Source organism: Paenibacillus lentimorbus NRRL B-30488 (assembly GCF_000411595.1).
GTDB classification, from domain to species: Bacteria; Bacillota; Bacilli; order Bacillales; family Bacillaceae; genus Bacillus; species Bacillus velezensis.
In genome coordinates, this window is record NZ_ANAT01000019.1 from 1 (window position 1) to 57,671 (window position 57,671).

Annotated in this window: 48 protein-coding genes, 1 tRNA gene, 1 other RNA gene, 12 pseudogenes and 1 riboswitch (1 of these 63 running past the window's edge); of the genes and pseudogenes, 21 read left to right on the forward strand and 41 right to left on the reverse strand. The window is 44.9% G+C overall.

All coding sequences use genetic code 11. The features are described from left to right. The 4 genes and pseudogenes from D368_RS10970 to D368_RS10990 all read right to left on the reverse strand — a co-directional run. Positions 1-1,756: condensation domain-containing protein (locus tag D368_RS10970; protein ID WP_486129252.1), on the reverse strand; the 1,756-nt coding region annotated here is incomplete at its 3' end. Positions 1,757-2,234: 478 nt separating this feature from the next. Next, a complete protein-coding gene (gene dacB / locus D368_RS10980; RefSeq protein WP_071391746.1) occupies positions 2,235-3,710 on the reverse strand; it encodes a D-alanyl-D-alanine carboxypeptidase/D-alanyl-D-alanine endopeptidase in 1,476 nt (491 codons plus the stop codon). 18 nt (positions 3,711-3,728) lie between these two features. Beyond that, a complete protein-coding gene (locus tag D368_RS10985) occupies positions 3,729-4,697 on the reverse strand; it encodes an aldose 1-epimerase (protein WP_071392576.1) in 969 nt (322 codons plus the stop codon). Positions 4,698-4,811: 114 nt separating this feature from the next. Continuing rightward, positions 4,812-6,199, reverse strand: a pseudogene (locus D368_RS10990) (MATE family efflux transporter). A 228-nt stretch (positions 6,200-6,427) separates the two neighbouring features. Here D368_RS10990 and D368_RS10995 point away from each other — a divergent pair. After that, the gene (locus tag D368_RS10995; RefSeq protein ID WP_015417595.1) at positions 6,428-6,970 is read left to right on the forward strand and encodes an IseA DL-endopeptidase inhibitor family protein; all 543 of its coding nucleotides are present in this window, start codon (positions 6,428-6,430) and stop codon (positions 6,968-6,970) included. 144 nt (positions 6,971-7,114) lie between these two features. On the opposite strand, the gene D368_RS11000 is transcribed toward D368_RS10995, so the two are convergent. From D368_RS11000 to D368_RS11010, 3 genes are all read right to left on the reverse strand, one after another. Next, positions 7,115-7,187, reverse strand: a tRNA-Arg gene (locus D368_RS11000). A gap of 42 nt (positions 7,188-7,229) precedes the next feature. Further along, complete coding sequence (locus D368_RS11005; protein ID WP_003153850.1) at positions 7,230-7,775, reverse strand: site-specific integrase; 546 nt, start codon at positions 7,773-7,775, stop codon at positions 7,230-7,232. A 315-nt stretch (positions 7,776-8,090) separates the two neighbouring features. Beyond that, the gene (locus tag D368_RS11010; RefSeq protein ID WP_003153848.1) at positions 8,091-8,321 is read right to left on the reverse strand and encodes an excisionase family DNA-binding protein; all 231 of its coding nucleotides are present in this window, start codon (positions 8,319-8,321) and stop codon (positions 8,091-8,093) included. A 243-nt stretch (positions 8,322-8,564) separates the two neighbouring features. On the opposite strand from D368_RS11010, the pseudogene ggt reads away from it, so the two are divergent. Next, positions 8,565-10,339: pseudogene (gene ggt / locus D368_RS11015) on the forward strand (gamma-glutamyltransferase). Positions 10,340-10,385: 46 nt separating this feature from the next. Here the strand turns inward: ggt and D368_RS11020 are convergent. From D368_RS11020 to D368_RS11035, 4 genes and pseudogenes are all read right to left on the reverse strand, one after another. Continuing rightward, positions 10,386-11,560 (reverse strand): annotated as a pseudogene (locus D368_RS11020) (MFS transporter). A 143-nt stretch (positions 11,561-11,703) separates the two neighbouring features. After that, positions 11,704-12,006: an ArsR/SmtB family transcription factor gene (locus D368_RS11025; protein WP_003153841.1), complete on the reverse strand. Its 303-nt coding sequence runs from the start codon at positions 12,004-12,006 to the stop codon at positions 11,704-11,706. A gap of 37 nt (positions 12,007-12,043) precedes the next feature. Next, positions 12,044-12,283, reverse strand: a pseudogene (locus D368_RS11030) (His/Gly/Thr/Pro-type tRNA ligase C-terminal domain-containing protein); the annotation flags it as partial. 51 nt (positions 12,284-12,334) lie between these two features. Next, positions 12,335-13,200: pseudogene (locus tag D368_RS11035) on the reverse strand (LysR family transcriptional regulator). 118 nt (positions 13,201-13,318) lie between these two features. Here D368_RS11035 and D368_RS11040 point away from each other — a divergent pair. Continuing rightward, positions 13,319-14,294, forward strand: a pseudogene (locus tag D368_RS11040) (zinc-binding dehydrogenase). A 368-nt stretch (positions 14,295-14,662) separates the two neighbouring features. On the opposite strand, the gene gltD reads toward D368_RS11040, so the two are convergent. Both gltD and gltB read right to left on the reverse strand, forming a co-directional pair. Beyond that, the gene (gltD, locus tag D368_RS11050) at positions 14,663-16,144 is read right to left on the reverse strand and encodes a glutamate synthase small subunit (RefSeq protein ID WP_071391742.1); all 1,482 of its coding nucleotides are present in this window, start codon (positions 16,142-16,144) and stop codon (positions 14,663-14,665) included. A gap of 16 nt (positions 16,145-16,160) precedes the next feature. Then, positions 16,161-20,720 carry a glutamate synthase large subunit gene (gene gltB / locus D368_RS11055; protein ID WP_128574799.1) on the reverse strand — a complete coding sequence of 1,520 codons (4,560 nt, stop codon included), beginning with the start codon at positions 20,718-20,720 and terminating at the stop codon, positions 16,161-16,163. Between the two features lie 145 nt (positions 20,721-20,865). Between gltB and gltC the strand changes: the two genes are divergently transcribed. Further along, positions 20,866-21,768 carry a glutamate biosynthesis transcriptional regulator GltC gene (gene gltC / locus D368_RS11060; RefSeq protein ID WP_025852255.1) on the forward strand — a complete coding sequence of 301 codons (903 nt, stop codon included), beginning with the start codon at positions 20,866-20,868 and terminating at the stop codon, positions 21,766-21,768. 59 nt (positions 21,769-21,827) lie between these two features. Here gltC and proB read toward each other — a convergent pair whose 3' ends face one another. From proB to D368_RS11080, 4 genes are all read right to left on the reverse strand, one after another. Beyond that, positions 21,828-22,946, reverse strand: a complete 1,119-nt coding sequence (gene proB, locus D368_RS11065) for a glutamate 5-kinase (protein ID WP_014305177.1) — start codon at positions 22,944-22,946, stop codon at positions 21,828-21,830. 24 nt (positions 22,947-22,970) lie between these two features. Next, a complete protein-coding gene (proC, locus tag D368_RS11070) occupies positions 22,971-23,819 on the reverse strand; it encodes a pyrroline-5-carboxylate reductase (RefSeq protein ID WP_014418088.1) in 849 nt (282 codons plus the stop codon). A 176-nt stretch (positions 23,820-23,995) separates the two neighbouring features. Then, on the reverse strand, positions 23,996-24,364 hold the full coding sequence (rtp, locus tag D368_RS11075) for a replication termination protein (protein WP_003153833.1): 369 nt from the start codon (positions 24,362-24,364) through the stop codon (positions 23,996-23,998). A 284-nt stretch (positions 24,365-24,648) separates the two neighbouring features. Then, a complete protein-coding gene (locus D368_RS11080; RefSeq protein WP_015417604.1) occupies positions 24,649-25,365 on the reverse strand; it encodes a 3-ketoacyl-ACP reductase in 717 nt (238 codons plus the stop codon). A 128-nt stretch (positions 25,366-25,493) separates the two neighbouring features. On the opposite strand from D368_RS11080, the gene D368_RS11085 reads away from it, so the two are divergent. After that, complete coding sequence (locus D368_RS11085; protein ID WP_071391740.1) at positions 25,494-25,799, forward strand: DUF948 domain-containing protein; 306 nt, start codon at positions 25,494-25,496, stop codon at positions 25,797-25,799. A 65-nt stretch (positions 25,800-25,864) separates the two neighbouring features. After that, positions 25,865-26,626 (forward strand): hypothetical protein, encoded by a 762-nt coding sequence (locus D368_RS11090; RefSeq protein WP_128574800.1) that lies wholly within the window; start codon positions 25,865-25,867, stop codon positions 26,624-26,626. 31 nt (positions 26,627-26,657) lie between these two features. On the opposite strand, the gene D368_RS11095 is transcribed toward D368_RS11090, so the two are convergent. Genes D368_RS11095 through D368_RS11105 form a run of 3 tightly spaced genes read right to left on the reverse strand, consistent with a single transcriptional unit; the run spans position 26,658 to position 30,428 of the window. After that, positions 26,658-27,905 carry an RbtT/DalT/CsbX family MFS transporter gene (locus D368_RS11095; RefSeq protein ID WP_014305179.1) on the reverse strand — a complete coding sequence of 416 codons (1,248 nt, stop codon included), beginning with the start codon at positions 27,903-27,905 and terminating at the stop codon, positions 26,658-26,660. Positions 27,906-27,952: 47 nt separating this feature from the next. Then, entirely contained in the window at positions 27,953-29,419 is a 1,467-nt protein-coding gene (locus D368_RS11100; RefSeq protein ID WP_128574801.1) for an FGGY-family carbohydrate kinase, read from the reverse strand. Next, a complete protein-coding gene (locus tag D368_RS11105) occupies positions 29,412-30,428 on the reverse strand; it encodes a 2-hydroxyacid dehydrogenase (protein WP_128574802.1) in 1,017 nt (338 codons plus the stop codon). Before D368_RS11105 ends, D368_RS11100 begins: the two co-directional genes overlap by 8 nt. Positions 30,429-30,551: 123 nt before the next feature. Continuing rightward, positions 30,552-30,644: riboswitch (SAM riboswitch) on the reverse strand. 146 nt (positions 30,645-30,790) lie between these two features. Between D368_RS11105 and D368_RS11110 the strand changes: the two genes are divergently transcribed. Next, positions 30,791-32,854, forward strand: a complete 2,064-nt coding sequence (locus D368_RS11110) for a molybdopterin oxidoreductase family protein (protein WP_071391736.1) — start codon at positions 30,791-30,793, stop codon at positions 32,852-32,854. Between the two features lie 84 nt (positions 32,855-32,938). Continuing rightward, positions 32,939-33,223, forward strand: coding sequence for a hypothetical protein (locus D368_RS11115; RefSeq protein WP_053573314.1), 285 nt, complete (start codon positions 32,939-32,941; stop codon positions 33,221-33,223). A 43-nt stretch (positions 33,224-33,266) separates the two neighbouring features. On the opposite strand, the gene D368_RS11120 is transcribed toward D368_RS11115, so the two are convergent. Next, positions 33,267-33,491, reverse strand: a complete 225-nt coding sequence (locus D368_RS11120; protein ID WP_128574803.1) for a hypothetical protein — start codon at positions 33,489-33,491, stop codon at positions 33,267-33,269. Positions 33,492-33,690: 199 nt separating this feature from the next. Between D368_RS11120 and D368_RS11125 the strand changes: the two genes are divergently transcribed. After that, positions 33,691-34,269 (forward strand): MarR family winged helix-turn-helix transcriptional regulator, encoded by a 579-nt coding sequence (locus tag D368_RS11125; protein WP_128574804.1) that lies wholly within the window; start codon positions 33,691-33,693, stop codon positions 34,267-34,269. Continuing rightward, positions 34,262-34,551: pseudogene (locus D368_RS11130) on the forward strand (hypothetical protein). The gene D368_RS11125 and the pseudogene D368_RS11130 overlap by 8 nt, the downstream one beginning before the upstream one ends. A gap of 370 nt (positions 34,552-34,921) precedes the next feature. On the opposite strand, the gene D368_RS11140 reads toward D368_RS11130, so the two are convergent. Further along, complete coding sequence (locus tag D368_RS11140; RefSeq protein ID WP_031379045.1) at positions 34,922-35,668, reverse strand: SDR family NAD(P)-dependent oxidoreductase; 747 nt, start codon at positions 35,666-35,668, stop codon at positions 34,922-34,924. A 168-nt stretch (positions 35,669-35,836) separates the two neighbouring features. Here D368_RS11140 and D368_RS11145 point away from each other — a divergent pair, with 168 nt between their 5' ends. Next, positions 35,837-36,193 (forward strand): winged helix-turn-helix transcriptional regulator, encoded by a 357-nt coding sequence (locus D368_RS11145; RefSeq protein ID WP_014417586.1) that lies wholly within the window; start codon positions 35,837-35,839, stop codon positions 36,191-36,193. Between the two features lie 600 nt (positions 36,194-36,793). Here the strand turns inward: D368_RS11145 and csaA are convergent. The 4 genes from csaA to D368_RS11165 form a co-directional block, all read right to left on the reverse strand. Continuing rightward, the gene (gene csaA / locus D368_RS11150; RefSeq protein ID WP_025852277.1) at positions 36,794-37,126 is read right to left on the reverse strand and encodes a chaperone CsaA; all 333 of its coding nucleotides are present in this window, start codon (positions 37,124-37,126) and stop codon (positions 36,794-36,796) included. A gap of 68 nt (positions 37,127-37,194) precedes the next feature. Continuing rightward, positions 37,195-37,905 carry an AraC family transcriptional regulator gene (locus D368_RS11155; protein ID WP_101563093.1) on the reverse strand — a complete coding sequence of 237 codons (711 nt, stop codon included), beginning with the start codon at positions 37,903-37,905 and terminating at the stop codon, positions 37,195-37,197. Positions 37,906-37,956: 51 nt separating this feature from the next. Next, positions 37,957-38,523 (reverse strand): TetR/AcrR family transcriptional regulator, encoded by a 567-nt coding sequence (locus D368_RS11160; RefSeq protein ID WP_101563094.1) that lies wholly within the window; start codon positions 38,521-38,523, stop codon positions 37,957-37,959. Next, the gene (locus tag D368_RS11165; protein WP_025852283.1) at positions 38,523-39,242 is read right to left on the reverse strand and encodes an MBL fold metallo-hydrolase; all 720 of its coding nucleotides are present in this window, start codon (positions 39,240-39,242) and stop codon (positions 38,523-38,525) included. The genes D368_RS11160 and D368_RS11165 overlap by 1 nt, the downstream gene beginning before the upstream one ends. A gap of 224 nt (positions 39,243-39,466) precedes the next feature. Between D368_RS11165 and D368_RS11170 the strand changes: the two genes are divergently transcribed. Next, positions 39,467-39,988, forward strand: coding sequence for a CcdC protein domain-containing protein (locus D368_RS11170; protein WP_025852285.1), 522 nt, complete (start codon positions 39,467-39,469; stop codon positions 39,986-39,988). Positions 39,989-40,016: 28 nt separating this feature from the next. Here the strand turns inward: D368_RS11170 and czrA are convergent, their stop codons facing one another. Next, positions 40,017-40,349, reverse strand: a complete 333-nt coding sequence (czrA, locus tag D368_RS11175; protein WP_007407993.1) for a Zn(II)-responsive metalloregulatory transcriptional repressor CzrA — start codon at positions 40,347-40,349, stop codon at positions 40,017-40,019. Between the two features lie 191 nt (positions 40,350-40,540). Here czrA and D368_RS11180 point away from each other — a divergent pair, with 191 nt between their 5' ends. Next, complete coding sequence (locus tag D368_RS11180) at positions 40,541-41,206, forward strand: lysozyme family protein (RefSeq protein WP_003153802.1); 666 nt, start codon at positions 40,541-40,543, stop codon at positions 41,204-41,206. Positions 41,207-41,270: 64 nt separating this feature from the next. Here D368_RS11180 and D368_RS11185 read toward each other — a convergent pair whose 3' ends face one another. Together D368_RS11185 and D368_RS11190 are read right to left on the reverse strand one after the other, a co-directional pair. Next, the gene (locus D368_RS11185; protein ID WP_003153801.1) at positions 41,271-41,807 is read right to left on the reverse strand and encodes a DUF420 domain-containing protein; all 537 of its coding nucleotides are present in this window, start codon (positions 41,805-41,807) and stop codon (positions 41,271-41,273) included. Between the two features lie 144 nt (positions 41,808-41,951). Then, positions 41,952-42,734: a VLRF1 family aeRF1-type release factor gene (locus tag D368_RS11190; RefSeq protein WP_031379041.1), complete on the reverse strand. Its 783-nt coding sequence runs from the start codon at positions 42,732-42,734 to the stop codon at positions 41,952-41,954. 188 nt (positions 42,735-42,922) lie between these two features. Between D368_RS11190 and D368_RS11195 the strand changes: the two genes are divergently transcribed. Further along, the gene (locus D368_RS11195; protein WP_014305189.1) at positions 42,923-43,426 is read left to right on the forward strand and encodes an N-acetyltransferase; all 504 of its coding nucleotides are present in this window, start codon (positions 42,923-42,925) and stop codon (positions 43,424-43,426) included. 63 nt (positions 43,427-43,489) lie between these two features. Then, positions 43,490-44,466, forward strand: a pseudogene (locus tag D368_RS11200) (S66 family peptidase). A gap of 48 nt (positions 44,467-44,514) precedes the next feature. Here D368_RS11200 and D368_RS11205 read toward each other — a convergent pair. From D368_RS11205 to gerPC, 7 genes and pseudogenes are all read right to left on the reverse strand, one after another. Then, positions 44,515-44,891, reverse strand: a pseudogene (locus tag D368_RS11205) (hypothetical protein); the annotation flags it as partial. Between the two features lie 161 nt (positions 44,892-45,052). Next, entirely contained in the window at positions 45,053-45,925 is an 873-nt protein-coding gene (locus D368_RS11210; RefSeq protein ID WP_071391733.1) for a LysM peptidoglycan-binding and 3D domain-containing protein, read from the reverse strand. A gap of 235 nt (positions 45,926-46,160) precedes the next feature. Next, entirely contained in the window at positions 46,161-47,939 is a 1,779-nt protein-coding gene (gene recQ, locus D368_RS11215) for a DNA helicase RecQ (protein WP_070081962.1), read from the reverse strand. 107 nt (positions 47,940-48,046) lie between these two features. Beyond that, positions 48,047-48,232, reverse strand: a non-coding RNA gene (gene ssrS, locus D368_RS11220) — 6S RNA. A gap of 214 nt (positions 48,233-48,446) precedes the next feature. Next, positions 48,447-49,073, reverse strand: coding sequence for an FMN-dependent NADH-azoreductase (locus tag D368_RS11225; RefSeq protein ID WP_128574805.1), 627 nt, complete (start codon positions 49,071-49,073; stop codon positions 48,447-48,449). Between the two features lie 144 nt (positions 49,074-49,217). Beyond that, positions 49,218-49,709, reverse strand: a complete 492-nt coding sequence (locus D368_RS11230) for a TraR/DksA family transcriptional regulator (RefSeq protein ID WP_003153790.1) — start codon at positions 49,707-49,709, stop codon at positions 49,218-49,220. Between the two features lie 83 nt (positions 49,710-49,792). Next, positions 49,793-50,173, reverse strand: coding sequence for a spore germination protein GerPC (gene gerPC, locus D368_RS11235; RefSeq protein ID WP_031379037.1), 381 nt, complete (start codon positions 50,171-50,173; stop codon positions 49,793-49,795). Positions 50,174-50,265: 92 nt separating this feature from the next. Between gerPC and D368_RS11240 the strand changes: the two genes are divergently transcribed. Next, positions 50,266-50,499 carry a hypothetical protein gene (locus D368_RS11240; RefSeq protein ID WP_060562870.1) on the forward strand — a complete coding sequence of 78 codons (234 nt, stop codon included), beginning with the start codon at positions 50,266-50,268 and terminating at the stop codon, positions 50,497-50,499. On the opposite strand, the pseudogene D368_RS11245 reads toward D368_RS11240, so the two are convergent. Continuing rightward, a pseudogene (locus D368_RS11245) lies at positions 50,486-50,966 on the reverse strand (Hsp20/alpha crystallin family protein). The gene D368_RS11240 and the pseudogene D368_RS11245 sit on opposite strands and share 14 nt — an antisense overlap. Positions 50,967-51,036: 70 nt before the next feature. Here D368_RS11245 and D368_RS11250 point away from each other — a divergent pair. Together D368_RS11250 and D368_RS11255 are read left to right on the forward strand one after the other, a co-directional pair. After that, positions 51,037-51,309, forward strand: coding sequence for a hypothetical protein (locus D368_RS11250; protein ID WP_014418114.1), 273 nt, complete (start codon positions 51,037-51,039; stop codon positions 51,307-51,309). Then, entirely contained in the window at positions 51,306-51,539 is a 234-nt protein-coding gene (locus tag D368_RS11255; RefSeq protein WP_031379035.1) for a hypothetical protein, read from the forward strand. Before D368_RS11250 ends, D368_RS11255 begins: the two co-directional genes overlap by 4 nt. Positions 51,540-51,583: 44 nt before the next feature. On the opposite strand, the gene D368_RS11260 is transcribed toward D368_RS11255, so the two are convergent. From D368_RS11260 to D368_RS11270, 3 genes are all read right to left on the reverse strand, one after another. Beyond that, positions 51,584-51,928: a PH domain-containing protein gene (locus tag D368_RS11260; protein WP_003153783.1), complete on the reverse strand. Its 345-nt coding sequence runs from the start codon at positions 51,926-51,928 to the stop codon at positions 51,584-51,586. 293 nt (positions 51,929-52,221) lie between these two features. After that, positions 52,222-52,362, reverse strand: a complete 141-nt coding sequence (locus D368_RS11265) for a DUF4025 domain-containing protein (protein ID WP_003153781.1) — start codon at positions 52,360-52,362, stop codon at positions 52,222-52,224. A 65-nt stretch (positions 52,363-52,427) separates the two neighbouring features. Next, entirely contained in the window at positions 52,428-52,631 is a 204-nt protein-coding gene (locus D368_RS11270) for a DUF6501 family protein (RefSeq protein ID WP_003153779.1), read from the reverse strand. A gap of 183 nt (positions 52,632-52,814) precedes the next feature. Here D368_RS11270 and D368_RS11275 point away from each other — a divergent pair. The 3 genes and pseudogenes from D368_RS11275 (at position 52,815) to D368_RS11285 (ending at position 57,124) form a co-directional block, all read left to right on the forward strand. After that, positions 52,815-54,301, forward strand: a pseudogene (locus D368_RS11275) (aldehyde dehydrogenase family protein). A gap of 96 nt (positions 54,302-54,397) precedes the next feature. Beyond that, entirely contained in the window at positions 54,398-56,281 is a 1,884-nt protein-coding gene (locus tag D368_RS11280; RefSeq protein ID WP_128574806.1) for a terpene cyclase/mutase family protein, read from the forward strand. Continuing rightward, positions 56,278-57,124 (forward strand): annotated as a pseudogene (locus D368_RS11285) (superoxide dismutase). The gene D368_RS11280 and the pseudogene D368_RS11285 overlap by 4 nt, the downstream one beginning before the upstream one ends. Here the strand turns inward: D368_RS11285 and D368_RS11290 are convergent. Beyond that, positions 57,121-57,671, reverse strand: partial view of a sodium-dependent transporter gene (locus D368_RS11290; protein ID WP_128574807.1) — the 3' end only. It continues 829 nt past the right edge of the window; 551 of the gene's 1,380 nt are visible here — the last part of the coding sequence; the start codon falls outside the window, past its right edge; it ends in the stop codon at positions 57,121-57,123. The pseudogene D368_RS11285 and the gene D368_RS11290 overlap by 4 nt on opposite strands.

The following is a 57,671-nucleotide window of genomic DNA, read 5'->3' on the forward strand; positions in this document are numbered from 1 at the left end:
CCTCACCTGTAAGGGCAGAAAGAGACACTTCTAGCGTTTCGCCGGAAAAACCGGGAACGGATAACCCCGACTGTTGAAGCAGGAGACAGGCGCCGCAGTCATCGAGCATATAGCGCAGCCTGTCCTCCGGATATTCTGGGTCAAGCGGCACGTAGGCGCCGCCTGCTTTTAACACGGCAAGCACTGAAATCACCATCTCTGGCGAGCGTTCAGCGAGCACACCGATCATGCTTTCTTTGCGGACGCCTTTTTGTCGGAGCTGGACGGCAAGCCTGTCCGTGTACTGATCGAGCTCGGCGTACGTCAGCATACCGCCCGGAAAACGGAGCGCCGGACGATGCGGCGAAAGCGCGGCGCGGCGGGTAAACAGCCCGTGAAGCGTCGGGGCCGGCGGTTCAGCCGTTTCTGTACGGTTAAACGCAGATAACACCCGTTTCTTTTCTTTTTCATCCGCCATATCAATATGCCGAATCAGCCGGTTTGGATTTCTAACGGCATTTTCAACGATCGTCAGCAAATGAGTTTGAATCCGTTTAATCGATGTTTCAGTAAATAAAGCGGATTGATAATCAAAATTCAGCTCAATCAACCCCGTATCTGTCCGCTCCTTAATTAAAATGGACAGCTCATTTGCCGTATGCCCGCTGAAAAACATCGCCGTTTCATAATCGAAGCCCTCCGCCTGATGCCACGCGAGAGGCTGGTATTGCATCGAAATCCCGATGATATTTTGCAGATCGTGATGAACCTGCCTTAATTCATTGACAAAAAGATTGTAAGGATATTTCTGGTGCCGCATAACAGACAGCTGCTCTTTTCCTACGCTGCGGACAAAGGACAGGAACTCCGCATCAGGATCTGCCGTCATTCTGATCGGCAGTGTGCTGACGAACATGCCGAGCATATCCTTTTCGAGCCTGGAGCCCCGGTTTCCGTAATAAGTGCCGATGGCAATATCTTTTTTAGCCGTCAGACGGCTGATGCATATGTATAACGAAGCCATAAACAGAGAGATGATGCTGATATTATTTTCTTTGCAAAAACGCCGGATAGATTGTTCTAAGGAGTGAGAAAGAGTGATTGTATCTCTGGAAGCCGCAGTGCTTTGTCTAAGATGAGAGGTTCGTTCCGCCAGTGAAAGGTGTTCCGGAACGGTTCGGTATGTTTCAGTCCAAAATGAACGGTCCTTTTGAAAACGGGAAGACTGTAAGTATTGCTGTTCTTTTTCCATGTAGCTGAGATAGGAAGGCCTGTGATGTTCAGCTAAATCCTCGCCCCGCATGATCTTTTGGTAGATATCAATGAGCTGGTTGCCGAGCAGGTTGAGCGAGATGCCGTCCATGATAATATGGTGAAATTTTGAATAAAGCCAAACTTCTTCGTCTGACATGACAAGCAGAGTAAATTGATACAGAGGTGAATGAAACAGCTTGAACGAAACACGGGTCTGCGTGTCAATCCATGCGTCCCGCTCTGAGTTATCAGTATGAGTAAAATCAACAGTCTCTAGAGAAATCGGCCGATGCCCGGCCAGATACAGCTGGGGTTCTGATCCGTCCCCTTCTGTCAGTTGAAACCTGAGCGAATCATTTTGCGAGATAGAAAAATCTAAAGCATGGCGCAGTACGTCAAAATCAATGTCCCCCCTGAATTTGACGCATGCCGCGAGATTGCAGATACTTGTGCCCGGTTCGAGCAGCTCGGTAAACCACACTCTTCTTTGTGCGTGAGTTAAAGAATAAACAGTGTTCTTCAATGGAATCCCTCCGCTTCAATTTAAGAGGATAAGAAAGTGAAATAATTACAATTAAATTTCGACAGCATATGACTAAATCATCCATATAAGCATTATTTTAAAACATATTTTAGAAATCACAATAAAAAATTAAATTTTCTCTAACATTTTTTAGAATATAGTATATATTCCTCACTTCATTTCTTCATTTCTATAATCTTTATACCATGTAAAACGGTATGTATGCACACTGCAAACTGGTTCTTAAACACTATAATAAGGAATAAAATGTATAATTAATTGCGCTTTTAAAAAAGGTTTTGCCTCCTGAAAAGAAGTTTCATGTTAGAAAATGAAAAATCGGTGAACAAGTAAGAAAGTAGTATGTAAAAAAGGAAGTATATTGCGATATTACTTTTTGAAAAGATTGATTCGTAATCGCAATATAATGTTTTACAGACATCAAAAAAAGCCGAACCCTCTAAGGATCCGGCCCTTCTTATTGATTTGCCAGCACGACTGCGATTTTGTCTTCAATGTCTTTTCCGTCATCTTCGTCAAGCAGCCCGTTTTGAAGCACGGAAAAAATAAGCGTATCTCCTGTTTTTGTGTCTGCATAGCCGGCAATCGAACTGACTGATGTTAGTGACCCGGTTTTCGCTTTAATTTTGCCCTCTGCCGGAGTATTCTTCAGCCGGTTCCGAAGAGTGCCTCCCGTCATTCTGTCGCTTGCACCGGCGACAGGGAGCGAACGAAGGAAAGCCGGGTACCACTTTTCTTTCTGAACCGCATACAAAAGCTCTCCGATTTGGCCGGCGGATACGCCGTTAATATGAGAAACGCCGGATCCGTCTCTTGCAATCAATTCATCCGGATTCAGCCCGAACGATTTGAGCTCCGATTTCATCACGTCCAAGCCCTTTTCCCAGCTGCCCTCCCCTTTTTTCACTTTTCCCACTTCCTTGATCAGAATTTCGGCATGCCCGTTGTTGCTCAGTTTCATAAACGGGATCAATAATTCTGAAAGAGGCATGGACGTCCGTGATGTGACAAGCTGGGTGCGGTGCGGCATTCGCCCTGTTCTGATTTTCCCTTTTACAGTTATACCCTGTTTAGTAAGCGCTTGTTTCCATAAATCTAAAGCATAGGACGACGGATCCCACACTGCCGCCCATTCTCTTGCCTTTGCCGAGCCGGCAGGTATGATTCCCTTTATCGTAATCACATTGCCACCGTGCTCCCGTTCAACCGTCAATTCTTTCTTTTCATCAGAAGCGACGGTTTTTACTTCATTTTTCACACGAACGACGTCCGTATGGGGAGAAATCGAAATGCGCGGCTTTTTACCGGGCTGTTTCGCCGGGGTGATTTCTGCAATCACCGTTCCGGTATCATAATCTTCATTTGGGGAAGCGGTAAGAGCTGATACTTGCGCGCCATAATATTGGCCTTCATCACTCCACGGAAGATCAACTGAATACCTGGTATCGTCATACCACGAATCATCCCCGACCAGATCTCCTTTAATGACATGGATGCCTCTGGCTTTGACTTGTTTAGCCATCTTCTCAAAATCAGAAGCCAATAGGGTCGGATCGCCTTTTCCCCTGAGATAAAGGTTTCCGCGCAGCTGTTTTCCTTTCACGGCGCCGTCTGCCCGTACTTCTGTCTTAAAGGTGTAATCTTCTCCGAGAACGGAAAGCGCCGCAGATGCCGTCAGCAGTTTCATCAATGATGCAGGCCTCAGCCGCATATCTTCCCGGCTGCTGAACAGCACCTCCCCTGTTTTTGCTGACCGGACACTGACGCCCGCTGAAGCTCCCTTTAAAGCGGGTTCTTCATCCAGAATGTGTTCCAGCTCTTTTTGCAAAGTATTTTTTTGTTCAGCCGCCTTAGCCGCATCATCAATATAAGGAACTTCGGCAATGATCAAAAGCAGAATCACCGCGCACAAGCGTTTCACATATGTTTTCAATGTTATCCCGCCTCTTTCCTATTCTTCGTCATGCAAAATGGTGATCCTGGATGACGCAGCCGCTTCTTCGCCCGGTTTCAGAATCTGAAGCCCTGTCAGTGATGCAGGCTGATTCAGATTAAAAGCATCTGTAACGGAAGTATAAGGCTCAAGACTGACAAACCCCTGCTTTCCGTCGCCGTTATATACCACCCAATGCTTGAAAGACGTGTCCGCTTGATACAAAACGGATAATTGCTCATCCGGATGATAAATAACAGCTTCATTATTGCCGCCATTCCGTCCGGAAGAAAGAAAAACATCGTCAAACTGTTTATTTTTCAAAGACATCCCATGACGGAACGCTTCTTTATCAGGCACATCCAATAAACGGCCCGTCGGTACGAAACGTTCATTTAATTCCCACATGCGGTCAGCCGTCAAAAATAGACGGGATCGCTCTTCATTGAAAACAAATGTGGAATGATAGCCTAGCCCCCAAGGAAAAGCCTCCGTTCCCTTATTCATAATCAGCGCCCGCTGCGTAAACACATTGTCTTTTAATGTATAGGTCATCCGGACAATGACATCGTGCGGAAATTGTTTATGAACACGGGGAATCTTTGAAAGATCAATTTCTGTTTCGACTGTCATTCCATCCTCCTCTTCTCTCGCTGCCGCCGCTTTCCAATGCTGATTGTGAAGAAAGCCGTGAATATGATTATGTTTATCCTCTTCGTTTATCTCGAATTGATACGCGCGCCCGTCAAAACGAAACGTCCCGTCCGTAATCCGGTTCGGCGGGAATAAAACGGGAATGCCGTACAGCATCGGTTTTTTGAGGAATTCCTCCGCAGTTTCCGGTTCTCTCAGAAGCCGCATACCGGTTCTTTTATCCCGAAGCGATATGACATTTGATCCCCACTCCGGCACAATGATGCATTCAGCCTGATCAGTCTCCGCTTTTATGGCTGAAACTCCTAAATAAGTCGTATGTTCAATCGTCATAAGCACCTGCCCTTTCCTTGTTTTCTAGCATGTATAGGAATTCCATTTTCTAAACTCATTTTCCTTCTCTAAAAAAACATCGCCCGTATGAATTGAGCGATGTGCGGTAAAACCTTATTGAATCAGCCGGGTAATCTGTTTTTTCTTCCATACAAACCGGTAATATCCGTATTGCAGCAGCAGGCTGACGACAAAAGCCGCCGGATAACCGACCCAAATGCCGAGAATGCCGAGATTCGTATAATGAGAAAGAATAAAGGCCACAGGCACTTCAATTCCCCAAATCGTAAAAATGCTGATAATCGTCGGCCATAACACCGTACCGCTCGCCCGCATTGTTGCTGAAACAATCTGAGCGTGACCGAAAATCAAATAGCTCCAAAGGGTAATCATAATCAGATTGCGGGCAATGTGGAGTGTATCCTGATCTGTTAAAAACAAAGCCAGTATCTGCCGGGAGAAGGTGTAAATCAGCACAATCAAAACCCCGCCGATCAAATAATTCAGGCCGATGCCGACTTTGATGACCTGCTTCAGCCGGCCGAATTGATTAGCTCCTATGGATTGGGCGGCAAAAATTGAAACGGCGATACCGAGGCTTACCGCCGGCATCTGCACATAACTCGCCACTTGGTTGACAACCCCGTAAGCAGCCGTCGCGTTTGATCCGTAATGATTGACAAATGAAATGACCGCAATTTCAGAAAGTGACACGAGAATCATATTGATGCTTGACGGAATCCCGAGACGGAGTAAAAGCGCGAGCAGCTTTTTGTCCATTTTAAGAGAACGGAGCGCAGTCCGGTCAAATGCCAATGGATGTTTCCTTTTCCGCAAATAAACCATGAGTACGATAAATGTCACGATGTTTGAAATCACGGTTGCATACGCCGAACCGTAAATGCCGAACTTCGGAAGTCCGAAAAGCCCGAGAATCAATAAGGGCAAGAGCCCGATGTTTATGACTGTACTGACGATTAACGTATAAAACGGAGTCTTTGAATCTCCCGTTCCGCGTAAAAATGTCGTATACGCAAAATATAAAAACATCAGCGGCATTGCGCAAAACAAAATGCGCGCATATCGGACACTGACATCTATTACGTTTTCCGGCGTTCCCATCAGCCGCAGAATATCAAGCGTAAACACACTGCCGACAACTGCCAGAACAACACCGAGCATAAAGGTAAAAGTCAGTGTAGTGCCGACAATCGCCTTCATCCTCTCTTCGTTTTTCGCGCCGTAAGCCTGCCCGATCAGAATGGAACTTCCCGAACCGATTCCGATCGTAAAGGAGATCAGCAGAAAAAACAGCGGAAAAAAGACGATACGGCGGCAAGCGCATCAACTCCGAGCCACCTTCCGACAAATACCATTCCGACCAATTGGCCGACAGATTGCAATACATTGCTTAAAAGCAGCGGCACTAAAAACAGTGACATCGATCGCCAGACAGACTGGCCGCGGCCTTCCGCTGTTTCTAAATGATCTTGTACTTCCATATGTAGGACTCCTTTTTTGATTTTCTTCCATTTTATTATTCAGCAGACAGCTTGTAAAAACCTTTTGTTCAATGAAACTCTTTATCTTTTTCTCACGTCTTACATGGAAATAAACCATAAAAATAAAAAGTCCGGAAAATATTTCTGAAAAGGTATTGTAATCTTACCGTAATTATTGTAACATTTGTAACATAAGAGAAAGAGATTGATTGAAGGAGAGATTATATCATGAAAAAATGGCTATTATTCCTCACTACTATTACATTGATTCTGTCATTAGGCACTGCGGCGACCGCAAAAAATGCATCTAATGACCTTACACAAAAACAAGCACTTCAACTGGCCCTGTCAGCGAGAGAACATTTTTGGAACACGATGAGCGGCGGTGCGCTTAAATCAAACGCAAACTGCACATCTGAACCGTTTGAATATCAAAATCTTCAATACGTATTTATGTGCAAAGACCTCGGAACAAAAGCGAAAGCCGTAAAATATCTGACACCCGCTTTTACAAAGCAAGCGATTGACAAAGGGCTCAAAGATTACCACTTCACTGTAAAAGACGGCAAATTGGCTGTTCCGGTTGGCGACGGAGATAACCTCCTGAATTGGAAAAAAGCAAAAATGACTCTTCTTTCTAAAAAAGGAAGCGTTCAAACATACCGCTTCACTGTACCGACTCTTGACGGTTCTCCGTCAGCAAAACGCGATGTAACATTCGTAAAAGAAAACAACGTTTGGAAAGTCAATCAATTTGATGCTGTCATATAAGAAAAAGCCCGCTTGCTTACAGCGGGCTTTTTTCACATCATTTCCACCAGGTTCTTGCAAAATATTAAACTCAAAAACCCCTTGTATAACAAGGGGTTTTTGTTTTGCCGACATTATTAATCTGCGCCTATCTTATACAAAAAACGCTCTAGGAGAGATTCGAACTCCCGACCTGCAGTTTAGGAAACTGCTGCACTATCCGCTGTGCTACTAGAGCCTGCTTCTATTATAGTAACGCTGGCGGCCGTTTTTTTCAAGCCTACAGCCCTCCGAACACTTTATAGGCGGCTCTCGTCGTATCTTCATCTATTCCGATATAACGCATTGTAATAGACGGAGAAGAATGATTCAAAATCCTCTGCAGTTCAGCAATGTCTTTTGTCCTCTGATAAAAATGATACCCGAACGTCTTTCTAAGCGTATGCGTCCCGATTTCCTCCAATCCGCAAGCGGCTGCCGCTTCCTTTAATATTCTGTATGCCTGAATCCGGGAAATGGGCTTATTCGTCCGTTTCGATTTAAACAAATAGTCATCCTCTTTCATGTCTTTTGTATAAGCGTATATGTCGGCCTTTAAAGACTCCAGTATCAGAATTTTTCTTTTCTTTCTCGTTTTGCTTTCGGTTGCCCACACATGGTCTTTGTTCCTTACATCCCTCACGCGAAGCGGCAGAACATCAGAAATCCGCAGTGCGCTGTTCATGCCGAAAATAAATAAAAAATAATCACGATCACTTTTCTTCATTAAATACTGTTTGACTTCCTGGATCTTCTCCAAACTTCGGATCGGCTGTACGATATGCATCAAAAAACCCCTTATAATTGGTAAAGTAACATATTGAGTATTATGTTACTATTATAGCCGAAACCTGTTGAATGATAAAGGATAAAGGGCCTTATGTAACATAATATACATAGTGTTACATAAGGGGAATAAGGCACACAGTTTCATCGGAGTCTTCAAAAACATCATTTATGACCCGGTGACGGGATTTTAAATCAATAGAGACTCACGGTATTAAAAAAGAAAAACAACGTCCTTAAAACGAAATCTGAGCATTCGTTTTTTTGTGAGCAACCGAAAAAAATGAAAAAAAAAGACACAATATGAAATTGTGTCCTAGTCTTCATCTTTTACATCAATGTCTTCAGGAAGCGGCTCATTTAAAAACTCTTGAATCATTTCCTTATATTTTTCCAGCTGTTCGAGATGGGTTTGAAATTGTTCCTTGTTGATTAAATATTGCTGTCCGTCATGTACGGCCCTTATTTTATTCGTCAAAACAAGATTGTGCACATATTCTTCAGGAAGACTGGTAAACTCAGCTGTCTCTTTGATCGTTAAATACATGGCTCACGTTCCTTTCATATGTCATGTGAGTGAATTCTGTTTTGTTTATTGTAGCTTATTTTTTGTCTTTATGCTTGTTTCACAGCTTTTTCTGCCCGGTTTCCCATTTAGCCTATTTGCGACTGATTACATTCACACAGAAACTCCGGCTTTTTGCGCACCGGACTATTCCGTTTGTCACTTGTGAAAACAGCACATTTTACTTACTCTATAATTGTAAGCGGAAAACAAAGGAGGCAGACTATGAAAAAGAAAAAGTTTATGAATCTCTGTTTTATCGTTCTGCTCAGTACTTTGCTCGCGGCCGGAAGCATCCCTTATCACGCTCAGGCTAAGAAACACCCGTTTTCCTATGACGACTACAAACAGGTAGATGTCGGCAAAGACGGCATGGTTGCCACCGCCCATCCTCTCGCTTCACAAATCGGTGCCGACGTGCTGAAAAAAGGCGGCAATGCAATTGACGCCGCGGTTGCCATCCAATTTGCATTAAACGTAACCGAACCGATGATGTCGGGAATCGGCGGCGGCGGATTTATGATGGTTTATGATGCGAAGACGAAAGACACCACCATTATCGACAGCCGGGAACGCGCACCGGCAGGCGCAACACCGGATATGTTCCTTGACGAGAACGGCAAAGCCATCCCTTTCTCCGAACGCGTTACTAAAGGGACTGCAGTCGGTGTTCCGGGAACATTAAAAGGACTTGAAAAAGCGCTCGACAAATGGGGCACACGCTCCATGAAACAACTCATCACCCCTTCCATTAAACTTGCCTCAAAAGGCTTTCCGATCGATTCGGTTTTAGCTGATGCCATCTCAGATTATAAAGACAAATTATCACACACCGCTGCAAAAGACGTGTTTCTTCCGGACGGAGAACCTCTGAAAGAAGGAGACACACTCATCCAAAAAGACTTAGCCAAAACATTTACAGCTATTAAGTACAAAGGCACAAAAGCATTCTATGACGGTGCATTCTCCAAAAAGCTTGCGGAAACAGTGCAGGAATTCGGCGGCTCAATGACAGAAAAAGATATTAAAAACTTCAATGTGACGATTGACGAACCGATCTGGGGAGATTACCAGGGCTATCATATCGCAACTGCTCCTCCTCCAAGCTCGGGCGGTGTTTTCCTGTTGCAAATGCTGAACCTCCTGGATGATTTTAAGCTTTCTCAATATGATATCCGTTCTTGGCAAAAATATCAGCTTCTCGTAGAAACGATGCATTTGGCTTATGCTGACCGCGCCGCATTTGCCGGGGATCCAGAATTCGTCAACGTCCCTCTCAAAGGCCTCTTGAATCCAGATTATATCAATGCCCGCAGACAGCTGATAGATATTGATAAAGTCAATAAAAACCGAAAGCCGGCGACCCTTGGGCCTATCAGGAAGGTTCTGCAAACTATAAACAAGTGAAGCAGCCGACTGACAAACAAGAAGGCCAAACGACTCACTTCACGGTAACTGACCGCTTCGGCAATGTCGTATCTTATACGACAACGATTGAACAGCTGTTCGGTTCCGGCATTATGGTTCCCGGATACGGCGTTGTGTTGAATAATGAGTTAACAGACTTCGATGCGGTGCCTGGCGGCGCAAATGAAGTGCAGCCGAATAAACGTCCGCTCAGCAGCATGACTCCGACTATTTTATTCAAAAATAACGAACCTGTCCTGACTGTCGGCTCTCCCGGCGGAGCAACGATTATTTCTTCCGTCCTGCAAACGATCCTGAACAAAGTTGAGTACGGCATGGATCTGAAAGCGGCGGTCGAAGAGCCGAGAATTTACACGAACAGCATGACATCCTATCGATATGAAAAAGGAGTGCCGGAAGAAGCCCGCACAAAACTGAACGAAATGGGGCATAAATTCGGCAGCAGCCCGGTTGATATCGGTAATGTGCAAAGCATCCTGATCGACCGTGAAAACGGCACCTTCACCGGAGTTGCCGACTCAAGCCGAAACGGAGCCGCAATCGGCGTAAACTTGAAACAATATAAAAAATAACTAGACAAAAAGCCTCATTTCTCAAGCTGAGAAATGAGGCTTTTGTTTATTCTGCACTGTATTCAGATGAGGATTTTTCAGATGTTAACGAGGCAAGTAAAAGCACGCCGCACATCGCGATGACAACACCCGCTGATCCGATCCATGTCACTGACGCAAGAGACAGATGAGTGACAACAAGGCCCCCGATGCCCGCCCCGGCCGCCATAGCCAGCTGCATCACGGACTGGTTGAGGCCGAGTAATACACCCGATGATTCAGGCTCCATCGTTGCCAAATGATACTGCTGAGCAGGTCCTGATGACCAGGCGGCGAAGGACCAAAAAATAAGCACTGCCGCGGCTCCGAAAGCAGAATGTGTGACAAACGGCAATAACATGAGCATGATAGCATGAAGCGCCATTCCGCCGGTTAATGTCATACGTGCCCCCCATTTGTCTGCGCTGAAACCGCCTGCTTTAGAACCGGCAAGACTTGCAACACCGAAAATAAGCAGCAATGTACTCAGTATTCCGCTGCCGATATGAGTGACGTTCAGTAAATACGGAGAAAGGTACGTATACGCAACCGAATAGCCTCCGAGCCAAAAAAACGTAATGGCAAGCCCCACAGCCACCTTTCGTTTCTTCAAAAGAGAAAATTGCTGAATAAGCGGTACCGGTTTATCTCCTTTTATCTCAGGCAACGCGAAACGTATAATAAGCATAGCAATGATTCCGATCGCCGCAATTCCGGCGAAAACCACCTTCCAGCCGAAAGCTTCAGACACGGTTCTTCCGATCGGAACACCGATAATGAGCGCCGCCGTAAACCCCATAATGACTGTTGCGAGAGAACTTGCCTGTTTTCCCGGGGGAGCGATTTTTGCTGCGATCGTAAGCGCGGTGACCACCACAGTTCCTGCTCCAAGCGCCATGATCACCCGGGCTGCCGCAAATAAGCCGTATCCCTGTACGAGAAATGAAATGATATTTCCGATTACAAACAATCCAAGAGCATAGATCATGAGCTTCCTTCTATCCAGTTTTGCTGTAAGGGCCATCATGACAGGCGTTCCGATTGCATAAACAAGTGAAAAATCGTAATCAGCTGCCCAGCTGCTGCCACAGTAACTCCTAAGGAACCTGCAATTTTATCAAGCATCCCGGATATCACATATTCAGACGTCCCCACTAAAAAGCTGATAATTGCCAAAATGTAAATCTTCCAGGTATTTTGCACCTGACACACTCCTTCATTGATGATTTATATAAAGATATATTGTGATATATCGATATAAAGAGTTGAACAAACAGAAACAAATCGCAATATGTCGATGTGTAGTCGAAAAAAGAAACTGAATCCCTCTTCTAAAGGATTCAGCCCTACATTTCGCGCTGAAAATAATCGGCCATCGCCTTTATCGCATCTTCATCTCTTTTATAATAGGTGTATTTGCCAATCCGTTTTGTTTGGATAAGGCCTGCCCGCTGAAGGATGGAAAGATATTGAGACGCCGTTGACTGTGTCATCTGAAGCTTATCGGTGATCTGGCTGACACATACTCCGATCTCATTCATATCAATGCCATCATGCGGTGCGAAGTGACGGTCCGGCTCTTTCAGCCATTGTAAAATCTCAAGCCGTGACTCATTAGACAACGCTTTAAAAACATCAATAGGTTTCATACGCTTTATTATATCGTGATTTTACGATATGTCAATGTTATTTTTCTTGAATCTCTATTTTTTGTTTTGTCTCTCTTATGATCCGGGAAATAAAATCACTCACATTCTCTTCAAATGTGTTTTCCCGCCCGTATTGCCTTACATGTACAGAATGATGGCGGCACTCTTGATCTCCCACAACCGCAATATACGGTATTTTTTTCATTTGTGCTTCTCTGATTTTATAGCCGAGTTTTTCATCACGCTGATCGAGCTCAGCCCGGATACCCGCTTTCTTTTGAGAAAAACCGGAACGAAAAAAATTGGCGTACACAGCTGTTCTGTTTTCTCATTTTCCGTTCGATAATGTTTTTAATCCATTCAGCAGTTCTTCAAACGCCGATGTCAAAAATAAATCACTCCGGTAGATGAATGATATATTCATATTCCGAAAATGTTCAGGAAGCTCATGAAGAAAAAGATTTTTCCTGTTTTGAAAATAACGGACGGCTGATGCAGGCAGAAAGGAGACCCCCATCCCCGCCTGCACCGCCCCAATAATGGCTTCCAACGTACCGAATTCAATGATTTTATGTGCGGGCACTGCCTCTTCTTTCAGTATGTTTTTATTTTGCGGCGGTGCGAACAGCCCGCGGCAAAATACAGAATCGGCTCTCGCAGCAAGTCTTGCAAACTGCCTTCCCGCTTATTTGAAACCAAGACCAATTCTTCTTGAAATACAGCGTCTTGCTCAAGATCTTCATATTCGACCGGTCCGTAAACAAAAGCGCCGTCCAGCTCATAGTGTAGAACGCGCTGCACTAAGGTATGTGTATCACCGGTTGACAGCGACAGCTGTACTTTCGGATAGCGGCTGCAATACTCCGTGAAAAATTGAGGGAGATGGACGGCTGCCGCCGTTTCAAGAGAACCGATTCGAAGCGGGCCGTTCGGATCGCCTGCCTCTTGCGCCGTTTTTTGCGCCTCATGCAGCAATTGAAGGATTCTGTCTGCGTCTTTTAATAAGTTTTCACCTGCTGGCGTCAGCGTCATTCCCCGATTTGTGCGGTAAAAAAGCTGTGTTTGCAATTGCCGTTCCAGCTGCTGAATCCGGTTTGTCACATTTGATTGAACATAATGCAGGCTTTCTGCCGCCTTTGAAATACTTCCTTTGCGGGCGACAGCCTGAAAAATCTTTAAGTCTCCGCTTTCCATGTAAGGGCACCTTCTTGCTATGATTTTTATTGATAGCCGGCTATCAATTTTCATTTATTTACTGCAGCTGATACAGCCTGTAAAATTTTTCTCATCAATCATAAAGGAGAGAAGAATGATGAATGCCCTTATCATACACGAAAATGGCTTTGATTTCAGGCAGGCACCTGACAAAAGGCCGGGGAACGGCGAAGTAAAATAAAGCTGAAAACAGCCGGATTAAACCATCGTGATTTGTTTTAATAAAAAACAAGAAACCGGAAACCATGAATTTATTCTCGGTTCAGACGGCGCGGGAATCGTAACCGAAATAGGACACGGCGTCCGGTCTCATTTACTGAATGCAGAAGTCATCATCAACCCGGTGCTGAATTGGAAGACTGTTGAGGACGTACCAGCCGTCCCTGATATTTTAGGCGGTCCGAGCGACGGAACATTTTCACCTTATGTCATCGTTCCTGCGGAAAATGCCGTTTTAAAACCCGAACACCTGACTTGGGAGGAAGCGGGCGTCCTGCCGTTATCAGCATTAACCGCTTATCGCGCCTTATTTACAAAAGGAAATTAAAAAAAGGCGAACACCTTATCCTTCCGGGCATCGGAAGCGGCGTGGCAACATACGCCTTATTCATGGCAAAAGCTATCGGAGCGACAGTCAGCGTCACCTCCCGCAGTGAAAACAAAAACAAACCGCACTGTCATACGGTGCAGACCGGGCGATTGACAGCTACGGTGACTGGAATGAGGCGCTGAATGGTGAAAAAGCAGATATCATACTTGACGGTGTAGGCCCCGCCTTATTTCAACACTATCTTGACATTATTAAACCGAATGGCCGGATCGTAACATTCGGCGCCAGTTCAGGCGATCAGCTCGGATTTCCCATTCGCTCGCTGTTTTTTCCGCAGATTCATATTCTCGGTACATCAATGGGAAGCAATGAGGAATTCGTGGATATGCTGGAATTGATAAACCGCTGCGGCATCCGTCCCATTATCGACCGCATGTACCCTCTCGGTGAAGCAGCTGCCGCTTTTAACAGGATGCGGGAAGGACGGCAGTTCGGCAATATCGGCTTTCGTGTAGATGTCTAAAAAAAGGAGCGGACCCGTCCGTTTCCTTATTTGTTTATTAGCGTTTCCGCTTGAAATTCAAAATGTTGTTCTTCATCGATTAAAATCTGCCCGCAAATCGACTGGAGACACACAGAGCCCGTCACGTTTTTTAATAATAAACGGCGGCGATGACTTCCGCCGTCAGCAGCACCGCGATCGACTGCGCAAGGCTTGCAAATCGTATCAGTCTCCGGAAGAAAACAATCTCTCCACTCTGTAAAACAAAATTCCATATTTATCTTCCAGTTCCACATTACCCTTATATGACCAATACAAGAAGAAGGAGGTTCCATTTCAATACGAAAAACCGGCTGATCCCAGCCGGTTTTATAAATAAACCCCTTTATTTACGGTAAAACAGTGCTCCCCATTAAATAACTGTCGACTTCGCGCGCTGCTTCCCGGCCTTCATTAATCGCCCATACAATCAGGCTTTGGCCCCTTCTCGCATCCCCTGCGGCGAAAACACCGTCAACATTCGTTTTATAATCCCCATATGCCGCCTGAATTTTATAATTTGCCGAATCGACACCGAACTGTTTCAATAATGGCTGTTCTGTTCCTTCAAAACCGATGGCGATGAACACCAGCTGAGCAGGCCAGACTTTTTCTGTACCGGGCAGTTCATGAAATTCATACTTTCCGAATTCGTTTCTGACTTTTTCCATTTGGATGGTGTGGATCTCTTGTAAGCGGCCCTGCTTATCGGCCACCATTTTTGTCGTCTGAATTGAATATTCTCTCGGGTCTTTGCCGAACTTTGCCTGCGCTTCTTCATAGGCGTATTCAAGGGTAAAGACGTGCGGCTGTTCAGGCCACATATTGTCGTTCGTGCGCGTCTGAGGAAGTTTAGGATGTTTCCCGAACTGGTGCACGCTGCGCGCTTTTTGACGCAGCGCGGTTGCCACGCAGTCAGCTCCTGTGTCTCCTCCGCCGATCACGATGACATCTTTCCCTTTAGCGTCTATAAATTGTTTGTCTTTGAAGTTGGAATCTAAATAGCTTTTCGTCGCCAGTGTTAAATAGTCCATCGCATAATGGACGCCTTTTGCTTCCCGGCCTTCAATCAGCAGATTGCGCTGCTTTTGGGCGCCTGTGCACAAAATGACGGCATCAAATTGTTCTTTCAGCTCATCTGCCGTTATGTCAACGCCGATTTCGGTATTTGTCACAAAATCTATACCTTCCTGCGTCAAAAGCTTAATACGGCGTTCGACGACATTTTTCTCAAGCTTCATGCTCGGAATGCCGTACATCAGCAGGCCGCCGGCTCTGTCGGCACGCTCATAGACCGTTACGGAATGACCGGCTTGATTCAGCTGATCAGCGCTTGCCAGACCTGCCGGGCCTGAACCGACGACAGCGACTTTTTTACCTGTGCGTTTCGCGGGAATTCTCGGCTGAATCCATCCATTTTCAAAACCTTTGTCAATGATCGTCCGCTCGATGTTTTTAATTGAAACAGCCGGATCTGAAATGGCCAGCGTACAAGATCCTTCACAAGGAGCGGGACAGACCCGCCCTGTGAATTCAGGAAAGTTATTCGTTTTCAGAAGGCGCTCCAAGGCTTCTTTCCAGCGCCCCCGATAGACGAGGTCATTCCACTCCGGTATCAGGTTATAAATCGGGCAGCCGGAGGTAAAACCGTTGATATCAGCGCCGATTTGGCAAAACGGTGTGCCGCAATCCATACACCGCGCCCCCTGCCGCTTTGACGCTTCATCTGAAAATGGAGCCGAATACTCTTTCCAATCCTTTAAGCGAGTGAGAGGGTCCCGCTCAGCCGGTTTTTCTCGTTTTTCTTCCATGAATCCAGTTGGTTTCCCCATGTTCCTCTCCCCTTTCTTACTGTACTACCGCTTGTTTATGGTCTTTGGCAGGCGTTTGCTGAACCTTCGTATTGGCTTCAAAAGCATACATAATTGCATCTTCTTCTGATAAACCCGCCGCTTTTTGTTCTTCGATGCTGAGGAGCATTTGTTTATAGTTTTTCGGAATGACTTTGATAAAGGTTTCTGCGGCTTTTTCCCAATTGTCCAGAAGATTTGCGGCTTTTTTGCTGTTTGTCAGCGCCGCATGCCGTTTGACCATTTCTTGCACTTCTTTGATCTCCGCCTCATCCGTCAGCTTTTCAAATGAAATCATTTCCATGTTGCATTTGCGTTTAAATGCTTTGGCATCTTCACTCAGGACGTATGCGATACCGCCTGACATTCCCGCCCCGAAGTTTTTGCCGACTTCGCCGAGGACGACAACCCGGCCGCCTGTCATGTATTCACAGCCGTGGTCTCCGATACCTTCTACAACGACATTGACTCCGCTGTTACGGACTGCAAAACGTTCACCGGCGCGTCCGTTAATATACGCTTCCCCGCTTGTTGCTCCGTAAAATGCGACGTTCCCGATAATAACGTTATCGTGTGTTTCACAATTGAAGGCATCAGGCGCTTTCACGATGATTTTTCCGCCTGAAAGCCCTTTGCCTACGTAGTCATTTGAATCCCCGTTCAAATGAAGTGTCATCCCTTTAGGGACAAATGCTCCGAAACTCTGTCCGGCTGATCCGGTAAAATGAAGTCTGATCGTATCATCCGGCAGGCCTTCCGCTCCGTAGCGTTTAGAAATTTCACTTCCCGTCACGGTTCCGGCTACGCGATTTGTATTATTGATCTTGATTTCAGCTTCCGCTTCCTGACCGGCTTCAATTGCAGCCTGCACCGCCGGAAGAATAACCGTCATATCAAGCGACTCGTCGATTTTATGGTTTTGCGCCGTACGGAAAGTGCGTACGCCTTCAGGCTGGTACAGCAGTGTGGATAAATCAAGCTGGCCCGCTTTCCAATGCGCTTTCGCACGTTCACTGACATGAAGAACGTCTGTCCGTCCGATCATTTCATCAAGCGTCTTAAAGCCTAACTGCGCCATATATTCACGCACTTCTTCTGCGACAAACAGCATGTAATTTACGATATGGTCAGGATCGCCCATGAATTTTTTGCGGAGCTCCGGATTTTGCGTCGCGACACCTACAGGACATGTATCTAAATGGCAGGCGCGCATCATGACGCAGCCGAGAACGACAAGCGGCGCTGTAGCAAAGCCGAATTCCTCCGCACCGAGCAAGGCGGCCATCACGACATCTCGGCCTGTCATCAGCTTACCGTCCGTTTCCAATACCACGCGATCCCGTAAACCGTTCAGCATCAGCGTTTGGTGAGCTTCTGCAAGACCAAGCTCCCACGGAAGACCCGTATGTTTAATACTCGTTTTCGGCGATGCGCCCGTTCCGCCATCGTAGCCGCTGATGACGATGACATCCGCAGTGCCTTTTGCCACACCGGCCGCAATCGTGCCGACACCGGCTTTTGATACGAGCTTGACGCTGATTCGCGCGCTTCGATTTGCATTTTTTAAATCATGGATCAGCTGCGCCAAATCTTCAATTGAATAAATATCATGGTGAGGAGGCGGTGAGATCAGCCCTACACCTGGTGTAGAACCGCGGACATCCGCGACCCAAGGATATACTTTGTTCCCCGGAAGCTGACCGCCTTCTCCCGGCTTCGCCCCTTGCGCCATTTTGATCTGCAATTCATCCGCATTGACGAGATAATGGCTCTTTACGCCGAAACGGCCGGAAGCGATCTGTTTAATCGCACTTCTTCTGTCGTCGCCATTTTCATCCGGAACGAAACGTTTCGGATCCTCGCCGCCTTCTCCGCTGTTGCTTTTTCCGCCAAGCCTGTTCATCGCTATCGCTAAAGCCTCATGGGCTTCCTTGCTTAATGAACCGAATGACATCGCTCCTGTTTTAAAACGTTTCACGATGGACGCAGCTGATTCAACTTCCTCTAATTTTAAAGGCTTGCGGTCTTCTTTGAAGGCGAACAGATTGCGTAAAAATCCGATTCGTTCTTCATCCGCTGCTTGAGAATACTGCTTAAACAGGCTGTAATCATTTTTTCGGCAGGCCCATTGCAGCGTATGGATGGTTTTCGGGTTGAAAGCGTGGTGCTCTCCCCCGTTCCGCCATTGGAATTCACTTCCCGGATCAAGAGTTTGGCTGTAATCATCCTTGTACGCCGCTTGGTGGCGCTGTTTCGCTTCTTGCGCAATCGTCTCAATATCGATTCCGCCAAGCTGAGATGCAGTACCGGTAAAGTATTTGGCGATAACGTCTTCACCGATGCCGACCGCTTCAAAAATTTGGGCGCCCCTGTAACTTTGCACAGTTGAAATCCCCATTTTTGACATCACTTTCACGACGCCTTCTGTTACGCTCTTTCCGTATTTGCTGACAGCTTCTTCATACGGAATATCAAGCCGGCCTTCATCGATTTCCTGCTTATACGTAGCATAAGTCAAATACGGATTGACAGCATCGGCACCATACCCGATGAGAGCCGCAAAGTGATGAACTTCACGCGCTTCCCCGGATTCAACGATAATGCTTGCTTTTGTTCGCAGGCCTTGACGGATCAAATGCTGATGCAGCGCACTGACGGCCAAAAGCGGCGGAATCGGCGTCAATTCCCTACTCATTGCCCTGTCAGATAAAATTAACAGAGATACGCCTTCCTTGATCGCTTTTTCCGCTTGCTGAAACAAATCCTTCAGGCCTTTTTCTAGGTCATCGGAAAACAGCGTGCGGATGTTCTGGCTCTTAATGTCAGGGTGCACAAGTGTTTTCAGCGCATAAAACTGTTCGTTTGATAATACAGGAGTATACAATTTTATGCGGCGTGCATTTCTTTCACTCGGATGCAGCAGATCGCCTTCAGCTCCAAGCCATGTCACCGTAGAGGTCACAAGCTGCTCGCGGATCGCGTCAATCGGCGGGTTTGTGACTTGCGCAAACAGCTGTTTAAAGTAATGAAACAGTGATTGGGCGCGATCGGATAAAACGGCGAGCGGCGAATCATTTCCCATAGAGCCGAGCGGGTCCTTGCCTTCTTTAATAACAGGAATTAAATACTTCTGAATATCTTCATACGTATAGCCGAACGCTTTTTGACGGACGAGAAGATCATCGAATTGTTCCTCTTCCCGGATTTCCGGGTCAGGATTCACTTGAACCAATTCTTCTTCAAGCCATTTTTGATACGGGAATTCATTGGCTATTTCTGTTTTTACTTCTTCATCTGAAATAATCCGGCCTTCCTCTAAGTCAATGAGCAGCATTTTTCCGGGCTCCAGACGTTTTTTATGAAGAATGTTCTCCTGCTCCACTTCAATAACGCCGACCTCAGATGAGAAAATAATATGGTCATCTTTTGTCACATAGTAACGTGCCGGACGCAGGCCGTTACGGTCAAGGATGGCGCCGATCTGTTTTCCGTCCGTAAACGAAATGGCGGTCGGCCCGTCCCACGGCTCCATTAAAGAGCTGTGATATTCATAAAAAGCCCGTTTCGCTTTAGACATGTGAGTGTTTTCTGTCCATGGTTCCGGAATCAGCATCATTGCCGTATGTGCCGGTTTCCGCCCCGCCATCACGAAAAATTCAAATGCATTATCAAGAATGGATGAGTCACTGCCCTCAGCATTTAAAATCGGCAGCACTTTGTGAAGATCGTCTCCGAAGCTTTCTGAAACGAACTGCTGCTCCCTCGCTCTCATCCAATTGATGTTGCCCCGGAGCGTATTGATTTCTCCGTTATGAATCAGATAGCGGTTCGGATGGGCACGTTCCCAAGTAGGAAAGGTATTTGTGCTGAATCTTGAATGCACGAGTGAAAATGCAGATACGAAGGTTTCATCCTGCAAATCCAAATAAAAAGCGTCAACCTGCTCAGGCGTTAACAACCCTTTATAAACAATAGTCTGGCTTGACAAGCTTGCGAAGTAAAAATCAAGCTGTTCTTGAACGCCCCAATTTTCCGCCTGCTTCCGGATGACATACAGTTTGCGTTCAAAAGCAAGGCTGTCTTTCAAATCGTTTGCGGCTCCGATAAATACTTGACGCACATACGGGCAAGTGCTTTGTGCCACTGTTCCGATTTTTCCGACATTTACAGGGACGGTTCTCCAGCCGAGAACAATCTGTCCTTCCTGCTCAATGAATGCATTCACCTGTTTTTCGATCTTTTTTCTTTCCTCTTCATTTTGCGAGAAAAAGACCATTCCTACCCCGTAACGGCCTTTTTCCGGCAGCTTCATTTCTCCGCACTCTTTCTTAAAAAAAGCATCAGGGATCTGAACCATCAGGCCGGCGCCGTCACCCGTATTCGGATCACTGCCCTGTCCTCCTCTGTGATCCAGCTGGCAAAGCATCTTCAGTCCTTTTTTGACAATGTCATGTGAAGGTTTCCCTTTTAAATGGGCATACAAGCCGATTCCGCATGCATCGTGCTCAAATTCCGGACGGTAGAGACCTTGTGCTTTCGGCATTTGATTGTAAGTCATAATTCCTCTCCCCCGATCAGTTTCCGTTAATTATCGGTCATAAAATCTGACAACTTTAAATTAATTGTAAGTTTTCAAAACAATATAAACAATATATAATTTAGATCAAATACATCTCAAAATGAGATAGATGGGTGTGAACGCAATGGAATTACGCCAGCTTCGGTATTTTATGGAGGTAGCAGAACGGGAACATGTGTCAGAAGCGGCTGATCATCTGCATGTCGCACAATCCGCCATCAGCCGGCAGATTGCAAATCTTGAAGAAGAGCTGAAAGTCACTTTATTTGAACGGGAAGGCAGAAATATTAAATTAACGCCGATCGGCAAACAATTTTTAGAACATGTTAAAACCGCGATGAAAGCAATTGATTATGCGAAGGAACAAATTGATGAATATCTTGATCCGAATCGCGGAACCGTCAAAATAGGATTTCCGACGAGCCTTGCAAGCCAGCTTTTGCCGACTGTGATTTCGGCATTTAAAGAGGAATACCCGAACGTTGAGTTTTTGCTCCGCCAGGGTTCTTATAAGTTTTTAATCGAAGCGGTAAGAAACAGGGATATAGATGCTGCGCTGCTCGGCCCCGTTCCCACGGAATTCCCCGACATAACAGGCAATATCTTATTCACGGAAAAGATTTACGCGCTTGTTCCGCTGCATCATCCGCTTGCCAAACAGAAAAATATTCATTTAATTGATCTGCGCGGCGACCAATTCGTTTTATTTCCTGAAGGGTTTATTCTCCGAAACATGGCGATTGACGCTTGCAGACAGGCCGGCTTTGCGCCGCTTGTATCGACGGAAGGCGAGGATTTAGATGCCATTAAAGGATTAGTCTCCGCGGGGATGGGAGTTACTTTATTACCCGAAAGCACCTTTGCAGAAACCACACCCCGGTTCACGGTCAAAATTCCGATTGAATTTCCTCAAGTGAAGCGCACCGTAGGCATTATTAAACCAGAAGGAAGAGAACTGGCTCCGTCTGCAAATGATTTCTATCATTTTGTCATTCAATTTTTCTCCAAACTTGAACAATATCAATAAAAACAAACCCGAGCTTCAAAACGAAGCCTCGGGCTTTTTCATATTTTTATAGATCTTTCTCAGCCGATCGGAATGGATAGTTCAACGTGGCAGACAAACGCTTCCGGATCAATGACTGATTGATCGGTCTGTTTGTGCGGCGTTTCTTTAAATGTCTTCAGCTGGGCTGAGGAATAGTTGACGATGCCGAGTCCGAGCTCTTCTCCCTGCTGATCAAGCAGCCTGACAACCGCTCCGCTGCTGAATCTGCCCTTAATCTGTTCGATATCCTGCGGTGACAGTGCCATATTTCCGTTCGCGACATCGCGGCTGCTTTTCTTTTCCATCACAATTTCGCCTTCGGGGCCGGAATTAAATGCAAGCCATTGTTCTTTGTGGTTTAACGGCAGGGTTCCTTCCGCTTCAAAATAAGTTCCTTCAGCCGCCTCATCTACCGCTTGAAGCAGAATGTCCGGAATGTTAGCCTGCCCGAGAAAGCCTTTAATACCGGAGGCCATCACAATTTTAAAAGCATCCAGTTTCGAACGCATTCCGCCGGTTCCCATTTCACTCCCGGCATCTCCCGCGCTTGCTTCTATTTCCGGAGTGATGTCACTTACATGTCTGATTCTTTTCGCTTTCGGGTTGCTGCGCGGATTATCATCATATAAACCGTCAATGTCTGATAAAATCACAAGCATGTCGGCATCAATTAAACCTGCCACCTTCGCTGCGAGTGTATCGTTATCTCCGAATTTCAGCCGGTTGACTGTGACCGTGTCATTTTCATTAATAATCGGAATAATGCCTCGTTCCAAAAGGACGTTCATCGTATTGCGCACATTATGGTAGCGGTATTCATCGGAAAAGTCGCTTCTTGTAATTAATATTTGTGATGCGACATAACCGTGCGCTAAAAACAGCTTTGAATAAGCCTCCATTAATAATCCCTGCCCGATGGAAGCAGAAGCCTGTTTTTCAGGGAGGCCTTCCGGTTTCTGAATAAATCCGAGCTTCCGATAACCTGCCGCCACTGCGCCGGAAGATATTAAAATCACTTCATAGCCGCTGTCTTTCAGCTGTGCGATTTGATCCACCAATGCTTCCAGCTTTCTTCTGCTGATTTCCCCGTGCAGGCTCGTCAGTGAGCTGCTTCCGATTTTCACCGCGACTCTTTTGATCTTCGTCCGAGACGTCACTGTATCACTCCTGTTTCTTAACGATTATAGTGCTGCCGTTTTTTCAATTGTTTTGCTGATCTCAATAGAACGTTCGGTCGCATGTTTAATGGCTTTGGCAATGGCTTCTCCGCCGCCTTCTGACCTGAGCGCATCGAGGCCGGCTTCCGTCGTGCCGTTTGGAGAGGTGATGTTTTCCCGAAGCACATCCGGTTTTTCACCCGTTTCCATCAGCATTTTAGCAGCGCCCAATAACGTTTGCGCGCCGATTTTGCGGGACAGCCGTTTGTCTAAGCCGGCTTCTTCACCTGCTTTTTCAATAAACTCCATTAAATAATAGAAGTACGCCGGTCCGCTGCCTGCGATGCCGGTGAAAATGTCCATCTGATCTTCCTTGATCACGTACACTTCCCCGAGGCATTCCAAAAGGGATACCGCGGTTTTTGCTGAACCGTAAGAGACATGGTCTCCGAAAGCCGCAGCTGTTGCCGATTCGCCGATCATGCTGGATGTGTTTGGCATCACTCTTACAACTGGCTGACGGTCATGTAATGATTGTTGTATAAATGAGGTTGTTATGCCTGCCAGAACAGACAGGATGATTTGATGAGGTTGGATACGCCGTTTCAGCGTAGCAAGAGCGATTTCAGCATCCTTCGGTTTCATGGCTAAAATAAAGACATCAATGTCTTCGGTTTTCATGCTGTCAAAAGCAATGCCTTGAATTCCGTATTGATGTTCCAATTCAGCGAGTCGCTCTGTATTGCGGCGGTTTGTCACGCAGATGTTTTGGTTGGGAATTTTTTTTGCGCGGACCATGCCTGATATCATTCCTTCAGCCATTGATCCTGCTCCGATAAAAGCAACTTTCTTTTGATCTAAGATCGGTAACATCTCCCTTGTTCGTATTTTGTTCGTATTTTTCACACGTTTTTTATGTTACCACTTCAGGAGTCGATGTCAAGTTTGAAGGTTTTATTGATATGTATTGTTCCGAGCCTGTTATTATGTATAATGAATCACAGAACAAACCTTTAGAGCCCGGGAGGCCGGGTGCGTTCCGGCCGGATTTAAAAATTATCTGAAATGGCTTTTTCTATCAGCTTTTTGCAGCGGTCAAGCTCTGTCTTCAGCTGTTTTTTGTAAAGCTTCGCAGCTTCATAGTCTTTAAATTGATAGAGAACAACTTCCTGGAGTTTGGCTCCCTCTTTTTTCACTTTTACTTGCTTTAAAATCCCGTCATCCAAAAGTTCGTGAAGTGAACGGTACACCTCGGTATGATTCGGCTTAAAACCGATGGGTTTAAATTCCGAACGCAGCACCTCGAGAAGCTTCAGTCCGTAAAGCCGTTCCTGCTCTGTCATTGTAATCATGTAAAGCTTTAAAAAGGCTCTTTGTTTCACTAAAAAACCGGTTGAACTTCTTTTTTCTTCTTTCAATATGTGCACACCCTTCCTTCTAACAAATTATTCCATGTACTAAATATTCTCTTTATATCCCGTTTTCCCTTTTATTGTTCGGACAGTTTGGTTTGTATTGATTTGTTTTTTGGAGGCGGGAAAAATAATCTTAGTGAACATTTGGTACATAGTTTATTTAGTTTAATTATAGCTGATATCGGTTTCTTTTTCACTCTTTTTTCTGCAAAAACGGATCTTTATGCCTATTTATTCGGGTTGCGAAAACAAAAAAAGACCCGTCACGAAGACAGGTCCCCTTTTGTTTAAGGATTAGTTGACCACAAACCGGCCGTTTTGATGAAAATGCGCGGATGTAATTTCAATTGAGCAACCATATATTCTGCAAGATCCTCAGGCTGCATGACTTTTTCCGGATTGCCGTCTGTCAGATTTAATTCAATAGACATGTCGCTTGCAACCGTGCTCGGAGTCATTGCGCTGACACGGATATTGTGTTTTCTGACTTCCTGCATGAGAGATTCGGTCAGACCGAGAACGGCAAATTTAGAAGCGCTGTACGCACTTGTCGCCGCGGCGCCTCTTTGGCCCGCCGTAGAAGAAATATTAATGATATCTCCTGATTTTCTCTCAATCATTTCAGGAAGAACGGCGCGTGTCACGTGGTATACACCCATTACATTAACTTGAATGATGTCTTCCCACTCTTCAGGCGTAAGATCCAAAAATCCGCCGAATTTGCTGATTCCGGCATTGTTAATCAGGATGTCAACCTCACCGAGTTCTTCTTTAATAGAGGAGACGGCTTGTTCAACCTCTTTTTGGTTTTTCACATCGGCAGCAGCGAATGATGCCTTTACACCAAGGGCTTTCACTTCTTCCGCAACCTTTTCGACATTTGCTTCTGTACGGCCGATTAAACCGATATTGACTCCTTCTTTGGCTAAAGCGATAGCGGCGGCGCGGCCGATTCCTCTGCCCGCACCCGTGATAAGAGCCGTTTTGTTTTGTAGGCTTTCCATGTCTTTCACCCTTTCTGAATGTCCTTATGTACGATTTCACATTATAAGCAGAAAAAAACAATTAGCAAATAAAATGATTCAACACGATCCGTAAAGGGTATCAACTGAAAAAAAGGAGTGAAAAGCAGATGATCATCATTTTGTATATCAGTGCTGCCGTTGCGGCTGCCGCATTAATTTATGCAGCCGTATCCGCCGTGCATTTTAAAAGAAACACAGCGCCTGATATAAAGAAGATTAACGCCGCGACAGCGTCTATGCAGACGTCCGTTGAAGAAATCAAAACAGAAACCCGTTTGTTATCACAAAAGCAGAAAGAACTGCAGGAAGACATTCTTACTAAAAAAACAGCCGTGCAAACGACGGCAGCCGAAGTTAAAGGAACGCCTCACGTCCTGAAAATGCTCTGGAACGCCGGTAAAAGCGGTTTATGAGCCTGCATGTCATCCGACGTTTTTGATGACACTAAGAGAAACTGGCGGATTCAATGAGGCATAACATGATTTGCGATCGTGAGCGGCTTGCGCATTTTTTGCAGCAGCTCAAAGCATTATCATCTTCGGGAGGATTTACAAAATCGGATTTGCTGACTCCGGAGTTCCATTTAGCCAAGGACGGAGATCTGGATATGTATTATTCGCCTCATAATGAGTATATCAACCCACATGCTGCGGTTGTCATCTCCGGAATTACACCCGGTTTTTTTCAGATGCAGCGGGCTTACAAAGCAGCGGCACAGCTTTTAAAAAACGGCGAATCTCTTGAGGTGATAGCATATGAGACAAAAAAAGCGGCCGGACTTTCCGGTTCCATGAGGCAGCACATCATCGAAATGCTTAATGAATGCGGTCTGCCGGCCGCGCTTCACGTTGAGGATTCATCCCGGTTATTTGATTCAAAACGGGAGCTGCTTCATACGACATCCGTTATTAAACACCCTGTTTTTTATAAACAGAAAAACTATACTGGACATCGGCCGGCAATCAGCAGATCAGCTCTTCTCAGCCGTTACGCGCTGACATGTTTTCCGGATGAAATAGAAATGATGAAAAAGGACATTCTGCTTATCCCTCTCGGTAAAGCAGCAGAATCGGCCTGCCGCATGCTGAAGAAGAACGGCAGAATGGGCCATGCGGTCATTCTGGAAGGCTTCCCGCATCCGTCCGGAGCAAACGGACATCGTTTCAAGCAATTTCACGAAAACCAACAATCGTTACGTGAACAAATTCAGCGGTTTGCCGGGTTTCTTCAGAAGCTGTAAAAAAACGCCCCGAATTTTCGGGGCGCTGCTGTTAAGAAGCGTATTCAGGCAATGCTTTATTGTGTTTTGCCGTTTTCTCTTCAGGTATTTTGATTTGATTTGTCAAGATTGCACTTACGAAATAGAGCGCTGCGAAAATCCATACAACGCCTTGTGCGCCGACAAGCCCGATGAACGCCCAGGCAAGCGCGGGGCCGACAAATGCCGACAGGCCCGCAGCCAGATTTAACACAGACATGGCGGCACCTTTATTGCTGCCGGCCGCCGTCGGCACGATAGCCCCGATCGGAACGAACCCGGCGAGGAGCCCTCCCCATATAAAACCGACTATGCTGACGAAAAGCAAGTTCCCATGTGATACAACAGGAGCATAATATAATAAAAGAGTAAAAATGCCGCAGCCCACTCCTCCGAACCACATGACGGTCTTTTTCCAGCCGAAGGCATCGCCGACTGCGCCGAATATTAAGTTAAAAACGATATTTCCGAGAAAGATCGTTCCCCAAATTTGAAGCCATACATTTGTAGAAATGCCGTGCTGCGCCATATGCATCGGGAGGAATACCGGAAATCCGTATGTTCCGATGCTGTTAATGATCCGAATGATCCCCCCAGAGAGCACGCGCGGATTTTCAGCAAGGATGGTGATTCCCTTCATTAATTCCTGCGCCTTTTCCCGCTTATCTGCCTTTTTCTTTTCAAAGCGGTCCCTATTTAAAATCAAAGCAAAAAACGCGCCGAGGCATACCCAGAAAATTGAACTCCACAGCGTATTCAAATAGCCGAAGGATTTGATGGCCCAGCTTGAATACCAAGCACCGAATACAAACATCCCGCAGCAATATGCAATCCAGAACCAGCCGACCGCCGTACTGAGCCTGTTTTTCGGCGACCGGTAAATCACCCATGTCAAAAATGAATAGGCAAACAGCGGGTAACCCAGCCCTTTAATAAAATACGTGACATACATCACCGGCAAATTAAGATTCTCAAATCCGTATGCGATAAACGCGGCTGTTCCGATGACGTAAAACAACAGCCCCATAAACATCGTCCGCTTTGCGCCGAAGGCTTCGAGGCAGACCCCTGAAAACCACGACGCCACAGCAAGAGAAATACCGTAAACCGTAAACAAGGATGCTGATTGCTGTACCGTCAAGCCGTTTTCAACTAAAAACGGGCTGAGCCAGCCTTGTTCAAGGCCGTCCCCCATCATAAACAGCACGACCCCTAAAAATCCCCAGGCGAGCTGTTTTGGAATTCCTATTTTATTAAGCATTTTTGTTCCTCCTCAGCAATCTTTCATGTTGTCATCTCATCCCCAAGTCAGGCTTTCACCGCCGGCTGAAAATGAGTAAATAATTTTTGCGTATGTTTCCATTCTTCATATAGGAAGAGATCCGTCTGATCCGCTTCCGGCTCAATTATCTTTGTGCGGGTCGAAAGCTCTGCTTTCACACCGAGAGCTTCGTTGCAAATCATCACCGCTCCCATTGCGGATGCCTGGCTGAACCCCTCTCTCTTATAGATTTTCTTTTGAAGAAGGTTAGCAAGAAACTGCGTCAAAGCATCGCTTTGGAAACCGCCGCCGCACACCTTCACATAATCTTGTGAAAAGGAAGCCACCTCTGTTAACGCCTCATAGTTCCATTTGATTGAAAAAGCGATTTCCAGCAGTGCGGCTTTAACAAAATGGGCTCTGCTTAAGTTTTGGGACAGCGGAGCGTCAAATATAAATCCGCCTTTTGCCAGTGCGTTTTTCTCAGGCGATAAATAGGAGCCTAACGCAGATATACAAGCATGATCATGTTTCGGCAGACTTGCGATTTCCCGTTCCATGACGCTGTAGGATTCATTCGGATAAAAAATGGATTTTAATTTTTGATAATTGAGTCCTGTTACACCCGGATTCGTTTCAAGAAGCCATTGACCTTCTTCTGTATGGCAATTCAGCCATGCATTCTCTAAACTTTCGGTTCCGGTCTCCGCTGTTATCTTTGTAATCGGCGTCGTTGTGCCGGATACGATGACGATATCTCCCGGCTTTGCATCTGCACTTTTGATGGCAAGCTGTGTGTCTCCCCCGCCTGCAATCACAGGCACTCTTTCAGAAAGACCGAGCACCGCCGCTTTCTTAAACGTTAACATTCCGACAACCGTCCCAGATCGGACGAGTGAAGGAAGAATGGCAGAAGGCACACCGAAGATGTTGCATAATTTCTCTGACCACGCCTTTTTCCTTACGTCAAACAGCAGTGTTTCAGCAGCCTGTGACGGTTCATAGCTTAAAATTCCGCTCAGCTCAAATGTCACCCAGTCACTGATGCTTGTGATGCACTTCACTTCTTTCCATAAAGACGGCTGTCTGGCTTTTAATCCGACAAGTTTCATGGCGGAAAATAAAGCGCTCGGAAGACGTCCGGTTTGCTGATGCACTTCTTCTTCTGCCTCAATCCCGCCTTCCCATTCACGCCCTCTGTTATCAATGTTGGGCAGACCGAGAAATGCCTTTTTATCTTTATTGATCAGAACGATTCCCTGCCTCTGGCTTGTTGAGGTGATTCCAATCAATGTAATATGAGGGCTCTTGGCAATAGCCTTTCTTGCCATAGCGCTGATTTGCGTCCATAACCCTTCCGGTGAGAAATATCGTCCGTCCGGATAAAGCGGATCCGTCACATATTCGATGTCTTCCCTTTCAAGCGCGGTCACTTCGCCGCCGGCAGTCACGACCGCGACTCGCGCATTCCCAGTCCCGATGTCAAATACAAGGTAGCCTTTTTGTTCAGCCATTACAGCCTCCTCCTTCCGTTTCAAGTTCTCTTTTGTTATAAAGTTCACGTATTGAGCAGATTTGATCTTGTTTCCATTTGAAAAGCGCTTCATTTAAAATCTTCACATGATGATCTTCCACTTCAAATGTTGCGCCCGCTAAATGGGGAGTCGCGAACACATTCGGCAAAGAGATCAAATCATAATCAGAAGATTCAGGCGGTTCGTGATAAAACACGTCAAGGATAGCTCCCTTAATCCGCCGTTCTTTCAGCACCCGCAGCAGCTCTTCCCTGTCTGTAACCGCCGCTCTTGACGTATTGACAAAAACAGCTTCCTGTTTCATCAATTGAAAGTGCCGCGCGCCGATAAGGCCGATGGTTTCTTCTGTGCGCGGCAAGTGAACGGAAACAATATCACTTTCAGAAAATACCCGTTCAATCGTCGTTTTTTCATACTCCCGGTTTTCATGACGGACAAATGGATCATAGTAAAGCACCTTGCAATCAAAAGCGGCCAATAGCCGGGCGATTCTCTGTCCGACAGCGCCGAAACCGATAAGGCCGACTGTTTTCCCCGTCAGCTCATTTCCCCTGAATTTGACGTAAGCCTGCAAATAATCACCATTCCACTTCCCATCCTTCAGCCACTGATGGGAAGAATACGTATGACGCAAAAATGAAATCACATTTCCGATAAACATTTCAGCAACGGCCTGGGCATTGCGGGCCGGTGTAAAGAAAACGGGGATTTTTCTTTTAGTCGCCGCCGCAATATCCACATTAGACGGCATTCCTCTGCAGACACCGATAAAAGCGGAATCCGGCAATATGTCAATAACACGCTCAGACACCTCATCAAGTTCAGTAATAAGCCCCGACGCGTTTGTCTCTTGAATCATTCGGATTAATTCATCTTCCCGATAGGCCCGGCCGTGCTTCTTCCACGGCCGGTGCACAGTCCGGCCGAACAGCTCAGTCAGCTTCTTCAGCCCCTCGTCGTGATATGGCGCGGTAATTAAAACCGTCATGATGCAAAACATCCTTTTCACATAAATTTTTTTCATAAAAAAAATCTCTTTCCTCAAAGAAGGAAAGAGATTCATATACCGTCTTTATCCGCTTGAAGCGCACAAATATGTATAGACCATTCTTTCCTATCTTTCAAGCATACGCTTGCTGGAATTGGCACAATAAATGTTGCCGAGGTTTCATAGGGCCAGTCCCTCCACCTCTCTGGATAGAAAATAAAATGATGAAATTGTCAGGTTGTTTAAAAGAATAAACTCATCATAGAAAAGTCTTTCCGTGATGTCAACACTTTTTTCTGAATTGACGTTCGATTTTGAAATGTTATAATGCTTACAATATAAACAAAGAGGAGAAATGGGCTATGAATTCTGCTGCAACACAGCCGAACGGGGTCTTTAAGTCGGTGTGCTCCCTAGACTGTCCCGATCAATGCGGCTTGCTTGTGACAAAAAAAGACGGAAAAATCGTTAACATTCAGGGAGACCCCGATCACCCGGTCACATCAGGGAATATTTGCAACAAAGTCAGACACATGGCTGAGCGTATTTATGATGAGAAGCGCGTAACCGTTCCGTTAAAACGGATCGGTAAAAAAGGTGAAGCCGCGTTTGCGCCTATTTCCTGGGAGGAAGCAATCAATACGATCAGTTCGCGCTGGAAAGAGCTTATTGCCGAAGAAGGAGCGGAAAGCATTCTTCCGTACAGCTTTTACGGCAATATGGGAAAACTGGCGGCAGAGGGAATGGACCGCCGTTTTTTCCATCGTCTCGGAGCGAGTCATCTCGAACGGACGATCTGCAGCAAAGCCGGATCTGAAGGCTATAACTATACAATGGGTGAAGGAGCGGGTACTGATCCGGAGGAGACCATACATGCAAAGCTCTTTATTTTTTGGGGGATCAATGCCGTCAGCACGAATATGCACCAAATCATGATTGCTCAAAAAGCCCGGAAAAAAGGGGCTAAAATTGTCGTTATCGATGTACATAAGAACCAAACCGGCCGGCTTGCCGATTGGTTTATTCCCATTCGTCCCGGCACAGATGCCGCACTCGCCCTCGGTATCATGCATGTCTTATTCGACGAAAACCTTCACGATGAAGCATTTCTCACAGAATACACCGAAGGCAGTGAAGAATTAAAAGCGCATGTTAAACACTATGATCCGGAAACAGTTTCTGCTATTACAAGCGTTAAAGCCGACGATATCAGACGCCTTGCGAGAATGTACGGGGAAACCTCCCCTTCCCTTATCAGGATTGGAAACGGCATTCAGCACCATGACAATGGCGGAATGATCGTCCGCACCGTCGCCTGCCTTCCGGCTGTTACAGGGCAGTGGCTCAACACCGGAGGAGGCGCAATCAAGCACAACAGCGCGGTATTAAACTATAACAGACAAGCGCTCCAGCGGCCTGATCTGCTTTACGGCCGGAAGCCGCGATCATTTAATATGAACAGGCTCGGAAGCGTTCTTTTAGAAACAAAACCGCCCGTGCGCTCCTTGTTTATTTACGGTACGAATCCCGCAGTGGTTGCGCCGGAAGCGAATAAAGTCAGAAAAGGCCTGCTGCGGGAGGATTTATTTACAGTCGTTCACGATCTGTTTTTAACGGAAACCGCCAAATATGCGGATATCGTGCTCCCTGCTTCATCCGCTTTTGAAAACACGGATTTTTACACGTCTTACTGGCATCATTTTATTCAGCTGCAAAAACCGGTGATCGAACCCTACGGGGACAGCAAATCGAATACGGAAGTGTTCCGTTTGCTTGCCGGAGCAATGGGATTTACCGAGCAGGAGCTTCAGGATTCCGATGAAGAATTGATCAGACAGGCGCTGGACTTTCCCGACAATCCGTATATCGAGGATATTGATTACGAAGCGCTCTCACGCCATTCCTTCATGAAAGCCAAACGGAAAAAACCGCTTTTTCCGGGAAAGCTCAAGACACCTAGCGGAAGAATTGAATTATATTCGGAAAAGATGAAACAGGACGGTTATCCGGCGCTGCCGACACACATCCCTCTTGAGAGCGATGACGATTTTCCGCTTTTATTTGTCCCGGGACCGAATCATAATTTTTTAAATTCAACATTTTCAAATAATAAAAAACACGTAAAATTAGAAAAAGCGCCAAAGCTTTTTATTCATACAGAGGATGCTGTACGCCGGAACATAGAAGACGGGGAAACCGTTAGAGTTTGGAATCACCGCGGAGAGTGCGAATTGACAGTTTCGGTCGGCGAACAGGTGCTTCCCGGCGTTGCGGTGAGCCAAGGTCTTTGGGCCGATATGGATGATAAAAAACAGCTCGTCAATTCGCTCACGCCCGATCGGCTGGCGGATATGGGCGGAGGCGCTGTTTTCTTCTCCGGAAAGGTGCAGGTGGAAAAGCTCAGCAATCAAAACCGTCCGCAATAAACGCCCGGCGGTTTTGCTGAAGGCTGAATCCTTCGGCCGGCTTCACCGTATAAAAAATGATTACGTTTATTGGAGGTTTGCTGTATGGATATCATTACCGGCATCGGAATCGCTTTAGCCGGATATTTCATAGGAGACGGATTGAAAAACTTTAAATCACCTGATCCTCATGAACACACGGACCACATTCTCATTAAAGAAAAAGATTTACACTATTATATTGGTTATTATTTAGGAGTAACCAAGGAAGAAGCGAAACAAATCGTGCCTGACACCTCTGACATACCGCATATCACGAGAAACGGAAAGCGGTATGTGCAGAAGACGGCATTAAGAGAATGGCTGACTTCCATGCTGGAAAAAGAATAACAGCTGCTATGAAAAGCGGGAAGAGTTTTTCTCTTCCCGTTCATTAAGATTTGCCGCCCTGCCTCTCTTCAACCCCAAACATACGACAGATATCGTTCTTACGTAACGAAACATCCCCTTCTTTAGATTTCAAATAAAACCCTTTCTTATATAACCGTATGACTTCCTCATATGTAAGCTCATGACGAAGGAGGGCCATTAAACGCCCCTCTTTTTCATCTTGTTTATTGAACCATTCATACCGTTCTGACCAGTTCACTTTCTGCATGTCAAACACCTTCTCACTTTGAATTAAAGCCCTTTTCGCATTTATTATACTTATTTCCCCTTTTGTAAACACTCCGACTGCCTGTGACATTTTTGAAAACAGCCGTACCCGTCCCTATTAGTCACCAAGTTGACTTATTTCCCTTTGTGATGTATATTGTAATTGTCAATATGGTGACAATTTAGATAGGAGATAACTTATGGATATTAAATTACTAATGAAGGAACTGCATTTTATGCAACAAAGTTACGCATCATTATTTTCGGTTGTCAATAAGGTGCAGACTCGGGGGGACGAATACTTAGAAATGTTGACTTCCCGACAGCATATGGCTCTTATTGCTATTGCCCATTTACCGACGGAAGATACCACACTTATGAATATCGCTAAAAAGCTGGGCACAACAAAACAAACCGCTAACAAATTAATTTCAAGCCTCGCGAAAAAAGGATATGTTCACACGGTGCCAAGCAAACTGGATAAACGTGCAATCAATATTGAGATTACCCCTGAAGGAAAAAAAGCGTTAATTTCCTGTTCAGAAAGATCCACCTATTTTTTAGCGGATATGTTTCATGAGTTCACAACTGAAGAAGTTGAAACATTCTGGAGGCTATTGGAAAAACTTTATCGTTTTGATGGTGAAGAACAGGATGGTTTTGAAGAAAAAGCACATTTGAAAGTTGAAGACCAGGCACAATTCATCTCAGATGACTATGAAGAAAAAATCATGGCTGAATTTTCAAAACGGCGATATGGGAGTGCAGACGATGAATAATATGCTTTATCGAAAAGTAAAAGAAACAGAGGATAAGATGAAGGAAAATGCTATGAGCTGAAAGATAAAATTGATCAATTTATTTCTCATGCTAAATATAAAATTCATAGCAACCGTAAACTGGACCGAGCCGGCAATTATATATCAATTGCCATTGGACTCTTTATCCTAACTGCCTCATGGCTGACCGCAACACAATGGCTGCTTTGGATAGGCGCGGCGAGTATTTTGAGTAATGCCTGTTTGCTCATTATAAAGCCTGTTAAAAAATTAAAAACCTGAAAAAAGCTCTCTAAAAGAGAGCTTTCTTTTATTAATCGTCCCAGTCCTCATCTTCTTCCCAGTTTTCTTTCATCTCATGAAGTCTTTCATAAAAGAACTTTATAAGGCAGAATTAAGTTCTTTATAGCCACCGAATTCACTCCAAATAACAACTGGACATTCTCCTTCCCGTTACTTTAAGTACATTTATTCACAAAGTAATCTTTTTTACAGGTCATTTAGTGGTAGCCCAGGAAAATGCGAATTTACAACGTTAATCAAATTTAAACATAAAAAGTCGAATTCCCTGTCCTTTAAGGAAAACGACTTCTTCAAGTAAATCCCCATTAACCTTTTTTTGGGGACGGTTTGTAATCTCTGCGCAGTGAAATTATACCTGTGCTAGCCCGCCATCTACGAACAATTCAACACCCGTCAAGTAACTGCTTTCGTCTGAAGCAAGGAAAGATACAGCGTTTGCTACTTCTTCAGGTGTCCCAACTTTTCCAGCTGGAACAGTATTTCTGCTATTTTCCATTACTTCTTCAAGTGCATCACCAAAAAGCTCATCGTAGGCAGGTGTAAGAATAGCTCCTGGACTAACCACATTTACACGGATTTCAGTATCTTTTAGGTCAAGAATCCAGTTGCGAACTAGTGCTCTTAATGCTGCTTTAGATGCTCCATATACACTAAACGCTGGGTTGCCAATTGATCCAGCAGTAGAGCCCGTTACAATAATAGAACCTACTTTGTCCGGGAATAGTGATAACGCTTTTTGAACAGTAAAGATGGTTCCTTTAACGTTAATGTCGAACGTTCTATCAACCTGCTCTTCAGTAATTTCACCTAATGGAAGGAAGCTGCCGGTGCCCGCATTAGCAAAAAGAATGTCCAACTTACCTTTTTCCTGCTTTATCATGTCATATAGTTTGTCTAAGTCTTCAAGCTTAGAAATATCACCTTGAACACCGGTTACGTTCTTGCCAATTTGGTTAACAGCTTTATCAAGTTCGTTTTGTCTACGTCCCGTGATATAAACATATGCACCTTCGTTTACAAATTTTTGTGCTGCAGCAAGACCAATCCCACTTGTTCCACCCGTTACAAGCGCTATTTTACCTTCAAATTTACCCATACTTAACACTCCTTTAGAATTAATTTTATTTTATGTCTAGTACCTTTAAGTACTTGAAGAACAACTTACAAGATATAGTATCCTTCAGTAAGCACATTATCGGAAGTACCCACTTTTTTGTGATATAGTAACTAAAAAGTAATAAATGTGGAATGGAGAGCTTTAGACATGAAAAAATTTAGCTGTGGGTTTGAAGTGACAAAGGAAGTTATTGGCGGAAAATGGAAAGGTCTTGTATTATACTTTTTAATGAATGGACCAAAGAGAACGAGTGAATTAAAGCGCATTATCCCAAATATAACTCAGAAAATGCTGATTCAAACACTTAGAGAGCTTGAAGCCAGTGGACTTGTGAGCAGAAAGATGTATAATCAAGTACCGCCGAAGGTTGAATATTCATCCACTGAACTTGGAGAATCTCTTAAACCTATCTTGCAGGAGCTCTGTCAATGGGGAGGCCATTATGCGGAGCAAGAGTATGCAGAAGGTGAATATGAAATTGTACAGCCAGAACAACTAAGTTAGGATTGATGTAGCTGCTGAAGTAAATGCTAAACAACTTCAATACCATCACCTGACAGATGAAGAACAGTCAGAAATAAATGAGATATTCAATTTTGAAAGTGAAGTTCTAATAAGAAGTGTGATGGACTATATTCAGGAGAACTTTGATGAAATTCAAAAAAGAGCTGTTTCAAATGTTAAAGAGAAGGTTCAGAAACTTAGCAAAAAGATAAATGAAGACATCAGTAATAACATTTAATGCCTATATGGTCTCTTCGCATGCATTTTTTACACAAAAAGACCCGGATTTTAATTCCAGGTCACACTTCGGGTCACAATTTGCTCAAATTCCCTCTTGCATTTCTCGAACTGCTTTATTCAAGATCATAGAATTTGAACAAAACCTTACACCAAGTAATCATGGTGATCGGCAAAACAAAGCCAGATATAACATATATTAAAAAATCTCTTGCATTTCCACATCCGGCATGCTATATTCATATAGCGATGAGCTGAATTGTGTAAGCCGATGCACATGCCCTTGCGGCACACACGAATGTGGCGTGTGGTGTATCGCCTCAATACGCAAAAGACGTTTGCTTCTGCAAACGTCTTTTTTTATTATCCGATTTTCGTTCCGTTCGGTACTGTCTGCTCTGGCGTAAGCAGGACAACGTCTCCTTTTTCCGGGATGCCGCCGAGAACGAGAACTTCCGACTTAAATCCGGCGATCCGCCGCGGCGGAAAGTTGACAATAGCGGTAACCTGCCTGCCCGTCAGATCATCCGGTTCGTACCGTTTTGTGATCTGGGCGCTTGATTGTTTCATGCCGATCTCTTCGCCGAAATCTATTGTCATCTTAATGGCCGGCACCTTTGCTTCCGGGAATACTTCCGCTTTTACGATCGTTCCTATTCTGAGATCGAGCTTGATAAAATCTTCGATGACTGCCATATCAAAAACTCCTTTTTTACAATCATGATATCAAAAAAAGACGCAGTTTATTTAACCGATTTTCAGGATTATTTATCAGATTGAAAGGTGTTTCGGAAGACGCGCGGCGTTATTCCCTTATGTCTGACAAACCATCTGGTAAAGGAAGACAAATTTTGAAAGCCGACCTCCTGGCTGATGTCTGTCAGCCGGCATTTTGTTTCAATAAGCATTTGTTCCGCTTTCTTCATACGGAGCTCAGCAATATAAGCTTGCGGGCTTTTCCCCGTCTGCTTTTTAAACCAGTCGGAATAATACGCCGGGTGGTAATGTTCCATTGCGGCAAGCTCTTTAATTGTAAAAGTCTTTGAGAGATTTCGGCGGATATACGCAATTGAATCATTCGTACGGTTTTCTTGTATCTTTTCAGCAATATATTCTGCAAGCAGACTCAATGAATGAGCCGACTGCTGCTTTGTCTCTTCTGTCAGCAAAAACCGAATCGATGTCCAAAAAGGATCAAGCTTATTCAGAACGCCGGGGTCAAATGGACCTTTGAAAAAATATGCCGGTATGTCGAGAACGAGACATTCGTTTCGCTCCAAAGAACGGAACCGATGTTCATGCCCGGGCGGAATATACAGCATTTGATCAGGTTTTAATCTGATTTCACGCCTTTCTGTCTCCAAGTCAAGCTGTCCTTCGAGCGGAAAGAGCATTTGGCAGTATGTGTGTGCATGAGAATCAAAAATATGTGAATAGGTGCGCCGCTCACAGATGATATGTTGTAATGAATCCATTTGTCCCTCCTTTTACATGATGCGTTTTTTTATTTAGTTTACATAATAATATTATTGTTCCCTCATCTGTAAACCTCTTAGGAAAGCAACAACTGCAAACTTCCGACTTTCTTTAATTGATTCGGTTAATTCAAATGCACTCTGTTTTCTCAACACGGCAAATCCGTGAAGAAGGCTCCTCAGTCCTCTCGCAGCATGAATCGCAGTGTCAGACTGTGCATAACCGTTAGCTGTCAGCTGCTTGACAACAAGCTCTAAAAGCAGGCTTGACAGATTCTCAATCCGGCCGTCTTTTATCTTTTGAAATGTTGCGTCATATAATCCGGGATTGGCTTCTGCGAAATTGATATAGGCATCGGCAAGAGCGAGCAAAGCAGTTTCACCCGTCAGTCCTTCTGAAGAGGCCGCCATTTTTTCATATAACATAGTTAAACCGGAGACAGCCAGCTCTGTTTTAATTCCTTGAAGGCCATTGACAAAATTGTAAAGGGAAGGCGGTTTTACGTTTAAGGACTTTGCAACGGCCGCAAGCGTCACTTCGTTCAGCCCTTTATCGTCAGCGATACCTGCTGCGGCTCTCAATATCATGTCAAGGCTCATCCCGACTCTCGGTGACATTATGATCGGCCTCCCGGCAGGCTTCGTTCGGCTTCCTCAGCAGCCTCAGCCATCATTTCAACGGGATTGCAGAGAACATTTCCATGTCCGGCGGCCAGACTGCTTGGTTGATGAGCGATAAGCGTTCTTGCTGTTTTTACAGCTTCTTCTTTATTCCACGTAGCAAAAGCCGGAAACGGAAATTTCCATTTCAGCTTCCCTGAAACAGCAAGGCCGCCCCGTACTTGAAAGGCATCTCCGACGATCAGCATATCATTTCTCATATCTTTAAAAGCGAGGCTTCCCGGCGTATGACCGGGAGCGGGAATGACAAGTAAAGATCCGATCCGCTCGCCGCCTTTCAGCAGGCGATCAGGTTCAGTCTGAACATTTTTCGGCACTCCCCCCTTTATCGGCGTTTGTGCTTCATGCTCAAATAAAGAAGTGTCACCTTTCAGCAAGAAAGAATCCCGCTCAGAAATACAGACGGAAGCATCCGGAAATTCCGCAGCTAATGAGTCAAGCGAACCGATGTGATCCCCGTGCGCGTGGGTGAGTAATATGTCATTCAGCGGCTTCCCAAGCTGCCGCAATGCTTGTTTGATTCCTTTATGACTGTTAGGCAGTCCGGCGTCAATCAGGGTTACTCCTTCTTCTTCTTCAACCAAATAACAATTCACCGGGAAAAGCGCTGGAAAAAAAGTCAGCTGCCAAACCCTTCCGTATTGTAAGATTCTCATCAACATCCCCCTAAAACTAATATCATTAGTTTTATTATAACTAATGCTGTTAGTTTATCAAGCGTTTTCTGTCTAAATCCTGAAAAAGGCGCGGGCGCTTCTCTCATGCCAAAAAAAGAAACGCGCATACTGTGATAAAAGATGCTTTCAGCCTGCGAATAAATCAGACTACTAAAACCAGCCGGATAAGCATACACTACTCAACGGAGGGGGAGTTCCACATCATGCATATCACACTTCAAAGCATCTGCCCTGTCTTAATGATTGCCTTTTTTCTGTATAAAAAGGTGAAACGGTCCGTCGGCTTTCAGCCTTTGAAACCCCGCTGGCTTTACACAAGAATGATTTTATTTTCATTGCTGGCCGCCGCTCTGGCGTTTTTCAGCATCACACACCCGGCTTTATACGGGTATCTTATATTCGGCACTTTTTGCGGCTGGCTTCTGGTCCTGTTTGCCAAACGGAACATTTCTTTTGAAGAACGCCGCGGAAAAATGTATTTTCGCACTCACCTGTGGATTGAACTTATTCTATTAACGTTATTCCTATCGAGATTTATTTATCGCGTTATTGAAATATACCGGGTCACAGCGGACTTTACCCATCCGGAGGCATACAGCCAAACGGTCGGGGCCGATCCGCTGACCATCAGTATCTTTTATTTCATCGCAGTTTATTACAGCGGCTTCTCTTTTTATGTTTTAAAAACGAGCAGAGACCAAACCAATAACAGTCAGTACGGCTGACATCCCTGTCTAAAAAGCAGGGATGTTTTTAATCGTGCCGCGTATGGTGAATCATTTGCTGAAGCACATCTAACACATGTTCATCCTCAGGAGAATAATAGATGGATGTTCCTTCTCTGCGTGATTTGACGAGGCGCAGATTTTTAAGAAAACGCAGCTGATGAGAAACGGTAGACTGTAGCAAATTCAGCTTTTCTGCGATATCATTTACCGCATGTTCACCCTGTGACAGCAAATGGAGAATTCTGATTCTGGTCGGATCAGACAGCGCCTTAAAAGTCTGGGCAACCAAAAATAAAGTTTCCTCATCTAAATCGACAGCGGGGTCATTCGTGTTTCCGGATTCGTGAAATTCAGTCATATACCTCACCCTTCTTTTCTCAAGTAGCCCAATTATACCAAATGTCATTTGATGCAGATACATCCTGCGCCTGACAAAAGAACCGTTATTTTAAATTTATGTTTCAAATACGGGTTTCCGCTTGGTTTCGCGCATTCATCTGTGTCATAATGAAAAAGTCATAATGCTCCTGAAATTGAGGGTGAAACACAGTGGAGAAAAAGAAAAAAGGCTGTTTCGCTGCCGCGGGTCTTATGATGATATGTGTTTTTGTCATGGTTTCCTTCTTCCTCATTCTGTTATTTTCAAATAATGAATGGCTCAAAAGTCTTCCGTTTGATGTCAAACCGATCGTGCTTGAACGGCTGACAGATTACAAACCGCTTGTTGAAGACGAGCTGGATGAAAAAGGACTCACCAAATATACATCGCTTGTACTCGGCATGATATATCAGGAGTCAAAAGGAAGAGGAAATGATCCCATGCAGTCTTCAGAATCTCTGGGTTTAAAGCGAAATGAGATTAAAAACCCTCAAACCAGTATCAAACAGGGAATCAAACAATTCACTCTCATGTACCAAACAGGCAAGAAAAAAGGCGTAGACTTGGATACGATTATACAAAGCTACAACATGGGAGCCGGCTATATTGATTTTGTGGCTGAACATGGAGGATCGCATACTGAGGAACTGGCAAAACAATACTCCGAGCAGCAGGTCAAAAAGAATCCGAAACTTTACACTTGCGGAGGGAACAAAGACAATTTCCGTTATCCCTACTGCTATGGTGATTACACGTACGCAGAAAAAGTAAAAGCAAAAACAAAAACCGTTGAACAATCCTTAAATGTAACAACACTTGAAACGCTTGAAGAGTAAAAGGCGCCCTGATGAGGCGCCTTTTTCCATTAATAGAAAAAAGCCGCGCAGAGCACGGCTTTTTTTAATAATACGGTGAGATCATTAAGTATACAATGACACCCGTCAGACTGACATACAGCCAGAGCGGCATCGTCCATCTCGCGATTTTTTTGTGGCGCTCCACTTGCATGCTGAATCCTCTGATCAGCGTAAACAGCGCAAGCGGCACGATAACGGCGGAAAGACAGATGTGCGTAATCAAAATAAAGAAATAAATCCCCCGAATGATGCCGTGGCCGCCGAATAAAGTATTCTCAGCTATCGAGTGGTACACGACATAGCAGATCAAAAACAGCAGAGTCGTCGTAAACGCCGCCAAAATAAAGCGTTTATGCGCTTGAATATTTTTTTGCTTAATCATAAAGAGCGCTGCCAGCAAAAAGATAAAAGTAAAGCTGTTAAAAATAGCATTTAACATCGGCAGAATATGAATATTGGCAATGCTGACCTGTCCCGATTTCGGCATAAAAAACAGCACCGCAATTAACCCGTTGATCAAAACGGTCAATGTCAGCACGATACCGGTATAACTTTTAGGTTTGTTTTCTGTCTGATTCATCTTATGACCTCTCTCAATTTTACTGACTATCCAAATGGTATGAGAATTCAGCTTTGATGTCAACGGTTTCGTCCGCTTCGTCAGAAATTAGACAAACTTAAGCCCTAAAAAGACCGGGTGTTTGAGACCCGGCCTTTCGTCATATTATGCTTCCTTCAACAGTTCTTCTATCACTTTATGTTCGTTTTCATTCAACAGATTTTTTGGAATGATCCGATCTATCGGTTTATTCATATGCTGATCGAGAATATCGGCTGTTTCTTTGTCCCCTGCGATTACGAGACGCTCCCATTGGTGTGAAGCGGCCTTTTGATCAAGGTTTGAAGCCAATCGTTTATACAGCCTGTTTTGGTTTTCTTCGACATGGGCTTTGGCAGCGTCTTCGTCCATCGATGCGGAGCTTCCGCTTACATCCTGCGGTTTCCACGATTCATTGATGACGTCGTATTGATAATGCTCCACCCCTTCAATTTTTCCGAGTACGGTTTCTATGATCTTCACTTCATTCTGCTGGGTGAGAATAAAAGCCGTGCTCGGAAATTGTTCACGGAGAAGTTCTAATTGATCAAGGACAGCCGTTTCTTCCCAATAAAATCGTGTTTCGACAGGCACCTGCAATTCAATCGTCTCCCAGATGCCGCCTTCTCCCGATGCAAAAAATACGAGACTTCGCGGCATCTCTTTACCAAGCCCATCGATATATTGATAGACACGTTCCATGATGCGGACGAGAGATTTTTCTTCTTCCGGATCACTTACAGACAGATACTCCTTTAATCTCCGAAAACCGGTTTTCAAGGCGATTTTCCACTCTCCCCCCTGCTGATCCGGATTTCTCATATCCGTATTTACATATAAGGAAAGCATTTTATCAGGAGATTCCGTCATTACGTACTTCAATTTGCCGATGAGTGAGTCAATTGCCATTATAGATTCCTCCTTTTTCCGCTGCTCACTGTTCCTTTCCCTATCCGTACCGCCTTAAAAACGTCAATCCACATATAAACGGCAGACTTTTCTAAAAAAGTTTTTGCAAAACCCATTTACAAACCAAGACATCATTTACTACAATGGATACTTGTGTTTGACTAAGACTTTTACGCTGTGAAAGGAGTATGATTTTGTTTACTGCAGAAGAAAGAGATCAGAAAGAGCTGGAAAAAGAGCTTCATAAACTTGAATTTCAGATTTTCAGAATGCGGGAAAATCTGATAGATGTATCAAAAGACGCGCGAGTGCTTGGTATTGATCAATCGAACAATGACGATTGGATCATTGTTTCCTCGATTGATGATGGCCAAACATGTAAGATTATGCTGACTGATTGTGAATCAGCCTACCGGGGAAGAGGCTGTTTTTCACTGATCGCTTCTTATTATGACAATGCCATTCATATCGGGGATATTAAAGGCCCGCCGAACCACGGCTACGGCTCGATCTGCATGAAATTTTTAAAACATATCGCCAGAGAGCAGAATATCCCGAAAGTGACGGGCGACATCGCTAAGCGTGATTGGGATCATGTCGACCGGCTCGTTCATTTTTATGAAAAACATCAATTTGATGTCTGGATTGACAATGATACGCAATCAGGCGGCATTAAATGGGTCGACCTGTAAAAAATGATAGATAAACCCTCGTTAATATGGTGTAATAGATTAAACCATTTAAGGAGGGTTTTTTTGTATCCGGAAAAATTGAAAAAAGGCGACGGCATTCGTATTGTGTCTCCGGCCACAAGCATGTCCGCTATGTCAGATGAAAATATAAATGCCGCGAAGACAAAATTGGAGGAGCTGGGCTTTTGTGTCTCTTTTTCAGAGAATGCAAAAGAAATAAATGAATTTCATTCATCATCGATTGAATCGCGTGTACGGGATCTGCACGAAGCTTTCGCTGATCCTGACATCAAAGCGATTTTGACGACACTCGGCGGGTTCCAATCAAATCAGCTGCTCCGCTATCTTGATTATGAAAACATCAAGCGGCATCCGAAAATCCTTTGCGGCTATTCAGATATTACCGCCCTCGGCCATGCCATATATCAAAAACCGGCCTTATTACATATTCCGGTCCCCATTTTTCTTCATTTGCCATGAAAAAAGGGCTGGACTATACGATTGACTCTTTCTTGGCCTGCTGTGCTTCTGACAACCCGTATGAGGTAAAACCTTCATCCGAGTGGAGTGATGATAAATGGTATTTGAATCAGGAGGACAGACGTTTTTATCGGAATCCGGGACCGCTCGTTATTCAACCCGGATATGCGGAAGGAACACTGATCGGAGGAAATCTATGCACGCTGAATCTTCTGCAGGGCACGGAATACTTTCCGGAGATGGAACAAGTGATTCTGTTTATAGAAGATGATCATATGTCGGACATTCATATGTTTGACCGGGATTTGCAGTCACTCATCCATCTTCCCGCTTTTTCAGCCGTGAAGGGAATTGTCATCGGACGTTTCCAGCATGCTTCAAATGTGTCTGAGGAGGCTCTGCGTGCCGTCATCCGTACAAAAGAAGAACTGTCATCCATGCCTGTTATCGCAAATGCTGATTTCGGCCATACCTCCCCTTTGATGACATTCCCGATCGGAGGAACATGCAGGATAGAAGCCGGCTCAGAAGGCGGACGGATATGGATCGATCGGCATTAATACATAAAGACGGGAAAACCGCCCCGTCTTTTTATTTTGACGCCTTATGTGCCGCAGCGTGCGCGGAGCGATCATAATTCGTCCGCCAGCCGCTGCCGTCACCCATACGGAAGCTCCTTCATAAAAACGGCTGATCTCTTCATTATATACGGCGTGTGTCAGTTCACGTTTATCATGCGTTCCGTCTTGGTTTTTACGTTTAAAATAAGTACAAGCTCGTGCCTTCCATTCTTCATCACGCCAGTACGTCTCACCTTTTCAATAACGGCTGGCCTTCCTCTCCCTCTGTCAAGCGCCTGAAACAGCCTGACAGCAGGCATAGACAGTCCGATTACGAGCACCATGGCAAAAGCGGTGCATATACCTGCTTGAAACACCGGTGATTCTGTGAAGGCATTCCATAAACATATAAATTCCGGCTCCATCAGATTCATACATCCCTTCAGATTCCGTTTTCACATCCATTCCTTATTATATTAGAGAAACGCTTTTTCTTTTTCCGCATATAACGATTATATACAGTCAAAAAAGGGAAGAAAAAAGAACACAAAGCATTTCGCCTTGTGTTCTTCATCTCTATATGAAACTAGTCTAATACTTTAACATTTACTGTTCTGACGCCCCAGTTGTTAGCGTCACTTTTCTTTGCAACAAATACGTCAATTTTATTTCCTTTAATTGCGCCGCCTGTATCTGCTGCTGTTGCCACTCCGTAACCTTCAACATAAACCTTAGAGCCAAGCGGAATGACACTAGGGTCTACCGCGATGACTTTTGCATCAGGGTTTTTGTTTAAGTCAACACCGGTTGCCGTTACACCGGAAATGCCGCCGTCGTTAGCAGAGTAAGCAGTTGCAGTCATTGTCAGCTGCTTTTTAGGCTCTTGTTGGTTTGTATTTGATTGAACAGGCTGCTGTTTTGCTTCGACAGCCTTCGCTTCTTGTTTAGGTTGTTGTTGTTCTTGAACAGGTTCTTGTTTAGGCTGCTCTTTTTTGACAGCTTCTTGTTTCGGCTGTTCTGTCTCAGCAGCTGGTTTTTGTTCAGTTTGCGGCTGGCTGGCTTCTTGAGCCGGCTGTACAGCCTGAGCCTGACCTTTCACATTTAACGTTGTGCCTGCGTAAATTATATCTGATTGCAAGTTATTCAAGCTTTTCAGATTGCCGACTGATGTTCCGAATTTCTGAGCAATTTTCCAGAGGCTGTCGCCCTGCTTCACTGTGTACTGCCCAGATGTGGTTGTTTCTACTGAAGAAATAGTCAGTTTCTCTCCTTCAATAATTAAATCAGAAGATAACTGATTCCATTCTTTTAAGTCCTTTAGGTTCACTCCGTTTTTTTGCGAGATCCCCCAGAGCGTGTCACCCTTTTGCACCGTGATTTCTTTAGCAGAAGCGTGAGCTCCAAATGCAGTTGTTGAAATTGCTGCAACTGCGACAAAGGACATAATCGTCTTCTTCATAAGTAAATCCTCCCTTGTTAGCTTTTTATTGGCGGCTAACAGGTGATATCGTAACATATGAAAATGTCAGTTCAATAACAAAACGATTTGAATTAGATTACAGTTCCTTTACATGAAACATTTCTCTCGCTTGGTAAGTCTTGCTGAAACCTTGATACAGCAAGGGTTTTCAAGCTTCTGATTTTTCCGGCGCCTATGAAAAACACAATGTGCAAATTTCTAAAAAAACTTTTTTTCACTCTGTTTCTCTTACATAATTTCGGATTTCTTCTAAAAAAACCGCTCCGTATTTCAATCTTTTTTGTTCCCCGACCCCTTTTACGGAAAGAAGATCCTGATCTGTTTTCGGAAGTTTCGCCGACATTTCTTTTAACGTCTGATCTGAGAACACGACAAATGGAGGCACACCCTGTTCAGCTGCAATCTCTTTGCGGAGACGCCGGAGAAGCTCAAATAATTCATCATTTTCGGTAACGGCGGCGGCCTGTAAGGCTTCTTTTCTCGCGACTGCGCTTTTTCCAAGCAGAACGTCCCTGCCTTTTTGGGTGACCATAAGCGTCGGAAATGTGCCGTCCGCCATTCTGATATATTCATCTGAAATAAGGAATTCGATAAAATCACTGATTTCCGCTGCGGATTGATGCTTCATAATGCCGTAAGTGGACAGGCTGCTGAAGCCGTTTTCCAGCACTTTTTTATTTTTAGACCCGCTAAGCACCTGCGCCACCATCGTTTTTCCGAAGCGCTCATTCATTCTGATGATGCATGACAATACCATCTGCGCTTCTTTTGTTACGTCATGGGCGGTCCTTGTATCAGTGCAATTGCCGCATGCTTCGCAAGCTTCCGCCTCATTCTCGCCGAAATACTTCAGAATAAACCGCTGCAGGCAATCTTCCGTATGACAGTAATCCACCATCTGTCTCAGTTTTTTGAGATCCTGCTTTTGTTTTTCTTCTCCGGCGGCCGATTGGTCTATTAAAAAACGCTGCACCATAATATCCTGCGGCGAAAACAAGAGCACACACTCGCTGTTAAGGCCGTCGCGCCCGGCCCGTCCGGCTTCCTGGTAATAGCTCTCCATATCTTTCGGGATCTGCGCGTGTAAAACAAACCTGATGTTGCTCTTATCGATTCCCATTCCGAAAGCGGACGTAGCTACCATCACTTGTATCTGATCGTTAAGAAACCGCTCCTGCTGGTCTTTTCTGTCATCATCCGCCAATCCGCCGTGATAACGGCCGGCATTGATGCCGCTGCGTTTTAATTTCTCATATAAACGGTCGGTTTCTTTTCTTGTCGCTGTATATATAATGCCGGCTTCGTGTTTATTTTTTTCGAGGTACCGCTCGATAAACCGGTCTTTGTTTTCGCCCTTTACTACTTTAAACGTTAAATTCTCTCTGGCAAAACCGGTATATACAGTTTGTTCTTTCTTAATATGAAGCTGCTTACAGATGTCATCATGAACCTCAGGCGTAGCCGTCGCCGTTAAGGCGATGATGACGGGCGGTTCTTTTAATTCATTAAAAAGGATTTCGATATTCCGGTAACTCGGCCTGAAATCATGTCCCCATTGCGATATACAGTGAGCTTCGTCAATGGCGACAAGAGGAACCGTAATATTCTGCAGGATGTGAATGAATTCAGAAGAAGTCAAACGCTCCGGTGTGATGTAAAAGAGCCGGTAAGCCCCTTGTTTCAAACCGGTCAGGCGCTCATGAATGTCACGGCTTGTCTGGGTGCTGTTAATATAAGCTGCCGCGACACCCGCTTCTTCAAGCGCGTCCACTTGATCTTTCATTAAAGAAATAAGAGGGGAAATAACGATTGTGGTTCCTTCAAACAGCAGTGCGGGAATCTGATAGCAGATTGATTTTCCGCCCCCCGTCGGCATAATGCAGACCGTGTTTTTTCTCTCCTCTGCAACTGATTGTATCGCCTGCTTTTGGCCCGCGCGAAGACTGTCGTAGCCAAAATAATGCGCCAGAAGGGATTGGGCTTTATCCAGCATATGTTGTAAAACCTCACTTTGTCTTTGATTCTTTTATTTTATCATAATGATAAAATACGCTGCTCAAGGGCAATTCAAAATAAAAAGCCATCTCCGCAAGGGAAATGGCTTTCGCTACGTATGCCGTACGCAAGTAAGAAAGTTTTAAACCACCACTCCTCAAAGTGGGTGTTTGCAGAAGCGTTCCTGTCGTCCTCTGCAATGGAGGCATGACATTCCGGCTTCGATATAAAACTCCCTATTACAGCTTAAAGGTTAAAACTTAATTAACAATACGAACAATGTAGCTTCTCTTATATCCTACACCATCAGTCGTATTTTGGCAAGAGGGTTAATTCTTTTACAGAAAACCTTTTTTCTTTGTAAAAAATGCTTTATTCTACATAAAAATTGTTTTTTCGACAAAATATCAATATATCAATATAAGATCAGATCGAAAGCTTCCGCCAGTTTCTTCTATAATAGAAAAAACTCTCACACCCTGTAGGGGCGCAAGAGTTATGGCAATTAGAATTTTGCAGCCAGATCTTTCGCTTCTTGCAGTCCTTTTTCAATGATCGCTTGAGCGTTATCCGGTGCAGCATTATGGCCTTCAACGACAACAGTGTGAAGATCTTGGACACCCCAGAAACCGAGAACGGTTTTCATGAAGTTTAATGACATTTCAAGAGATGCCATCGGTCCTTCAGAATATACGCCGCCGCGTGCGTTTAAGAGCGCTACTTTTTTATCTCCCATCAGACCTTTAGGGCCTTCAGGCGTGTATGTGAAAGTAACCCCTGCGCGAGACAGGTAATCAACATAAGTATGAAGCACAGCAGGCACTGTGAAGTTCCAAAGCGGGAATGCAAACACGACTTTGTCAGCTTTGACGAATTGATTTAAGTAAATGTCAGCAGTTGACGCTTGTTTTTTCTCTTCGTCTGTCATATCAATTCCTTTTGAAGCTTTGAATGTTCCATTAATCATATCTCTTCCGAGGTAAGGAAGGTTTTCTTTATGAAGATCAAGTTCGATCACTTCATCATTCGGATTGTTTTCTTTATAAGCAGCCAGAAACGCTTCGTATAATTTTACGGACACGCCTTCTTCAGCCGTACGGTCACTTGATTTTACAAATAATACTTGAGACATTCTAAATTCCTCCCGGTAATCTTTTAATATTTACTTACAAATAGTATGTTACTTTCTTTTTTATATAAAGTCAATGATTTTATTTCGATTCTGAGATTTTTTATGGAATAAAAAAACAGGTACATACGAATGTACCTGTTGCTATTATTGTGAATCCTGCTCGCGATCCAGGATTTCGTAAGTTTGTGAGCTTTTTTGATCAACGGTTTCTTTATTTGAGAGGTCTTTCACCTGCTCGTGAAATTCCCTTTCATATGACGGAGCGTCTGTTTTCACATCCCCTTCTGTTTCTCGCTGCGCTTCGACGGTCATTCTGGCGTACGGTACGGCTTCAAGTCTTTCATAGGGAATTTCTTTTCCCGTTTTCTCGCAAATCCCGTATGTTCCTTTATCCATTCGTTCAAGCGCGGCGTTCACCTCATCTAAAAGATTCTGATCGACACCGTCCAGCGTCTGATTCGTGACCCTGTCCAAATAAATGCTTCCGTGATCAGCTAAGTGATTATCTACTCCGTTCGACAATTCTCCTGTGTCTTCGCTCATTGAATGATTTTCTTTTGATTCTCCCTGAAGACTTTCCTTTAAATCGATTAATTTATGATAAAGGCTGTCCTGCTGTTCTTTTGATAATGACATATTCATCATCTCCTTTTTCGTCTGTATTCTTCGCTGCATCTGTTAATACATACCCTCGAAAAAGGAGGATGAAACAATGGGGGTCAATGCTTTCTCCCCCTGATGGTGACATTGGGTGTCTGCTGCTTTGTCTGTCTTTTTTCTTTTGCAGCATCATTTTGCGGGTTGTCCCGACTTTCTTCAGCGCAGGCTTGTTTGAGCCTGTGCGCCGGTGTATGGTAAGTGGCGCCGATATTCAGCATACCGCTCAGCTCTTCTATACTCAGCTGTTCAAAATCAATATTGTATTCAATCTTGTCCACTTTGACGTGCTCAATATGGACATATGTTTTTTCCCCTTCAACCGTTTGCGGCTCAAAATGACACTTATCCTGAAGGTCATCAAGCTGTTGTTCCACTTTCTTAAGCCGGTCTAATTCATCTTCACACACTTTTTTGAAAATCTCTTTCATTATTTTTTTCAAAGAAAATCACTTCTTTCCCCGTCACTCTTGGAAAGTTCTATGCGTCCCGCATTGCGAATATATAAACATGATATACAAAAAGGAGGCGAATCATGATGTTTTTTCCATCCGTTATCAACTTTGAGTATATAAAAATGAACGGAATCAGCGGCGGAGCGGCTTTTAACACCGGCTCTTCCGTTATGGTGAGAAACACAGCAGCCAATAAAAGAAATGAAGGGTACGGTGAACAAAACGGTGATTGCACCGTTGCCGTCATCCCTATCATGAGTATCGATGATTCAGATCTGATAGATGGCACAGCGAACAAGATCAGCCTTCGATAATGATCTGGCTTGCATCCCCCAGATGTTTAGCAATCGATATATATAAAATCCCGTCTTTGAATACCGCATGCATTCCCTTCGTACCATGAGCGGAATGCGGAAGATCGAGTTTTTTCAAAATCGCCGTATTTTCCGGTCTTCTGTTTAAAATCCTGTTCATTGAAAAAGGATTTTCTCGTGCCTTTTACGACAATATATTCTCCATAGGACAAAAGCTGAACATCTTGTTTCCGGTAGCCGGGCAGATACAGCAAAAATTGGAGCTCATCATGGGTTTCCACAATATCTATAAGAGGAAAAGCATCCTCATTTCTTCTCATTTGCCCATCTCCCTGTTGAAAGGGAAAATGAGAATGGCCGTTTTGAAATGATTTCAGTTGTTCATCATCAAAAACGTTTTTCCAAAAGTCGCCGCCGGACATGTTTTGCGCCATTTCCATCCATTGCTTCATCTTATCGAAATCCATTTTTAACGCCCCCTGTCTAAGCATACGGTCATAACAGCCGGCATACACCTGTATTAAAGGAGGTTTGCCTGTGGTTCAACCAACTCCATATATCAATATTAATATTTTCATGTTGAAAATTAATTCCTTTGAAAATGCTTCAGCGGTGAATGTCGGACAAAATTTACTGGCGGAATGGCAGAATTCTGATAAAAAGAATCAGGGATACGGACAGAACTTCGGAGATGCAAGCGGCTTCATCGGCACGAACGGCAAAGTGGATGACCGGGATCAAATTGATTCTCCGTCTGCCTTTGAGTCTGCATGCGATAAAATCCCTGCCGGAAAAGGAGGCCCATTATGATGTTTTCGCCGGTTTTGGTAAATGTAGGAGGCTTTAAAGTAAATGCGGTCGACCGCGGTTCTTCCATTACGATCGGGCCGTATCAGCAGATCGATTATTTTTTATCCAATAAGATCAACTACGGATTCGGTGAAGAAAATGGTGATTTGGCGCCGATTTATATCCCCATCAGTTCTATCGCTGATTCGGATCTCATTGATTCGAACTCCGGAAAAACAAGCATTATATAATAAAAAGGCCATCCGCATGCATTCGGATGGCTTTTATGTGATATTTAACTGCATAAGTATTTTGTTAAGATGGCTTGAACCTCAGTCAAGTCCGTTTCTTTTGCAAATTCCAATTCGAAAGTTTTTCCCCTTGTCATTAATACAAGCCCGGTATCGGGATCAAACATCCCCGCTTCTTGAATGGCGAAGCTTTCAATTGTTTTATATGGAAGAAATACGCGCACTTTCTTTTTGGAGAACATTTTATTATCAAAGAAAATCACTCGTTTATTCGTAAAGCATATTTGGTCAACCCGCAGTTTATAAATCGTTTCGATCCGTTCTCCCTCAACGAGCAAAGCCTCCAGCTTTTTTGTGTCGGTTGATCTGCTGACAGAAAAAATTCCCAATGAAGAACCCCACTTTCTGCTTCTATACTATTGTTTTATTACAATCATAAAAAAATAAGTTCTTTATCCCTATATAAGAATACGACATAGACGGCATTTAAACCATTACGAACAGATTACATTTTTAGAACGTTCATCAAAAAAGCCCTTCGCGAAAGGTGCCGCTGTTATGAAGTAATACGGTTCAACGGAAGAAAAGGTTTCAAGAAAACAGTATTTTTTTCGAAAAGTCAGTTTTTTATTTTCCCCATAAAAAACCGCGGCTTCTCCAATGCCGCGGTTTCAACAAAACATCAACGATCCGTATCTTCAATTGTTCCTTCTTTATAGGTATCTGATATTTGTTCCATCGTCGTGTCGGTGCCTTCTTCAGGTTGCACTTGCTGAAGCTGATCTGATGTTTTATTTTGTTTGTCTTGCTCTGTTTTTTTCATTTTGCAGCCACCCTTTATATGTAGTCTTTTTTAGTATGGCTCAGGCAAAATGGATTCATTCAGCTTTAAACTTCTTCAAAATACTCTTTGTAGAAGCCTCCGACTTTGTTTGTATTGTCTGCAACAAAAATGAATTCTTCTGTTTCATTTTTGACTTCATACTCTTTACCCGGCGTCAGCACATTTTTGACAATGTATTTTTTCGCATCTGTATGTACGCATTTGACCTTTTTGACACTTTCTTTTGTCTGCCAATTATTATGAATCATTTATAAAACTCCTTTTCTTAATCGATAAGCTTATTGTAGCCGTTTTTTCTTGTGAATTGCAATAACGGTTATCGATTGATTTTACCGAGGGTGTTATTATAGAATGACTGTATGCGCTTACTTTGCGCGGACATCAAGATGCTCAAAACAGACCATAAAAAAATTTCGGGAGGTTTGTTACGAATGAGTTCTTTAACGATGCAGATCACAAAAAGGCTGGAAACATTTTTACAGGGTACGAAGAAACTTTATATTGACGGAAAATTTGTTCCGAGCGCTTCAGGATCAACATTTGTCACACCGAATCCGGCAACCGGAGAAACGCTGATGACGCTTTACGAGGCACAGACAGAAGACATTGACAGTGCAGTGAAAGCGGCACGCAAAGCCTTTGATCACGGCGAATGGCGCACTATGCCGGCCGCTTCCAGAAGCAGGCTGATGTATAAGCTTGCCGATTTAATGGAAGAGCACAAAACGGAACTCGCGCAGCTTGAAACACTTGATAACGGAAAACCGATTAATGAAACAACAAATGGGGATATCCCGCTCGCAATTGAGCATATGCGTTATTATGCCGGGTGGTCTACAAAGATAACCGGACAAACAATTCCGGTCGCCGGCTCATATTTTAATTACACCCGCCATGAGCCTGTCGGCGTCGTGGGGCAGATCATCCCTTGGAACTTCCCGCTCCTTATGGCGATGTGGAAAATGGGCGCCGCCCTTGCCACAGGCTGCACAATCGTTTTGAAACCGGCGGAGCAGACACCGCTGACCGCCCTCTATTTAGCGGAATTAATAGATCAGGCGGGCTTTCCTGACGGCGTCATCAATATTGTCCCAGGGTTCGGCGAGACGGCCGGGGAAGCGCTGACCAACCATGACGATGTCGATAAACTCGCTTTTACCGGTTCTACAGAAATCGGCAAAAAAATCATGGAAAAAGCCGCAAAAAAATTAAACGCGTGACACTGGAGCTTGGCGGAAAGTCACCTAACATCATTTTGCCTGACGCCAATTTGAAGAAAGCCATTCCGGGCGCTTTAAACGGGGTCATGTTTAATCAGGGGCAGGTATGCTGCGCAGGCTCCCGGGTCTTCATTCACAAAGACAAATATGATGAGGTCGTCAGCGAAATGGTTTCATATGCGAAATCGCTTCAGCAAGGCGCCGGCCTTCACCAAGATACACAAATCGGCCCGCTCGTCAGTCAGGAACAGCATGAGCGCGTGCTTTCATATATTGAAAAAGGAAAAGCGGAAGGAGCCAAAGCTGTCGCGGGCGGCAGCTGCCCGTTTGAAGAAGGGTATTTTGTCTCCCCGACTGTATTTGCGGATGTGGATGACAGCATGACCATCGCAAAAGAAGAAATTTTCGGCCCAGTCTTAGCCGCCATTCCGTATGATACGGTTGATGAAGTCATTGAGCGGGCGAACGGCTCGGAATACGGCCTTGCAGCCGGACTTTGGACTGAAAATGTGAAAAACGCCCACTACATTGCTGACCGTCTCCAAGCCGGCACCGTTTGGGTCAACTGCTACAATGTTTTCGATGCGGCATCTCCTTTCGGCGGCTATAAGCAATCCGGCCTCGGGCGGGAAATGGGCTCTTACGCGCTGAATAATTATACAGAAGTGAAAAGTGTCTGGATCAACCTGGAAGATTAAATCAAACAAGAAACTGCTGCCTGTCAGCAGTTTCTTTCTTTTGTCATGCCGCCTTTTACATATGAATATATATGCTTCTGAAGGAGTTGAGCGAGTGTGAGCACAATTCATGAAAACGTCAGAAGCCGCCAAAAGAAAACCATCTCCCTATTAAGAGAAACGCAAAATGCGGACGGCTCATGGTCATTTTGTTTTGAAGGACCGATTTTGACAAACGCCTTTCTGATCCTCCTTCTCACTTCTCTTGGAGACAATGATAAAGAACTGATCGCTGAGCTTGCAGAAGGCATTCGCGCCAAACAGCGACCGGACGGAACTTTTGCCAACTATCCTGATGACCGGAAAGGAAATGTGACCGCTACTGTACAGGGCTATGCCGGCTTGCTGGCTTCCGGTTTATATAGCCGTTCTGAGGCGCATATGATTCAGGCCGAACGCTTTATCATCTCAAATGGCGGCTTGCGCAACGTACACTTCATGACAAAGTGGATGCTTGCGGCAAACGGCCTATATCCATGGCCCGCGCTGCATCTGCCATTATCTTTCTTAGTCATTCCCCCATCCTTCCCGCTGCATTTTTACCAGTTCAGTACATACGCTCGTATTCATTTTGTACCGATGGCCGTGACGCTTAACAAAAGATTTTCGCTGGAAAATCCCAACGTTCCGTCTCTCGCGCATTTAGATCGGCATATGACTAAAAATCCGTTTACATGGCTTCGTTCCGATCAGGATGAGAACAGAGATCTCTCTTCTCTTTTCGCGCACTGGAAGCGGCTTTTGCAGATTCCTGCCGCTTTTCACCAGCTCGGTCTGCGTACGGCCAAAACGTATATGCTTGACCGGATTGAAGAAGACGGCACATTATACAGCTATGCGAGTGCCACTATTTTTATGGTGTACGGCCTGCTCGCACTCGGTGTATCGCGCCACTCCCCCGTTATCAGAAAAGCGCTTGCCGGCACGAAAGCTTTGCTCACGTCTTGCGGCGATATACCGTACCTGGAAAACTCAACGTCGACCGTTTGGGATACGGCGCTTCTCAGCTATGCGCTTATGAAAAGCGGCATCTCAGATAACGATCAAATGATAACCGGCGCCGCCCGGTTTCTGCGTGAACGGCAGCAGACGAAAGTCGCTGATTGGGCCGTTCACAACCCGCATGCTGAACCGGGAGGATGGGGTTTTTCAAACATTAATACAAATAATCCTGATTGTGATGACACAGCCGCAGTGCTCAAAGCTATTCCGCGAAAACGTTATCCCGCCTCATGGGAACGCGGACTGAGCTGGCTTTTGTCCATGCAAAACAGTGACGGCGGCTTCTCTGCTTTTGAGAAAAATGTCAATCATCCGCTGGTCCGCCTGCTGCCGCTGGAATCGGCTGAGGAAGCTGCCATCGATCCTTCAACAAGCGACTTAACCGGACGGGTGCTGCACTGTTTAGGAGAAGCGGGGCTTTCTTCTGATCACCCTCAGATTGAAAAGGCCGTCCAATGGCTGATCCGCCATCAAGAAGAGGACGGATCGTGGTACGGCAGATGGGGTGTCTGCTATATTTACGGCACATGGGCAGCGCTGACAGGGATGAAGGCTTGCGGCGTGAGCCAAAACCACCCGGCCGTGAAAAAAGCGATCCGCTGGCTGAAGTCCATTCAAAACGAGGACGGAAGCTGGGGAGAATCCTGTAAAAGCGCAGAAGTCAAAACCTATGTTCCGCTTTCTTACGGGACGCTTGTACAGACAGCTTGGGCGGCCGAAGCTTTGCTGCAATACGAAAAACCTCATCATCAAGCCGTCACAAAAGGCATATCCTTTCTTATTGAAAACCGGCATTACGAAGGAGACGCTTTCAGCTATCCGACCGGAATCGGCCTGCCGAAACAGTTTTACATCAGGTATCACAGCTACCCGTATGTGTTTTCTTTGCTTGCGCTCAGCACTTTTATGAAAGTGAGTGAAAAGGAGGAAGAAAAATGAAACGGCACGCTTATCAAACCGAAATGCTGAATTGGTGTGAAACCTTGAAGGAACAAGTCATACAGCAAGGTCGGTTCGATCGCTTCGCGGCACAAATCGACCGGATTTTTCACACCCTTCAGGATGATGGATTAACGGAGGCGGAATGGTACGAACAGGCATCAGCACTTTACCGGGACATTACCGAACCGGATGAGCCGGATGAGAGCAGAGCCTATGTGCCGATCGGCAAGCATGTCCTCCCTAAACTGCCATACAGTTATTCCGCACTGGAACCTTATATTTCAAGAGAGATTATGAAACTCCACCATACAAAACACCATCAGAGCTATGTTGACGGTCTGAATAAAGCAGAACTGGAGCTCAAAAAAGCGAGACAAACGAAACAGTACGACTTAGTGGCGCATTGGGAGCGGCAATTGGCGTTTCACGGTGCCGGCCATTATTTGCACAGTATTTTCTGGTTTTCCATGAATCCAAACGGAAAAAGACGGCCGACGGGTGCGCTCTTTCAAATGATTGATGTGTCATTCGGAAGCTATTCTGCTTTTAAAGAGCAATTTTCTCAAGCGGCGAAAAAAAGTCGAAGGAGTCGGCTGGGCTATCCTAGTCTGGGCGCCGCGCGCCGGGCGGCTGGAGATTTTGGCCGCTGAGAAGCATCAGCTCTACAGCCAGTGGGACGTCATTCCTTTGCTTCCGCTGGATGTGTGGGAACACGCTTATTATTTACAATATAAAAACGACCGCGCGGCTTACGTGGATCAATGGTGGAATGTCGTTGACTGGCGGGAGGCGGAGAAACGGTTCGAACAAGCGCACCGCGTGATGTGGCCGCTTTATTAAAAAAGCCCCCGTTTTGAACGGGGGCTTGCTTCTTTTGATTTAAAAATACCGAGCACGTGCAGAAAAACGATAATAATGGCTACAGGAGACACATAACGGATTAACAAAAGCCAGACTGCAAACCATTTCCGTTTAATGCCTGAACCGCTTTTCAGTTCATCAAACAGCGCCTGTTTCGGAATTTTCAGCGGTACGAAAACGGCAATTAAAAGCGCGCCCAGCGGCATTAAGACATTGCTGACCAGAAAATCCGCAGCGTCAAAAATACTGCGGTGAAAAATAGAAACATCACTCAAAATTCCGTACGACAGCGCCGAAGGAACCCCGACAATAAATATAGCAAGTCCCCCGATCCATGCATACCGCTTCCGTTTTGCCGAATCGCCTTTTGACAAAACAGCAACTAAAATTTCAAGCATTGAAAAAGCCGATGTCAGCGTCGCAAATAAAAACAGCAGCAAAAAGGCGAGTAAAAACACGATGCCCAACGGCATTTGGTTAAAGACGGTCGGCAGCACGTTAAATAAAAGCTGCGGACCTTGGTCCG

What these genes read in the sequence shown, in the direction of transcription:
- D368_RS11080 (WP_015417604.1), bottom strand. Translation starts at nt 25,365, where the DNA reads ATGGAAAGCCTACAAAACAAAACGGCTCTTATCACGGGTGCGGGCAGA.
- czrA (WP_007407993.1), bottom strand. Translation starts at nt 40,349, where the DNA reads ATGACTGAATTTCACGAATCCGGAAACACGAATGACCCCGCTGTCGAT.
- D368_RS11195 (WP_014305189.1), top strand. Translation starts at nt 42,923, where the DNA reads ATGATTTTGTTTACTGCAGAAGAAAGAGATCAGAAAGAGCTGGAAAAA.
- D368_RS11140 (WP_031379045.1), bottom strand. Translation starts at nt 35,668, where the DNA reads ATGGGTAAATTTGAAGGTAAAATAGCGCTTGTAACGGGTGGAACAAGT.
- D368_RS11120 (WP_128574803.1), bottom strand. Translation starts at nt 33,491, where the DNA reads ATGCAGAAAGTGAACTGGTCAGAACGGTATGAATGGTTCAATAAACAA.
- D368_RS11270 (WP_003153779.1), bottom strand. Translation starts at nt 52,631, where the DNA reads ATGATTCATAATAATTGGCAGACAAAAGAAAGTGTCAAAAAGGTCAAA.
- gltC (WP_025852255.1), top strand. Translation starts at nt 20,866, where the DNA reads ATGGAATTACGCCAGCTTCGGTATTTTATGGAGGTAGCAGAACGGGAA.
- D368_RS11255 (WP_031379035.1), top strand. Translation starts at nt 51,306, where the DNA reads ATGATGTTTTCGCCGGTTTTGGTAAATGTAGGAGGCTTTAAAGTAAAT.
- gltB (WP_128574799.1), bottom strand. Translation starts at nt 20,720, where the DNA reads ATGACTTACAATCAAATGCCGAAAGCACAAGGTCTCTACCGTCCGGAA.
- D368_RS11115 (WP_053573314.1), top strand. Translation starts at nt 32,939, where the DNA reads ATGGATATCATTACCGGCATCGGAATCGCTTTAGCCGGATATTTCATA.
- D368_RS11110 (WP_071391736.1), top strand. Translation starts at nt 30,791, where the DNA reads ATGAATTCTGCTGCAACACAGCCGAACGGGGTCTTTAAGTCGGTGTGC.
- D368_RS11100 (WP_128574801.1), bottom strand. Translation starts at nt 29,419, where the DNA reads ATGGCTGAACAAAAAGGCTACCTTGTATTTGACATCGGGACTGGGAAT.
- proC (WP_014418088.1), bottom strand. Translation starts at nt 23,819, where the DNA reads ATGTTACCGATCTTAGATCAAAAGAAAGTTGCTTTTATCGGAGCAGGA.
- D368_RS11010 (WP_003153848.1), bottom strand. Translation starts at nt 8,321, where the DNA reads ATGTATTTAACGATCAAAGAGACAGCTGAGTTTACCAGTCTTCCTGAA.
- D368_RS11005 (WP_003153850.1), bottom strand. Translation starts at nt 7,775, where the DNA reads ATGCATATCGTACAGCCGATCCGAAGTTTGGAGAAGATCCAGGAAGTC.
- D368_RS11190 (WP_031379041.1), bottom strand. Translation starts at nt 42,734, where the DNA reads ATGGCAATTGACTCACTCATCGGCAAATTGAAGTACGTAATGACGGAA.
- D368_RS11160 (WP_101563094.1), bottom strand. Translation starts at nt 38,523, where the DNA reads ATGTCACCGAGAGTCGGGATGAGCCTTGACATGATATTGAGAGCCGCA.
- D368_RS10995 (WP_015417595.1), top strand. Translation starts at nt 6,428, where the DNA reads ATGAAAAAATGGCTATTATTCCTCACTACTATTACATTGATTCTGTCA.
- D368_RS11170 (WP_025852285.1), top strand. Translation starts at nt 39,467, where the DNA reads ATGCATATCACACTTCAAAGCATCTGCCCTGTCTTAATGATTGCCTTT.
- D368_RS11125 (WP_128574804.1), top strand. Translation starts at nt 33,691, where the DNA reads ATGGATATTAAATTACTAATGAAGGAACTGCATTTTATGCAACAAAGT.
- csaA (WP_025852277.1), bottom strand. Translation starts at nt 37,126, where the DNA reads ATGGCAGTCATCGAAGATTTTATCAAGCTCGATCTCAGAATAGGAACG.
- D368_RS11165 (WP_025852283.1), bottom strand. Translation starts at nt 39,242, where the DNA reads ATGAGAATCTTACAATACGGAAGGGTTTGGCAGCTGACTTTTTTTCCA.
- D368_RS11025 (WP_003153841.1), bottom strand. Translation starts at nt 12,006, where the DNA reads ATGAAACCTATTGATGTTTTTAAAGCGTTGTCTAATGAGTCACGGCTT.
- recQ (WP_070081962.1), bottom strand. Translation starts at nt 47,939, where the DNA reads ATGCTGGATAAAGCCCAATCCCTTCTGGCGCATTATTTTGGCTACGAC.
- D368_RS11265 (WP_003153781.1), bottom strand. Translation starts at nt 52,362, where the DNA reads ATGAAAAAAACAGAGCAAGACAAACAAAATAAAACATCAGATCAGCTT.
- D368_RS11095 (WP_014305179.1), bottom strand. Translation starts at nt 27,905, where the DNA reads ATGCTTAATAAAATAGGAATTCCAAAACAGCTCGCCTGGGGATTTTTA.
- D368_RS11145 (WP_014417586.1), top strand. Translation starts at nt 35,837, where the DNA reads ATGAAAAAATTTAGCTGTGGGTTTGAAGTGACAAAGGAAGTTATTGGC.
- D368_RS11230 (WP_003153790.1), bottom strand. Translation starts at nt 49,709, where the DNA reads ATGTCATTATCAAAAGAACAGCAGGACAGCCTTTATCATAAATTAATC.
- D368_RS11155 (WP_101563093.1), bottom strand. Translation starts at nt 37,905, where the DNA reads ATGGATTCATTACAACATATCATCTGTGAGCGGCGCACCTATTCACAT.
- D368_RS11240 (WP_060562870.1), top strand. Translation starts at nt 50,266, where the DNA reads ATGATGTTTTTTCCATCCGTTATCAACTTTGAGTATATAAAAATGAAC.
- D368_RS11090 (WP_128574800.1), top strand. Translation starts at nt 25,865, where the DNA reads ATGATTTGCGATCGTGAGCGGCTTGCGCATTTTTTGCAGCAGCTCAAA.
- D368_RS11085 (WP_071391740.1), top strand. Translation starts at nt 25,494, where the DNA reads ATGATCATCATTTTGTATATCAGTGCTGCCGTTGCGGCTGCCGCATTA.
- D368_RS10985 (WP_071392576.1), bottom strand. Translation starts at nt 4,697, where the DNA reads ATGACGATTGAACATACGACTTATTTAGGAGTTTCAGCCATAAAAGCG.
- D368_RS11210 (WP_071391733.1), bottom strand. Translation starts at nt 45,925, where the DNA reads ATGAAGAAGACGATTATGTCCTTTGTCGCAGTTGCAGCAATTTCAACA.
- D368_RS11185 (WP_003153801.1), bottom strand. Translation starts at nt 41,807, where the DNA reads ATGAATCAGACAGAAAACAAACCTAAAAGTTATACCGGTATCGTGCTG.
- D368_RS11225 (WP_128574805.1), bottom strand. Translation starts at nt 49,073, where the DNA reads ATGTCTCAAGTATTATTTGTAAAATCAAGTGACCGTACGGCTGAAGAA.
- gltD (WP_071391742.1), bottom strand. Translation starts at nt 16,144, where the DNA reads ATGGGGAAACCAACTGGATTCATGGAAGAAAAACGAGAAAAACCGGCT.
- D368_RS11105 (WP_128574802.1), bottom strand. Translation starts at nt 30,428, where the DNA reads ATGACGGTTTTAATTACCGCGCCATATCACGACGAGGGGCTGAAGAAG.